The following is a 56,491-nucleotide window of genomic DNA, read 5'->3' as shown; positions in this document are numbered from 1 at the left end:
ATCACCGGGTTGGCGCCACCGGAGACGATCTTCAGGAACTCGACCGGGCCCATGGTCAGGCTCAGCTTCGGGTCGTGCTGCGGGGTCTCGTTCACGTCGCACTTGCCGTCGGCGATGACAACCTCGTAGGTGTCGCTGCCACCGTCGGGGCGACCGGTGATGACCCAGTGGATGACCGCGTTGGTGGAGCCGGCCCGGTCCGCACGGAACAGCGACGGCATCCGGCCGAACACCTCGCCCAGGATCTTGCCGCGCAGGTCACCGGACATCACCTGGGCGATCTTGTCGTCCGGGGTGGACTTGACCAACTGGGCGAACTCCTTGGGGCCCACGTTGGCGAAGGTGGCCGGGTCGAAGTCAGTCATCAGGTGTGCCTTCCGGAAGATTGGCTACTCGTGCGTAACCCTACGCACGAGTAGGTATGCTCGCAAGGTGTCCACTCCGCCTGCCTTCAAGCGCCTGCCACGTGCCGTTCGTGAGCAGCAGATGCTTGACGCGGCCGTCAGGGTCTTCTCCCGGCGGGGCTTCCATGCCGCCAGCATGGACGAGATCGCGGAGGACGCGGGCATTTCCAAGCCCATGGTGTACGCGTACCTCGGCACCAAGGAGGAGCTCTTCGTCGCCTGCCTGCATCGGGAGGGCACCCGGATGATGCAGGCCATCGCCGGTGCCGCCGCCCCCGACCTGCCGGCGGACGTTCGGCTCTGGCGAGGGCTGAGGGCGTTCTTCGGCTTCGTGGGCGCGCACCGAGACGGCTGGGCGGTGCTCTACCGGCAGGCTCGTGGTGAGCAGCCGTTCGCCGGCGAGCTGGCCACCATGCGGGCCCGGATGGTCGAGGTCGTCGCCGGGATGCTCGGCCACGCCCTGCGCGCCGAGGGCCGTGAGATCACCGCCGTCGACCTGGAGGTCGTCGCGTACGCCCTGGTCGGCGCGACCGAGTCGTTGGCCGACTGGCTCGCGGACCACCCGGAGGCCGACCCGGAGAAGACCGCGACCCGGATGATGAACGTGGCCTGGCAGGGCGCCGGTCAACTCCTGCACGGCGTCGTCTGGCTCCCGGCCACCGACTGACCGCCGCGAGGTCAGCGCACCGACCCGGCTACCCGAGGTCAGCGCACCGGCACCCGGCTCACCGGCTCGGTCGTCGACGCCGACCGCGCTGCCCGGCGACGCCTGCCGAGCCAGCGACCCACCTCGACGATCGTCGTCACCGTCAGCGCGAGGCCCAGACCGAGCAGGAGGCCGCGCACCGGGTCCTGCTCGAAGGCCAGCCCGCCGAGGTAGCCCACCAGCCCGGAGTAGAGCCCCCACGAGCCCGCGGCGAGCGCGTCGAAGGCCAGGAACCGTCGGCGGGGGTAGTGCACCGCGCCCATGGTGAGGGTGACCGCCGTCCGGCCGCCCGGCACGTAGCGGGCCACCGTGAGGATGAGTCCTCCCCGCGTGGCGATGCCCCGACGCGCCCACTCGATGGCGCGCCTGCGCCGACCCTCGGGTGGGAGCCGGTCGAGCAGTCGCGCGCCACCACCCCGCCCGATGGCGTACGAGATGTGGTCGCCGACCAGCGCCCCGGTGGCGGCCACCAGGATCACCGCCGGGAGGTACGGCGCGCCGGAGGCCGCGAACACCCCAGCGGTGATCACCGCCGTCTCGCTCGGCACGACCGGGAAGAACCCGTCGAGCACCGCGATCGCGAAGATCGCCAGATACACCCAGGGTGAGGACATCGTCTCGTGCAGCAGGTCGAGCAGGGCCATGCCCCGATGCTGGTACGGGTGGCGGCTCCCGCCATCGGCCAGTGGTCGGCCGGGCGCCACTACTTAGGTCGCATCCGGCCCGGACGACGGGTAGGGGTCATCCCCCAGCACACCCGGGTTCGACGCGCGGGGCGACCCGAGCCGCCGCCGACGCCCTACGCTCGCAGCGTGGCCCCCAGCGCCGTCGCCGTCAAGCGATACGCCCCGCTGCTGCTCGCCGTCCTGGTCGCCATGGCCGTGTGGGCCAGTGCGACAGGTGACATCGGGGTCCGTTCGCCGCTGCCGGGCGCTGTCGTGCTGGTGCTCGCGGTGACCTCGGGCTGGGCCGCCAGCATGATCCGGACGCGCCGTTGGCCGTTGTTCCTGGCCGCGGCGGTCGGCTGGTTGATGCTCGCCGCCGCGGCGGCCGGGGTGGTCGCCTCGTACCAGGCGGGCCTGCGGCTGCGTGGCCGACGGCTCGCCGGCTACCTCGTCGGTGCGGCAGTGGTGTTGGCCGGTGGGGTGCTCGTTGGGCTGGCGGTGGGTGGCGTACGCCGGATCACCACCGCCACCACCGGCAACGTCCTCTTCCTCGCCACCGGTCTGGTCGGGCTGCCGTTGGTGTTCGGCCTCTGGGTGCGGGCTCGCCGGGACACGCTCGTCGCACTGCGGGACCGGGCCGAACGACTGGAACGCGAGCAGGAGGCCCGCGCCGACCGGGTCCGTGCCGAGGAGCGGACCCGGATCGCCCGCGAGATGCACGACGTGGTGGCGCACCGGGTCTCGCTGATGGTGGTGCATGCCGGGGCGCTGGAGGTGACCGCGAACGACCCGGCGACCGTCGAGGCCGCCGCGCTGATCCGGACGACCGGTCGGGAGGCACTCACCGACCTGCGTGAGGTGCTGGGTGTGCTGCGGCAGGCCGATCCGGCCGTGGTGCCGGAGCGGGGGCTCGACGCGTTGGACGAGCTGATCGGGGAGTCCCGTGCCGCCGGGCTGCGGGTGCATCGACGGGACGAGGGTGTGGTGTCGGCGCTACCGGCGACGGTGGGGCGTACGGCGTACCGGGTGGTCCGAGAGTCGCTGACGAACGTGCGCAAGCACGCCACCGACGCCGAGACGACCGTGTGCCTGCGCTATCTGCCCGACGGGCTGGAGGTGCTGGTCCGTAACGGCCCGTCCGGGGGCGGCCAGCCCCTGCCCGGCGCCGGGCAGGGGCTGCTCGGGCTACGGGAGCGGGTGGAGCTGCTCGGCGGCCGGCTGGAGGCGACGCCCGTGGACGGCGGCTTCCTGGTCCGCGCCCTGATCCCGCTGGCCGGTGCGGCGTGATCCGGGTGGTGGTGGTCGACGACGAGCAACTGGTCCGCGCCGGGCTGCGGCTGATCCTGGAGGCGGCCGAGGACATCACGGTGGTGGGCGAGGCGGCGGACGGCGCTGGCGCGCTGGAGCAGGCCCAACGGTTGCGTCCCGACGTGGTGCTGCTCGACGTGCGGATGCCGGGCCTCGACGGGCTGGCCGTCGCGCCCGACGTGGTCGCCACCGGATCCAAGGTGATCATGGTGACCACCTTCGACCTCGACGAGTACGTGCACCGGGCGCTGCGGGCCGGGGCGGTCGGCTTCCTGCTCAAGGACACCCCGCCTCGGGAACTGGCCGCCGCCGTCCGCACGGTGGCCGCCGGTAACGCGATGCTCGCCCCGACTGTCACCCGGCGTCTGATCAGCTCGTTCGCCGAGCGTGGTCCGGCCCGGCGGGAGGTTGCCCGCGAGCGGCTCGCGCCGCTGACCACGCGGGAGTTGGAGATCGTCCGGGAGGTGGCGCGCGGGCACGGCAACGCGGAGATCGCCAGGCGGTTGGCGATGAGCGAGGCCACCGTGAAGGCACACGTCAGCCGGGCGCTGGCGAAACTCCAGGTCGGCAACCGGGTCCAGCTCGCGATCCTGGCGTACGACGCCGACCTGCTCTGACGGTGTCAGGTGGAGCTGCCCGGCCGGTCCCGGGCGGCGGCGCGGCGGTGCACCCGGTGACGTACCCAGCGAACTCCCTCGATACCCAGCGTGACGAGCACCGATAGGCCGAGCCCGGCGAGGACGCCCTTGATGGGGTGGCGCTCGAAGGCCAGCCCACCGAAGTAGCCGAGCAGCCCGCAGTACACCGCCCAGGTGATCGTCGCGATGCCGTCGTACAGCAGGAAGGACCGCCGGGGATAGCGCACCGCGCCCATGGTGAGGGTGACCGCGGTCCGGCCACCCGGCAGGTACCGGGAAGTGGTCAGGATCAGCCCGCCGCGACTGTTCAGGGCACGTCGGGCCCACTCGGAGCTGGCCCGCCGGCGGCTGCCGTCGGGAAATCCGGCGAGCCGGTTCGCGCCGCCACCGCGCCCGATGGCGTACGAGATGTGGTCGCCGGCGCAGGCGCCCACGGCGGCGGCGGCGATCACCGCCGCCAGGTGGGGATTGCCGCCGGTGGAGAGCACGGCGGCGGTGATGACGGCGGCCTCGCCGGGTACGGCCGGGAAGAACGCGTCGACCGCCGTGAGCCCGAAGATCAGCAGGTACACCCATGGTGAGGTGACGAGCTGTCGGAGCAGGTCGAGCGCGGAGTCCATGTCCCCATGCTCGCCGGGTACGACCCGTCCCGGTGCCGAAGCGGCGGTATGACCTCCACCCCTCCCCGCGTCGATCTTGCACTTTCTGCCCCGTCAAACCGCTGCAAAAGCCGCAAAACGGCGACAGAAAGTGCAAGATCGACGGCGGCGGGGCGGGGGCGGGGCGGGGTTAGGTTGCGTGGACCAGGGCTGGTGGGGTTAGTGCGGGGCCGTGTGGGGTTTTGTTGTTGGCGGTGGGGCCCTGTGAGGTCAGCACCACGGGGGTGGCCAGCTCCGTGCCTATCGCCTCGGCCCAGTTGGGCGGCGGGTCGTCGTAGATCGGGCGGGAGCGTAGGAGGCGGGCGGTGAGCGCGGCCTGTCGGTCCAGGTCGCCGGGTGGGCCGGGGTCGAGTCGGTCGGTGGTGTCGTAGCGGCGGCAGATCCGCAGCTCGGGGCCGGCGAGGTCGAGATGGGTCAGCGCCAGGCCGTCCACCCCGCCGGCCGCCGCGAGCGCGTACCGGTGGGCGACCGCGTCGAAGTGGCCGAACCGGAACCGGCCCTGCCACGGGTTCGTGGCGTTGTGGTGGTCGGTGAACGGCAGGCTGGGGTCCTCGGTCACCAGCGGGCCGTTCCCGTGCCGGGTGGTGACGATCCGGAGCACCCCGATCCGGGTCACGTCGCCGGGCCGGCCCGCCTCGGCGAGCAGGCTGTCGACGTTGGCGAACGTGGTGGTGCTCCACGTCGTGTACGGGTGGAAGCCGTGCCACTCGTCGAGCAGCACCCCCTGTGCGCCCTCGAAGACGCAGGTCCCCGTGCGCAGTGCCCCGGCGAGCCAGGTCTCGTCGACGATCGCGACCCGCCCGGCGAACCCGGTGAACGCGGGCAGGCAGTCCTCGACCGGTGGCGCGTCCAGCGGGCCCAGCTCGGCGGTCAGCCGGTCCCGCAGGGCGGTCAGCCGGCGGCGCAGCAGCTCGGGGCTGCGGCAGTCGGCGATCCGGGGCGCGTCGTCCGGGTGGGCGAGACCGTACGCGACGGCCTCGCCCACCCCCAGCCCGCAGGAGCCGTGCCGGTCGGCTCCCCGGGCGAGTTCCCGAGCCCGGTTGGCGGCCCGGTGGTACGGCGTGGCGAGCAGTGCGTCCCCGTCGACGGTCAGCCGGTCGAGCGCGTCGGGCACTCCCACCGTGGCGAGATGGTCGGCCTCGGCGGCCAGGGCCAGCGGGTCCACCACCACGTGCCGCGACAGGTGGGTACGCACCCCGGGGTGGAACGTGCCGGCCCCGAACTGCGCGAACGTGTGGTGCCGCCCGTCGCGCAGCACGACGTTGTGTGCCGCCTGCGCGCCCCCGTTGAAGCGGACCACCGTGTGCACCGGCCGGGTGGCGCAGAGCCAGTCCACCACCGTGCCCTTGCCGGCGTCGCCGTAGCCGAGGTCGACCACCGCCACGTGCCTCACAGCCGGGTCACCCCACCGGTGGTGTCGGTGAACGCGGGCAGCGTCGACACCTCGGCCCGCCGTCCCCGGCCGAGGCGGGCCAGGGCCTTCGACACGGTGCCGGTGGCGGCAGAGCCGGCGTGGTCCAGGTGGCGCAGGCCCTCGTCCAGGTCGATGGCCTGCTCGCCGAGGCCGATGGTGAGCGCGATGGTCTCGCAGACCGCGTCGAGGTCGTCGAGCACCACGGCGTTCTGGCCGAACAGGTCCCGCCAGAAGTCGAGCACCTTGGCGTTGCCGGCGTAGTGGCTGCCGGCGGGGAGCAGGTAGTAGGTGTCCCAGCGGCGGGTCACCTCGTCGACGATCTGCCGCAGCGGCACGTCCTCGCCCAGGTCGTCGCCGATCAGTTTGGCCACCTCCCGGGTCTTCACCTGCGGGTACGCCAGCTCGTCGCCGATGATGAACAGGTAGCCGCGCCGGCCGCGCCGGTCCCAGTTGTCGGTGGCGGTGTGCCGGGCCATGAAGTACATGGCCAGCTCGTACGACTCGCTCATCTGTCCGCCGCCACCGCCTTCGAGGACGATCCGGCCGAGGTCGTCGTCCATCCGGTTGTCCGACTCGAACTGGCCGACCTGCAACGGCACCCGGTCGCAGGTGGCGTCGCCGATCGCGCCGAACATGATCTGCGGGTCGCTGGCGTACCCCTGCCGTTGCAGCAGCCCGAGCAGCTGCGGCAGCTTGGTCTGTAGGACGCGCGGCACGTTGCGCATCGAGCCGGTCACGTCGAAGAGCACCGCGACGGGGGTCGACCGTGGGTGTTCGTCGGAGTCGCGGCTCTCGCGCATCGCGCCGCGCGGGTCGAGCGCGGTGTGCACGGTGCGTGCTCCGCTGTCGCTGTAGGAGAACGCGCTGCGGCCGGTGGTGCGCCGGTAGCGGTCGGCGGCGTCGTACACGTCGGTGGACCAGATTCCACTGCCCATGACAGCTCCTTAGGGGGTGAGGGTGAAGGGACGGAAGGTGCGCGGCCCGTAGAGGCGGTCCAGCACCTGGTCGAGTTCGCGCAACAGACGCCAGGCGTCGGCGGGGCGGGCGTCCAGGGACCGTTGCCGGCAACCCCGCGCGAAGGCGTGCAGCTCGCGGGGCGCACGCGACCCCATCAGCCAGCTCATGCAGCGGCTGGCCATCGCGATGTCGGTGCCCGGTCCGGCGGGCCGCTTGCGGGTGACCTCCTCCGGGTACCAGTCCGAATGGTCGGGCACCAGCGCCGGGATCGTGCCGCCGACGGGGGCGGAGAAGCACCAGTCGACGAGCACCACGCCGTGGGCGTCCGGCTCGATCAGCACGTGTCGGGGCAGGACCGCGCCGTGCACCAGGCCCGCCCGGTGGGCCAGGCCGAGCACCACCAGCAGCCGTCGCCACATCCAGGCCACGTCCCGGGCGTCCAACCCGTCGGGGTACGCGTGCCGCACCTCGTCGAGGTCGTGCAGGCCGGGCGCGGTGGCGATGACGTTGATCCGTCGTTCGGCACCGGACGCGGTGTCGCGGTGCGGGAACTCGTCGACGAGCCGGGGCACGTACGGCAGGTAACGCGGGTCGCCGCGCTCGGCGATGGTGCGCAGGGCGTGCGCCTCGCGGGCCAGCAGATCGTTGTCGGTGGGGCGTCGGGGGAGCTTGAGCAGCCGATCGTCGCCGACGTCGTAGAGGTCGGCCAGGTCACCCGAGTGGGCCGGCGTGCCGAGCCGGTAGTCGCCGAGGACGGTGACCTGCCGGGCCCGCCACCTGGTGGTGACGTGGATGTACGCGTCGAGGGCTTCGGCGCGTACCGTCGGGTCGGCCGGCAGGCGGTCGGGGTGCAGGGCCGCGACCAGCTCGCGGTAGCGGCGGGCCGGCTGGTCCGTGCCGAACAGGTCGGCATCGGTGCGGGCCGTCGTCACCAGGTCGATGGCCGCCGCCGTCCTCATCGCACCGTCTCCTCGCGGGCGGGGCGCAGCAGCGCCGGGTGCAGCAGGCGGGCGTCCCCGGCCCGGTAGAGGCGGGCGCGGGGGCCACCCCGGGAGCCGCCGCGCTCGGTGCTGACGCCGGTGCTCTCCACGAAGCCGGGCACGGAGAGCACCTTGCGGTGGAAGTTGCCGGCGTGCAGTGGGTGACCCCAGACCGTCTCGTAGACGGTGCGCAGCTCGCTGATCGTGAACTCGGCGTCGAGGAAGCGCGTGGCGAGCGGCGTGTATTCCAGCTTGGACCGGGCCCGCTCCAGCCCGTCGTCGATGATCCGGCCGTGGTCGAAGGCGAGCTGTCGGCTGGTCAACGCGGTGACCGGCAGCCAGATCGCCGCGTCGGCGTCGGTGCCGGCGGCCGGGTCCGGCAGGTCGGGGGCGAACGCGAGGTGCGCGATCGAGACGACACGCATCCGCGGGTCGCGGTCGGGGCCGCCATAGCTGCCCAACTGCTCCAGGTGTACGCGACGCAGCCGCTCACCGCCGAGCCCGGTCTCCTCGGCCAGCTCCCGTCGCGCGCCGGCGGCCAGGTCCTCGTCGGGTTGGACGAAGCCGCCGGGCAGCGCCCAGTGCCCCGCGAAGGGCGGCTGGCCGCGCTGGATCAGCAGCAGGTGCAGTGCTCCGTCGCGGATGGTCAGCGCCACCACGTCGACGGTCACGGCGACCGACGGGTAGGCCCGTGGGTCGTACGCGGCCAGGAACTCCTGCTCGTTCATCGGCGTCTCTCTCAGGTTGAGAATATCTCGCTCTGAGAACAACCTAGCGTACGAGGGCGTCCCTGCCAAGCCCGGACGTCGTCAGCGCACGAGACCCGCCAGGTGCGGTCGGCCGCGCGGGTCGTGCAGGGCGAACCCGCCGTCCGGCAGCAGGGCGAAGTCCACAGTGCTCGGCAGCGGGACGGGTGCCTTGAAGGCAACCTCGACGGTGTAGGCGTCCGGCAGCCGGTTCTCCAGGGCGGCGAGGCAGCGCGCCTTGCTCCACATGCCGTGTGCGATCGGCCGGCGGAAGCCGAACAGCCGCGCACCGAGCAGCGAGGTGTGGATCGGGTTGTGGTCCCCGGAGACCCGCGCGTACGTCGTGCCGACCCGGGGACCCACCCGCCACCGGGCCGTGGCGGCCGGTGCGTCGGGGCGGGTGCTCCGCTCGCCCCCGCCGGCCCCGCGCTCGCGACCCAGGTAGGTCGAGACACCCTCCCAGACCGTCTCGCCGTCGACCGAGCCCAGCAGCACCACGTCCACCTGCCGCCCCCGGTCGTGCGGGCGCAGGTTCTCCGCGTACGTCGTGAAGTCGAGAGTCTCGTCGGCGCTGATCGGGCGGCGCAGGGTGATCCGGTTGCCGACGTGGACCAGGCCGGTCAGCGGAATGGGAAACTCCGGCTCGGTCATCAGCCGCAGGGCCAGCGGAAAGCCCAGGACGTGCGGGAACGTCGCGGGTAGCCGGTCGGTGAGCCGGAAACCGCAGACCCGGTCGTACGCGGCCAGGTGCGCCCGGTCGACCCGTACCCCGCGTACGACCAGCTCGGCCGCCGGCAGGCCGGAGCCGCGCCGCCGGCCGCCGAGACCCGGCAGCGCGCCGAGCACCGCCCTCCGGTGGACCGCCCCGGTCGCCGGCATCCGAGCCAGTTCGACCCGGGTACGACCAGCGGAGTCCGGCTGAAGTGCTCTGGCTCGCGTCTCCGCCGACAGCGTCTCCGTCGGACCGTCGATCAACTCGTGCAGCGAGAGGTCGTCCGGCTCCCTCCGAGCGCCCATCACGCCCCCAGCAGGCTCTGGCCGCAGACCCGGACCACGTTGCCGCTGACCGCGCCGCTCGCCGGCCAGGCCAGCCAGCCGATCGTCTCGGCCACGTCCACCGGCAACCCGCCCTGGGCCAGGCTGTTCATCCGCCGGCCCGCCTCGCGGACCACAAGCGGGATGCGCGCGGTCAGCCGGGTCTCGATGAAGCCGGGGGCCACCGCGTTGACGCTGATCCCCCGCTCGCGCAGGGCCGGGGCGAGGGAGTCGACCAACCCGATCACGCCGGCCTTGCTGGTGGCGTAGTTGGTCTGCCCCCGGTTGCCGGCGATCCCGGCGATCGAGGAGACGCCGATGATCCGCCCGCCGGCCGGAATCAGCTCCCGCTCCAGCAGGACGTCGTTGATCCGCTCCTGGCTGGAGAGGTTGACGTCGATGACCTGGTCCCACCGGTCGGCGTCCATCCGGCCGAGCGTCTTGTCCCGGGTGATGCCGGCGTTGTGCACCACCACGTCGACCCGGCCGTGCCGGCTGGCCAGGTGGTCGGCGAGGCGGGTCGGCGCGTCCGGCGCGGTCAGGTCGAGCTGCACGGCCGTGCCGCCGATGTCGTTCGCCACCGCGGCGAGGGCGTCCCCGGCGGCCGGGATGTCCAACGCCACGACCCGTGCGCCGTCGCGGGCGAGCACCTTCGCCAGTGCCGCGCCGATGCCCCGCGCGGCACCGGTGACCAGTACGACCTGCCCGTCCAGCGGGCGGTCCCAGTCGGCCGGGGCGCTCGCCTCGCCGGCACCGACCCGGATGACCTGGCCCGAGACGTACGCGGAGCGGCCGGACAGGAGGAATCGGAGGGTCGACTCCAGGCTGGTGAGTGTGCCGGCGTTGTCGCCGTCGCGGGTGACGGTGACGAGTTGCGCGGTGCTGCCCCGGCCGAACTCCTTGCCGATGCTGCGGACCAGCCCCTCCAGGGCGCGCTGGGCGGTCGCCTCGCGGGGCGTCGCGCACTCCCGCGGCGGGGTGCCGAGCACGATCACTCGGCCGCTGGGCAGCAGCGTGCGGGCGTGCGGGTGGAAGAAGTCGTAGAGCTGGCGCAGTTGGGTCGAGTCGGTGATCCCGGTGGCGTCGTACACCAGGGCTCCGAAGCGGTCCTGCGGTGCGGCGGGGGTGGTGTCGCGCAGCTCGACCCCGGCGGTGGTCAGGATCGTGGTGAGCGGCTCGACGAGCCGGCCACCGGTGGCCGCGCCGAGCAGGGCTGGACCGGGCAGCAGCGGGTCGCCGGGGTGGTGTCGGCGCAGTCGGGGCGGGTCGGGCAGCCCGAGGCGCTTGACCAGCGCGCGGCCGGCGGCCGATTGGACGAAGCTCGCGTACCTGTCGGTCATGCGCGTAGCCTACCGGCGAGTAGGGTTTGGGCAACGCAGGTCGAGGAGGCGGATCGTGCAGAGCATTCGGCGGGTCGCGGTCATCGGGGGCAACCGCATCCCCTTCGCCCGGTCCAACTCCCGCTACGCGGACGCGTCCAACCCGGACCTGCTCGGCGCCGCGCTTGACGGTCTGATCGCCCGGTACGGGCTGGCCGGCCAGCGGGTCGGCGAGGTGGTGATCGGGGCGGTGCTCAAACACTCCCGCGACTTCAACCTCGCCCGTGAGGTGGTGCTCGGTTCCCGGCTCGACCCGCACACCCCGGCGTACGACATCCAGCAGGCCTGCGGCACCGGCCTGGAGGCGGCCATCCTGGTCGCCAACAAGATCGCCCTCGGTCAGCTCGACGTGGGCATCGCCGGCGGTGTGGACACCACCTCCGACGCCCCGCTCGCGGTCAACGAGGAGATGCGCCGCACGCTGCTCAAACTCAACTCGGCCCGCACCCTCGGCGAACGGCTCAAGGTCGCGGCGAAGCTGCGCCCGCTGCAACCGTTCAAGCCGGAGATCCCGCGCAACGCCGAGCCGCGTACCGGCCTGTCCATGGGCGACCACGCCGCCCGCACCGCCCTGCACTGGCAGATCGACAGGCGATCCCAGGACGAGCTGGCGCTGCGCTCACACCAGCGCCTCGCCGCCGCGTACGACAGGGGTTTCTTCGACGACCTGATGACGCCCTACCTGGGGCTGACAGGCGATGCGAACCTCCGCCCCGACACCAGCCTGGAGAAGCTCGGCTCGCTCAGGCCGGTCTTCGGCACCCGCGGCCCGGACGCCGAGCACGCGACGATGACCGCCGGCAACTCGTCGCCGCTCACCGACGGCGCGTCCACAGTCTTGCTGGCCAGCGAGCAGTGGGCGACTGCGCACAACCTGCCGGTGCTGGCCTGGTTCAGTTGGTCGGAGACCGCGGCCGTCGACTTCGTGCACGGCGACGAGGGGCTGCTGATGGCCCCCGCCTATGCGGTGCCCCGGATGCTGGCCCGAGCCGGGCTGACCCTGCAGGACTTCGACTACTACGAGATCCACGAGGCGTTCGCCTCGCAGGTGCTGGCCACCCTCGCCGCCTGGGAGTCGCCGGAGTTCTGCAAGGACCGCCTCGGCCTGGACGCGCCGCTGGGCGCGATCGACACCGACCGGCTCAACGTCAACGGCTCGTCGCTGGCCGCCGGGCACCCGTTCGCCGCCACCGGCGGGCGGATCGTGGCGACCCTGGCCAAGCTGCTGGCCGAGAAGGGCAGCGGCCGCGGGCTGATCTCGATCTGCGCGGCCGGCGGTCAGGGCGTGACAGCGATCCTGGAACGCTGAGGGTCGGCCGTCCGCGCTGCCGGACAGCCGACGTCCCTGGCGGCCTCGGCAGCCCGGCCCGGTCCCGGTGTCGACAAGCGGGTGCGGGACAATGAGGTACGTGACGACGATCCCCAACGTGCTGGCCAACCGGTACGCCTCGCCCGAACTGGTCGCCCTCTGGTCTCCGGAGGAGAAGGTCCGGATGGAGCGGCGGCTCTGGCTCGCCGTGCTCCGCGCTCAGCGTGACCTGGGTGTGGCCGTGCCGGACGGCGTGGTCGAGGCGTACGAGCGAGTGCTCGACCAGGTCGACCTCGCCTCGATCGCCGAGCGGGAGCGGGTCACCCGGCACGACGTGAAGGCCCGGATCGAGGAGTTCAGCGCGCTCGCCGGGCACGAGCACGTGCACAAGGGGATGACCTCACGGGACCTCACCGAGAACGTCGAGCAGCTTCAGGTGCGTGCCTCGCTGGAGCTGATCCGGGACCGGGTGGTGGCGACCCTGGCCCGGTTGGCCTTCCTGGCGTACGAGCACTCCGAGCTGGTCATGACCGGCCGTTCGCACAACGTGGCGGCGCAGGCCACCACGCTGGGCAAGCGCTTCGCTTCGGCGGCGGAGGAGCTGCTCATCGCGTACGAGCGGCTGGAGGAGCTGATCGCCCGTTACCCGCTGCGCGGGATCAAGGGGCCGGTCGGCACGGCCGCCGACCAGTTGGACCTCTTCGACGGCGACGCCGAAAGGGTGGCCGAGTTGGAGCGCCGGGTGGCCGAGCACCTGGGCTTCTCCCGGGTGCTGGACAGCGTCGGGCAGGTCTATCCGCGCTCGCTGGACTTCGACGTGCTGGCCGCGCTGGCGCAGACCGCCGCCGCGCCGTCGTCGCTGGCCACCACGATCCGGTTGATGGTCGGTCAGGAGTTGGCCACCGAGGGCTTCAAGCCGGGGCAGGTCGGCTCCAGCGCGATGCCGCACAAGATGAACACCCGCTCGTCGGAGCGCGTGAACGGCTTCGCGGTGATCATCCGGGGTTACCTGTCGATGGTCGGCGAGCTGGCCGGTGACCAGTGGAACGAGGGGGACGTGTCCTGCTCGGTGGTCCGCCGGGTCGCCCTGCCGGACGCGTTCTTCGCCGCCGACGGGCTGTTCCAGACCTTCCTCACCGTGCTCGACGAGTTCGGCGCGTACCCGGCGGTGATCAACCGGGAGTTGGAGCGGTTCCTGCCGTTCCTGGCCACCACGAAGATCCTGGTGGCGGCGGTCCGGCGTGGTGTCGGCCGGGAGGCCGCCCACGAGGCGATCAAGGAGCACGCGGTCGCGGTGGCCCTGGCGATGCGCGAGACGGGCTCGCCGGAGAACGACCTCTTCGACCGCCTGGCGGCGGACAGTCGACTCGGCCTGACCCGCGCCGACATCGACACCCTGGTAGCCGACCGCACCGCCTTCGTAGGTGCCGCCCAGTCCCAGGTGGAAGCGGTAACAAGCCGCATCACCAAGGTAGTCCAAACCCACCCAAACGCCGCAGCCTACAGCCCACCCCCCATCCTCTAACCGCCCGTCTGCGGTCGATCATGAGGTTGGCGGGTCGAACAAGCCCGGGACCGCCGGTCAACCTCATGATCGACCCCGCCGGGTTAGTCGCCGGTTGCGGTTTCTGCTGCTGTTCTCAGGTTGGGGGCGCTTGCTGGTTCGGCTATGCCGCCTGGTGACTCCGTGAAGCCTGCGACCTCCGCGGTCTCCGCGGCGACCGCCGGCTGGTCGGCCGGCATGACCTCGGGCATCTTGGGTACGGCGACCACTGCCGTTCCGTAGGCGCAGATCTCCATCCACATCTCGCCGCAGTCGCGGCTGTCGAAGCGCATGCCGATCACCGCGTTCGCGCCGAGCCGCAGGGCCTCCTCGCCGAGCCGGGACACCGAGTCGGTGCGCCACCGGGTGAGGTTGTCCGGGGCCATCGGGTCGTACGCGCCACCGCGCAGGTTCTTGACCCCCTCGCGGTACGGGTTGCGTGTCCTGGCCATCGAGGACACCACCTCGCCGAGAATCTGGCGGATCTCATAGCCGGGCAGTTGCTCTGTCGTCACGACCAGCACGGTTCCGATGCTGTCAGGAGTGGCGCGACCCGATCGGGTGCATTGTTCACCTGATCGGATGCTGCAAAACAGCGCGGCGCGGACGGCCGACACGCAGCCGACCATCCGCACCGCGCGGGGCGTTAACCGTCAGACACCGGCCACCGAGGTGATCCAGGCCCGGTTGTACGCAACGCTGCCGTAGTTCTGGATGCTGTAGCCGTCGGCGGTGGAGGCGACGCCGACCTGCTGGCCGTTGTAGAACTGCGGGCCACCCGAGTCGCCCCGCCAGGCGTTACCGCTGATCTCGGTGCTGCGGATCGCCTGCCCGCCGTACGCGTCGGTGACGCTGTTGCTTGTCACCCGCACGGTGGCGGTCTTCAGTTGGCTGGACGGGGAGCAGCCGCTGTAGCAGGTCATGCCCCAGCCGTAGATCGAGTTGGTCGAGTTGATGGGCGGGTTGCTGCTGGCCAGGGTGACCGTCGAGGTGCTGACGGTGCTGGAGAGCCGCATGAGGGCGAGGTCGTTGCGGGTGTAGCTGGCGCTGACCGTACGGGTGACCCCACCCGAGGCGCGGTAGACGCTGCCGACCCGGACCGACATGGTGCCGCTGATGCAGTGCCGGGCGGTGAGCACCCACTGCGCGGCGATGACGCTGCCGGAGCAGGTGAACGAGCCGTTGCTCAGCACCGCGGCGGCCCAGGGCGCGGACGAGACGGTGTTGCCGCCGATGATGGGTTGCGGGCCGGGCGGTGCGGCGGACGCGCCGGACGCGACGCCGAGGGCGCCGACCAGGGCGGTGCTGAGCACGGCGAGCAGGGGGCGGATGCGCATCGGGTGGACTCCTTGGGCGGGGCGGACCCGGGGTCGCCGGGTGCGGAAGGGCGACGGAGGGAGGTCCCCGCCGTCGCCTAAATCGACCTATGTCGATGCAGGATAGGGCTCGGGATCATCGTTATCAAGATGTTGATCGGAGTTGATCAATGTAACGATTCGGCCACCCGCAGCGCCATGTTTGTCCTGCTGAGGCCGCCTGTCGCGCTCCCTGGGTCACCCTGGGCGCCGGTAATGTCGATCACTGCCTGAACTGCGGGCGGCCGGTGCGGGCGCGACGATATCTGCCAGGTACGCTGGCTGCGCTCGCCCGTTGTGGGTCGGCACCCAACTGCGTACACAGTCAGGAGTGCCCAGTGCCTCGCGTCGTCGTCGACGTCATGCTCAAGCCCGAGATCCTCGATCCGCAGGGCCAGGCCGTCGCAAACGCGCTGCCCCGGCTCGGCGTCGGTGATGTCGCCTCGGTTCGGATCGGCAGGCGGATCGAGATCGAGTTCACCGGTGAACCGGACCTGGACCGCGCTCGGGAGATTGCCGACAAGTTGCTCGCCAACCCGGTCATCGAGGACTTCACCATCCGCCTGGTCGAGGCCGACGAGACCGCGGACGCCCGCTCGTGACCGCCCGGGTCGGTGTGGTCACCTTCCCCGGCTCGCTCGACGACGGGGACGCGGCCCGAGCCGTCCGGATCGCCGGTGCCGAGCCGGTCCGGCTCTGGCACGGTGACCCGGATCTGTACGGGGTGGACGCGGTCGTGCTGCCCGGCGGCTTCTCCTACGGTGACTACCTGCGCTGCGGCGCCATCGCCCGGTTCGCCCCGGTGATGGAGACGATCGTGGCCGCCGCCCAGGGTGGCCTGCCGGTGCTCGGCATCTGCAACGGCTTCCAGATCCTGTGCGAGGCGCACCTGCTGCCCGGCGCGCTCACCCGCAACCAGCACCTGCACTTCCGCAACCGGGACCAGGTCCTGCGCATCGAGTCGGCCGGCACCGCGTGGACCAACGCGTTCCAGCCCGGCCAGGAGGTGCTGATCCCGGTCAAGAACGGCGAGGGTTGCTACGTCGCGGACACCGCGACGCTGGACCAGCTCGAAGCCGAGGGCCGAGTGGTGGCCCGGTACGTCGGCGGCAACCCCAACGGGTCGCAGCGCGACATCGCCGCGATCACCAACGCCGCGGGCAACGTGGTCGGCATCATGCCGCACCCCGAGCACGCGGTGGAGGCGCTCACCGGTCCCTCGTTGGACGGCCTCGGCTTCTTCACGTCGGTCCTCAAGCACCTGGTCGGGGCGCCGGCGTGACCGGCGACACGATCATCGGTCAGCTCAACCGCATCTCTGGCGGGCACGAGCGCAGCGAGGAGAGGTCATGACCACCCACCCGGACCCGGTACGCGACACGCCCGAGGCGTACTCCGCCCCGGCGCAGCCGGCCGAGCCGAGCCCGGCGCAGCCCGTCGCTCCGGCGGCCGCTCCCGCCCCGTTGGCCGCTGACGTCTGGACCGAGGGCGTGGACACTGTGCCGCGCGCCGGTGGCACCCCCGGCGAGCTCCAGCCCTACACCGAGCTGGGTCTGCGTGACGACGAGTACGACCGGATCCGGCAGATCCTCGGCCGTCGGCCCACGCAGTCCGAGCTGGCCATGTATTCGATCATGTGGAGTGAGCACTGCTCCTACAAGTCGAGCAAGGTGCACCTGCGCCAGTTCGGTGAGAAGGCCGTGCACAGCGACCGGCTGCTGGCCGGCATCGGTGAGAACGCCGGTGTCGTGCAGGTCTCCGACGAGCTGGCGGTGACCTTCAAGGTCGAGTCGCACAACCACCCCAGCTTCGTCGAGCCGTACCAGGGTGCGGCCACCGGTGTCGGCGGCATCGTCCGGGACATCCTCGCCATGGGTGCCCGCCCGGTCGCCGTGATGGACCCGCTGCGTTTCGGCGCCGCGGACCACCCGGACACCGCCCGGGTGCTCACCGGCGTGGTCGCCGGCGTCGGCGGCTACGGCAACTGCCTCGGCCTGCCCAACATTGGTGGTGAGCTGGTCTTCGACCCCTCCTACCAGGGCAACCCACTGCTCAACGCGCTCTGCCTGGGTGTGCTGCCGGTCGAGCGCCTACAGAACAAGGCAGCCGCCGGCCCCGGCAACGTTGTCGTCCTGATGGGCGCCAAGACCGGCCGGGACGGCATCGGCGGCGTGTCGGTGCTGGCCAGCGCCACCTTCGACGAGGGCAGCGAGGCCCGCCGGCCCGCCGTGCAGGTCGGCGACCCGTTCACCGAGAAGCTGCTCATCGAGGCGTGCCTCGAGCTGTACGACGGCCAGTTGGTGGTCGGCATCCAGGACCTCGGCGGCGCCGGCCTGACCTGCGCGCTCACCGAGACCGCCGCCGCGGCCGGCACCGGCATGCGGGTCTGGTTGGAGCGGGTGCCGCTGCGCGAGCCGTCGATGGACCCGCACGAGATCCTGGCCAGCGAGTCGCAGGAGCGGATGCTGCTGGTCGTCGCACCGGACAAGCTCGACGCGGTGCTCAAGACCTGCGAGAAGTGGGGCGTGCTCGCCACCGCGATCGGCGAGGTCACCGCACCGGAGCCGGACGGCAGCCCCGGCCGACTGCTGATCACCTGGCAGGACCACCTGGTCGTCGACGTGCCGCCGGGTTCGCTCGTCGACGACGGCCCGGTCTACGCCCGGCCGATGCGCGAGCCGGCCGACCTGATCCTGCTCCAGGCCGACCGTGCCGAGACGCTGCCCCGCCCGGCCGATCCCCAGGCGCTGCGGGAGACCGTGCTGCGCATGATCGCGTCGCCCAACCTGGCCGACAAGACCTGGGTCACCGAGCAGTACGACCGCTATGTGCTGGGCAACACCGTGCTCGCCCAGCCGGAGGACGGCGGCGTGATCCGGATCGACGAGCGGACCGGGCTCGGCGTGGCGCTGTCGGTGGACGGCAACGGGCGGTACACCCGACTCGACCCGTACCAGGGCACCAAGCTGGCCCTGGCCGAGGCGTACCGGAACGTGGCGGTGACCGGCGCGAAGCCGATCGCCGTGACCAACTGCCTCAACTTCGGCTCCCCGGAGGACCCGGGCGTGATGTGGCAGTTCGCCGAGGCCGTGCGTGGCCTGGCGGACGGCTGCGTGGAGCTGGGCATCCCGGTGACCGGCGGCAACGTCAGCTTCTACAACCAGACCGGTGCGGCGGCCATCCACCCGACCCCGGTGGTCGGCGTGCTGGGCGTGCTGGACAACGTCGCCGACCGGGTGCCGATGGGCTTCGTCCCGCGGACCGGTGGCGACCACGACCAGCTCTACCTGCTCGGCGAGACGAACGTGGAGCTGTCCGGCTCGGAGTGGGCCTGGGTGACGCACGAGCACCTCGGCGGCATCCCGCCGCAGGTCGACCTCGCGCGGGAGAAGGCGCTCGCCGACCTGCTGGCCGAGGCGGCCCGCGTCGGTCACCTGGCCTCCGCACACGACCTCTCCGACGGCGGCCTCGCCCAGAGTCTCGTCGAGTCCTGCCTGCGGCGTGGCGTCGGTGCCCGCATCGCGGTGCCGGAGCAGTTCGCCGAGGGCTCGATGCCGTTCGTCTACCTGTTCAGCGAGTCCGCCACCCGGGCGCTGGTGTCGGTGCCGCGCGGCCACGACAAGGCGTTCGCGGCGCTCTGCGCCGAGCGCGGGGTGCCGTTCGAGCTGATCGGTGTCACCGACCCGACCGGCGGCGCCCTTGAGGTGCACGGCCAGTTCCGGATCGACCTGGACGAGCTGCGCAGGGCGCACACCGAGACGCTGCCTCGCATCTTCGGCGGCTCGGCGGCCGTCGAGGTGCCCGCGCCGGCCGCCGGTGTGGCGGGTGCGGTCGAAGCCGTACCGCTGCCGGTCGCTCCGGCCCAGCCGATCGACCCGGCCGAGGTGCTCTCCGAGCCGATCGCGTCCTCGGGGCCCTCCCCGGCGGTCGGCGCTGTCGAGCCGATCGGTGGGTCGTCCGAGTCTGACACCGGTGTCACCGAGCCGTCGCCTGACGAGCGCTGAGGCGTTGGCGGCCGCCGTCCACGGTCAGCCCGGCTCCGGTGCGCGGTTTGACTGGGGGCTGACCGGGGCGGCCGAACTCGGCCGGGTCTGCGCGGCGTTGGTGGTGGTGGACGTGCTGTCGTTCACCACCGCCGTGGAGGTGGCCGTCGCCCGGGGCATGCGGGTACACCCGTTCCCCTGGGGTGAGCAGGCCGCCGAGTACGCGGTGCGCGTCGGCGCGGTCGCGGCGGTGGGCCGACGGCGGGTGACCGCGGAGCATCCGTGGTCGCTCTCACCCGCCGCCCTGAGCACGGCACCGGTGGTGGCGGACCTGGTGCTCCCCTCGCCGAACGGTTCCGCCATCAGTGCCGCCGCCAGCGCCACCGGCCTGCCGGTGGTCGCGGCGTGCCTGCGTAACGCACCGGCCGTCGGGCGTTGGCTGCGCCGCCAGGGGTACGGCACGGTGGCCGCTCCGATCGGCGTGATCGCGTCCGGGGAGCGGTGGCCGGACGGGTCGTTGCGCCCGTCGGTGGAGGATCAACTGGGTGCCGCCTCGGTGCTCGACGCCCTCTCTGGCGTACCGGGCGGGTTGTCCGTGGAGGCGGCCATGGCACTTGCCGCGCTGGCGAGCACTCCGGACGTGCCCGCCGCGGTGCGCGGGAGCGTCTCCGGACGAGAGTTGACCGAGGGCGGCTTCGCCGAGGACGTGGACGTCGCCGTCCGGGTCGGCGTGTCGGACGTCGTGCCGGTGCTCAACCAGGGCGTCTTCTCCGCCGCCTGAGGCGTCGAGATGATCAAGCCGGCCGCGGTTGGGGCTGGTCAAGCCGGGCCGCGCCGCGCCTTCGGGGTGATCAAGCCGGGCCGCGCCGCGCCTCGGGGTGATCAAGCCGGGCCGCGCCGCGCCTTCGGGGTGATCAACTCGGCTTGCAGGAATCCGGGGTGTCCAGGCGTGCGGGATACCGCGACTTCAGTGATCACGAGTGGACCTTGGATGCGCAACGGCCACCCGGAACTCCGGGTGGCCGTTGCGTGCGGTGTGGTCGGTCAGTCGTCCAGCCAGTCGAGGCGTCGACCGCCCCGGTCGGTCTGCGGCTGGGTTTCCGGCCGCGCCCGCCCGGCCGGCGGCTGACCGTAGCCGCCCTGCTCGTAACCCCGGTCGTCGTAGCCGCCGCGCTGCTGTGGCGGGGGCTCCTGACCGTAGGTGCCGCCCTGGTCGTATCCGCCGGCCGGTTGGCCGCCGTAGCCGCCCTGCTCGTAGCCGCGGTCGTCGTAGCCGCCGCGCTGCTGCGGTGAGGGCTCCTGGCCGTAGGTGCCGCCCTGGTCGTATCCGCCGGCCGGTTGGCCGCCGTAGCCGCCCTGCTCGTAGCCGCCCGCCTGCTGGCCGCCATATCCTGCGGTCGGCTCGGGGGCCCGGCCACCGTAGGGAGCCGCATCGGGCTGGCCGTACCCCTGTCCCTGTTCCGGCTGGTAGACGCCTGTGGCGTACGGATCTGCCGGTGCCGGGTACTGGGTGTTGTCGCCGGTGTAGCGGCCGGTCGGCTCGTCGTACCGCTCGCCGTAGGGCGCTCCGCCGGCGGGAGCCGGTGGGTAGGCGGCGGTTCCCGCCGGGCCGTTGTAGTCGCGGCTGCCGTAACCGCCGCCGGAGGCCGGCGCGGCGTTGCCGTAGCCGGCGCCGGAGGCGGGAGCGTTGCCGTAGCCGCCACCGGAGGCCGGAGCGCCGCCGCCGTAACCAGCGCCGGACCCGGGCGCGGCACCGTAGCCCTCGCCGGCGCCGTAGACACCCTCGGAACCGGCCGGGGTGCCGTAGCCGCCGCCGGAGGCGGGAGCGTTGCCGTAACCGCCACCCGACGCCGGGGCGTTGCCGTAGCCGCCGGCCCCGTACCCGCCGGGTGCTTGCTCGTCGCCGTACCCGGCGCCGCCCCAGCCCTGCTGGCCCGCACCGCCGTACGCCTGCGCGGGCGCACCGTACGGGTCCGGTGGGACGTCGTCGACCACCGGGCGGTGCATCATCGTCGGCGCCTCGCTCAGCGCCGCACCACCGACCATGGTCGGGTCGGCCCCGCCACCGGGTCGGCCGCCGACCATCCGGGTCTGGTCGTCGGGGCTGCGGAAACCGCCCCGCGACGGCGGCACCACACCGCCGGCACCGGCCGCGGCGGGGGCGTCGTCGTCATCGCCGCCGCTCTCCCTGCGCTTCATCCAGAGCATCACGATCGTGCCCACACCGGCGGCCACCAGCAGACCACCGAGCAGAATGACCAGGTACGGGCCGCTGCCGCCGTCGTCGCTGCTGGAGGCGTTCGCCGGAGCGCCCTGACTGGCGTCATCGGTGGCCTGGTCCTCCGCGCCCGCGTCGGCCGGGTCCTCGCTGGGGGTGGCGTCGGCGGTGGCGGACGGCGTGGCGCTCGGCGTCACCTCGACCTTGATGGCGAGGCTGATTCGTTGGCCGGTGATGGCCTGCCCGGCGGCGGCGGTCAGCGTCTTGCGGGCCTGCACGTTGTCGAAGGTGGCACCGAGGTCGATCCGACCAGGCGCGATCGGGTTGCCAGTGGTGCCGGTGAAGCGGAAGTTGCCGCTGCCGTCGCTCGTGGTGTCGAAGCGCTTGCCGGTGCTGTCCAGCAGCATGACCACCGCGTTCGGCACGGCCTTGCTGTCGGCCTGGACGACCACCTTGCCGGAGATCGACTGCACGGTCTGCGTCTGCGGCGGTGGCGGCGCGGCGGCCGCCTTGACGGTGACGCGCAGCGTGCGGGAACTGCCGTCCCCCGACACTGTGATCTTCGCCGAGCTGCCGTTGGCCGCGGGCGCGTTGGCCGCTGCCGTCAGGGTCAACGTCACCTGCTTCGGCTCGGTCGAGTCGCCGAAGTTGATCGGCCCGCACCCACCGCAGCTGACGCCGTCGGGCAGGTCGGTGACGTCGAGGTCGGCGGACTTCTCGTCCTGGTCCGGTCGGACGACCACGTTGACGGTGCTGCTCTTGCCCGCGTCGATGCTGACCGAGTTGTCCGCAGTGCTGATCTTGGCGGCCAGCGCTGGTGGGGCGGGGACGGCGAGCAGAGCGCCGGCAACCAGCGCTACGACCACACCGGCCCGCTGCTTCCAGGCATATCGGTGTGTTGACACGTCCACCGCCTTCCGGGCTGACTTCCCTCTGGCCGGCGGGGCGCCGGGCCGGGGATCATCACGGTACGAATACGCCGTCGGCAACTATGCCTTGTCCGACTGGATCGGCGCGACCCAGGGCCGACGTCAGGTGCGCGACCTGCGGGTCGTATCGTCCCGTCGTGTCCTCTCCGCACAGTAAGTCCGCTGCCGTCGCGGCGGCGTTGTCGGCGCTCGACGAGGGGCGTACACCCGAACGGCCGGTGTTCCGCGAGGCGGTCCGGTCGCTGTTGGCCATCCTCGCGGAGCGCGCCCCCGGCCGATCGGTGGAGGTGCGCGTACCACCATACGGTGCGATCCAGTGCGTACCCGGACCTCGACACACCAGGGGAAACCCGCCGAACGTGGTCGAGATGGCTCCGGGGACGTGGTTGGAGCTGGCTACCGGACGGGTCGGCTGGGCGGAGGCGGTCACCGAGGGTCGCGTCCAGATGAGCGGTGTCCGGGCGGACCTCTCGGCGTATCTGCCCCTCTAGTCGTCCGATGTCGTACTCAGCGTGACGCTCAGCACGGGAAACGTGACTATCTGTGTCGACGGCGATTCGCGTACACTGTCAGGCGATGACAGTGGTCCCGGCAGACGAGTGTGGATCCGTCCGTGATCCCGCCCAGCCGGTCCAGACCAGCATGAGGGAGCGGTAGGTGCCCCGAGGCGACGGCCGGCTGAGCCACGACCTTGACCCCCAACGACCTGGCCCCCAAGACGCCTGTGGTGTCTTCGGCGTCTGGGCGCCCGGCGAAGAGGTCGCCAATCTGACCTATTTCGGCCTCTACGCCCTACAGCACCGCGGCCAGGAGGCGGCGGGCATCGCGGTGAGCGATGGCTCCGGCGTGGTGGTCTACAAGGATCTCGGCCTGGTGGCCCAGGTCTTCGACGAGCCCACCCTGGCGAGCCTGCGTGGCCACCTGGCGATCGGGCACGCCCGTTACTCCACGACCGGCGCGTCCAACTGGGAGAACGCCCAGCCGACGATCCGGTCCACGACCTCCGGCACGACCATCGCGCTGGCCCACAACGGCAACCTGGTCAACACCGCCGAGCTGGAGAAGGAGGTCGCCGACCGCGGCCTCGTCGCGGACGGTTCGACAAACGACACGTCCCTGGTGACGATGCTGCTGGCCGGGCGACCGGATCTGTCGGTCGAGGCGGCCGCACTGGAGGTGCTGCCGCAACTGCGCGGCGCGTTCAGTTTCGTCTTCATGGACGAGGCGACCCTCTACGCGGCCCGTGATCCGCACGGCGTGCGCCCGCTGGTGCTCGGCCGGCTGGAGCGCGGCTGGGTGGTGGCCAGCGAGACGGCCGCACTGGACATCGTCGGCGCGAGTGTGGTTCGCGAGGTCGAGCCGGGCGAGCTGATCGCGATCGACGAGAACGGGCTGCGCTCGACCCGGTTCGCCGCGCCCGAGCCGAAGGGCTGCCTCTTCGAGTACGTCTACATCGCCCGCCCCGACGCCACGATCGCCGGGCGCAACGTCCACGCGGCACGGGTGCAGATCGGTCGGCAGTTGGCCAAGGAGCACCCGGTCGAGGCCGACCTGGTGATCCCGGTGCCGGAGTCGGGCACCCCGGCCGCGATCGGCTACGCGGAGGCGTCCGGCATCACCTACGGTGCCGGCCTCATGAAGAACCCGTACGTGGGTCGTACCTTCATCCAGCCGTCCCAGACCCTGCGCCAGCTCGGCATCCGCCTCAAGCTCAACCCGCTGCGGGAGAACGTCCGGGGCAAGCGGTTGGTGGTCGTGGACGACTCGATCGTGCGCGGCAACACCCAGCGCGCCATCGTCCGGATGCTGCGTGAGGCGGGGGCGCTGGAGGTACACGTCCGGATCTCCTCCCCGCCGGTCAGCTGGCCGTGTTTCTACGGCATCGACTTCGCCACCCGGGCGGAGCTGCTGGCCAACGGGTTGGACAACGACGGCATCCGGCGCTCCATCGGCGCCGACACGCTGGGTTATGTCTCGCTTTCTGGCCTGATCGCCGCGACCGAGCAGCCGAAGACCCGGCTGTGTCGGGCGTGTTTCGATGGGGAGTACCCGATTGAGCTGCCGGCCGGCAACCTGATCGGCAAGCACGTGCTCGAAGGAGTGGGCCGCCGGGTCGCCACCTCGGCCCCGGAAGCACCGCACGCCAACGGCTCGTTCGTCGCCACTCCGGGTGGCGTTACCGCAAACCGCCCGTAGCTAGCACCAACCGGCGCGGCCCGGCCACCGCCGGTGCGGCACCGAGAACCAAAGGGGAGAACCGTGACGCACGTGTCCGAGCGCAGCGGCGCAGGAAGCAGCCCGACCGGCGCCGGCGGCGACCGACAGCCCTGGACGGGCGGTGCCGGCCGGCAGGCTCGCAAACGCTCGGTCTCGTACGCCGACGCCGGAGTCTCCATCGACGCGGGTGACCGCGCGGTGCAGCTGCTCAAGTCGAAGGTGCGCGAGACCCGGCGCCCCGAGGTGATGGGTGACCTCGGCGGGTTCGCCGGTCTGTTCCGGCTGGACACGAAGAAGTACAAGAGCCCGATCCTGGCGTCCTCCACCGACGGGGTGGGCACCAAGCTGGTGATCGCCCAGCAGATGGACATCCACGACACGGTCGGCATCGACCTGGTCGCGATGGTCGTGGACGACCTGGTGGCCTGCGGTGCCGAGCCGCTGTTCCTGCTCGACTACATCGCCACCGGCGAGGTCGTACCGGACAAGGTCGCCGAGATCGGCGCGGGCATCGCCGACGGCTGCCGCTACGCCGGCTGCGCGCTGTTGGGCGGGGAGACCGCCGAGCACCCCGGCGTGCTCCGCCCGGACGAGTACGACATCTCCGCGACAGGTGTGGGCGTGGTCGAGGAAGCCGACATCCTCAGCCCGGATCGGGTCGAGGTGGGTGACGTGGTGATCGCCATGCGCTCGTCCGGCCTGCACTCCAACGGCTACTCGCTGGTCCGGCACGTGCTGCTCGGCGCGGCTCGGATGCGACTGGACATCGTGATCGACGACTTCGGTCGGCAGCGCACCCTGGGTGAGGAGCTGCTCACGCCGACCAAGATCTACGCCAAGGACTGCCTCAAGCTGATCGCCGAGGCCGAGGTGCGGGCGCTGTCCCACATCACCGGCGGCGGCATCCCCGGCAACCTGGTCCGGGTGCTGCCGGAGCACGTCGACGCGGTGGTCAACCGGTCCACCTGGAAGCCGCAGCCGATCTTCGATCTGATCCAGTCGAAGGGTCGCATCGACGATCACGACATGGAGTCGACCTTCAACATGGGTGTCGGCATGTTCGCGATCGTGTCGGCCGAGGACGCTGACCGGGCGCTGGCGACGCTGACCGGCCGTGGGGTCGAGGCGTGGCAGGCCGGCGAGATCATCGAGGGCACCGGCAACGTGCAGATGGTCGGTCAGCACACCCGAGGTTGAGCACGCACTGGCAATCGTACGGGCACCTGATCAGGGCTTCACCCAAGTGGCCAATGCCGCCTAGCCTGAAGGGCTCAGGCTAGGCGGAGGAGGGTGATGGCTGCTCGGGGACAGGCGTTCAGCGGGATGCGCGGTCTGGCGGCCGTCCCGTCGTACGTCGTCATGCAGCCGACCACCCTCTGCAACCTGGACTGCGCGTATTGTTACCTGCCGTTTCGGGCCGTCGACCGGCGGATGCCGGTTGCGGTGGCCGCTGCGGTCGCGGCGGCGGTCAACCCCTGGGCGACGGCCGGCCGGTTCTCGGTGGTCTGGCACGGCGGTGAGCCGTTGGCGGCCGGCCGGGAGCACCTGGCCGACCTGATGGCGCCGTTCGGGCCCGAGGTCGAGCATCACGTGCAGACCAACGCCACGTTGATCGACGACGAGTGGTGCGCCTTCTTCGCCCGGCACGAGATGCGGGTGAGCGTGAGCGTGGACGGGCCGCGGGCGCGCAACGGTGACCGCGTCAACCGGGGTGGCCAGCCGGCGTACGACCGGATCCTGCGGGGCGTCGCCGCGCTGCGGCGGCACGGCCTGCCCTTCTCCGCGTTGGCCGTGGTCTCTCGGCCGGAGCCGGGGCTGGCCACCGAGCTGTACGACTACTTCCTCGACCTGGGCTGCGACGTGCTGGGTATCAACATCGAGGAGACCGAAGGGGTCAACACCCGCGACAACAGCCACGACCCGGCGGCGGTGACCGGCTTCTGGGCCGAGCTGGTGGCGGCCTGGCGGCGCGAACCCCGAATCCACCTGCGCGAGATCGAGTGGTCGCTGCGTTACGCCGCGGCCGTACTCGACGACACGACCGACGGGGTGCTGCCCCGTCACCTGGACCCGATCCCGACGATCGGTCACGACGGCTCGGTGATCGTGCTGTCCCCGGAGCTGGGCGGTTTCACCGACCCTCGCTACGGCGACTTCAGCAGCGGCAACGTGCTGACGACCCCACTGGCGGAGATCCTCGCGGGTGCGGCGGCCACGCCGTGGGTCGGCGAGTTCCTGGCCGGTGTGGAGGCGTGCCGGGCCTCCTGCCCGTATTTCGGCTTCTGCGGTGGTGGCCATGCCGCCAACCGTTACTTCGAGCTGGGGCGTTTTGACGGCACCGAGACCGAGCACTGCCGCAACAGCAAGATCCGCCTATTGGAGGGAGTGTTGGAGCATGCCCGAGACCACCAGTCACCGGCGCCCTGAGCGCGAAGCGGAAGACGGCGTCACCGAACGGGTGCGGGAGGCAGGCCCTGCTCTCGTCGCGCTGCTACAGGAGGCCGAAGACGCGCGGAGGCTACGCTCCGAGGTTTCGGGAGGCGACGGCACAAGCGCGGTCTGCGCCTGGAACCACTTCGAGAACATCCCCACGTTCTACAACTGGAACAACCGCCCACGCTGAGTGAGCCGCGATCGGGGGCCTGTCGGGCGACCGGAGTGGTGTCGGTCGGGTCAGGCCCCTGATCGTCGGCAACTGCACAGGACGTGCGTGAGCACGCGGGAGTGCCGCGTGCTCAGTTGCGTCGAGAGGTCAGCGGGTCGGACGGACCCAGGGATCCGGATCGTCGTCCGCGTGATCCTCATCATCGTCGTCGACGAACTCTTTAGAGTCGTCGTCGAAGTGGTGCTCAGACTTACCAGCACCCGCCAGTTCGCGCTGCAAGGCGGTGAGGTCGGTGTTCGGGGAGTGGTACTTCAACTCCCGCGCCACCTTCGTCTGCTTGGCCTTAGCACGGCCGCGCCCCATGGCTCGACCCCCTCGCACAGAATGCGGGGCAGCCCGAAGGCGGGCCCCGATGACGTCAGGCATCTCTCGTAGCTCTTACGGTACATGGGGATGCCATCGTTCGGCACCTCGGGTTACCGTCAGCCGGCTCTGCGCGTCGCGTCGATCCGGTCGTCACCCAGTGTACCGGGTAAGGAGCGGAACGGTTAGCACCCGTGACACCGGACAAACCGCATCAAAGTTGACCCGACTTCAGCTTACCCACCCGCGCCGGCCACGGAGGCCCGGAGGCGGATCCCATCGACCCGCCTCCGGGAACGCTCAGCGCAGGTGGATCCCGCGCAGCCGGCCGATGTCCGCCATCCGCCGCTCCGCCAGCCGGTCGGCGGCCACCGCCGGCGGCACGCCCTCGGCGTCGGCCATGCGCAGGATCTCGCGGGTGGTGTCGTAGATCCCGGTCGCCCGGAGCTTCGCCCGCTCGAAGTTGAAGCCCTCGATCTCGTCGGCCACCTGGATGACGCCGCCCGCGTTGACGACGTAGTCCGGTGCGTAGAGGATGCCCCGATCGGCCAGCAGCTTCTCGATGCCCGGGTGGGCGAGCTGGTTGTTGGCCGCACCCGCCACCACCTTGGCGCGCAGCGCCGGCACGGTGTCGTCGTTCAGGGCGCCACCCAGCGCGCAGGGCGCGTACACGTCGATGTCCGCGGCGGCCAGCGCGCTGGCGTCGTCGATCAGGACGACCTGCGGGTGGTTGGCGCGCACCCAGGCCAGCGCCTTCGGGTTGACGTCGGTGGCGACCACCTCGGCACCGTCTTCGAGAAGGTGCCCGGTGAGGTACTTGCCGACCTTGCCCAACCCGGCCACACCGATCCGACGGCCCCGCAGGCTCGGGGTGCCCCAGAGGTGCTCGGCGGCCGCCCGCATGCCCTGGAAGACGCCCCAGGCGGTGAGGATCGACGAGTCACCGGCGCCGCCGTGCTCCACGCTGCGCCCGGTCACGTAGCGGGTCTCCCGGGCCACGACGTCCATGTCCGCCACGTAGGTGCCGACGTCGCAGGCGGTGTAGTAGCGACCGCCGAGCGACTCCACGAAGCGACCGTACGCGCGCAGCAACGCCTCGCTCTTGATCTGCTCCGGGTCGCCCCAGATGACGGCCTTGCCACCGCCCAGGTCCAGACCGGCGAGCGCGTTCTTGTACGCCATTCCGCGCGACAGGTCGAGCACGTCGGCGAGGGCGTCCTCCTCGCTGGCGTACGGGTAGAAGCGGGTGCCGCCGAGCGCCGGCCCCAGCGCCGTGGAGTAGATCCCGATGATCGCCTTCAGGCCACTCTGCTTGTCCTGGCAGAAGACGACCTGTTCGTGACCTGTCGATACCGGGTCGTCGGTGCTCGCGAATACACCCATTGTTGGCTCCTGGAGTGGTGTGCGCCCTTGTGGAACGCGGACCTGGTGGACGCCGGCGGGGATGCTGCCGGTGTGATCGAGCCTAGTATCGGCCGCCGTGCGGGTGCTCGACGCGCCGCCGCCGTCCCACGTTGCGGCGCGCGTGGTCCGGCCGCTGACCGCGTACGGCTGCGGTTCGTGGGAGGATCGCGCCGTGCCGTCGCTTTTCGCTTCTTACCTGCGCGTGTACGAACCGTTGACCGCCTTCGACCGAGACCGGCAGAGCTACTGGCGCCGCTATGTCGCCGAGGGGCGGGCGGTGGCCCCGGTCGAGGGTCCCGGTCGGCAGCGGACGGCGGTGATCGAGGCGCTGGGCGCTGGCTGGACCCGGCTGCCGGACCTGCCCGAGGAGGCGTACGTCCTGGAGACGGACGACAGCCTGCTGGTCTGCCCGTGGAACTTGCGGATCCGGGTCGCTGAGGCCGCCCTCAGCGCCCGGGACGGGGTGCCCTCGGTGCTCGCCGACGCCTTCGTGCCGCCGGTGCTCGCCGGGCAGGCCAGGGCGGTGGTCGACGACTGGCGCAGCGGAGCCCGGGTGCTGGAGCACGGGGTGCCCCGGGTGCACGAGCAGATCGCCACCTGGGGAGTGCCGCTGCGCTGGTTCGTGCTCTTCGAGCCGGCCGAACGGGACCTGGTCACCGAGCCGGGTCGACGGGCGCTGCGCTACCGCACGGAGATCTCCAAGGCCCGCCGTCGGTCGTCCCGGGCGCTGTCCGTGTTGCGCAAGTCGGTGGGCGAGGCGCCGATCACCGAGGCGGTGGAGGAGGCGGCGCGCTGGCTGGAGGAGTTCCATCCCCGGTCGGTCGTCGAACTGGACTACGGCGGCCTGGTCGATCTTCTCCCCGACGAGACTCTCGCGGCGGACGACTCGCCGGAGTTGGTCGCCAGCGGCCTGGCGGGGCTGTCGCGCGGCGAGGCCGAGGAGGCGTCCGCCGCGTACGACAAGCTGGTGGCCCGCTGGCGCGCGGTGCAGTTGCTGGAGCGGTGCAATTAGGGACAAATGCTCGTAGGAGCGCTCCCAAGGTGAGGCGTGCTCGTAGTTGACGCATCACGAACCGTGATCATGAGTCCGAATAAGGTGGTTTCTGCCGTGTAAAAGTCGTAAAAATCGGGCATGGTTCATCCGTCCGTCTAGGGACCTTCATCCGTTCGGCCCATGTCGGACATCGGGGACTAGCCGGACCATGGGAGACGCGTCGGCCGGCGGGACCCCGGCCGATGTCTATACATGTGGAGGAGTGACCGATGGCATCGCGAACGCACGAACCAGAGCCGCTACTCACGCCGGCCGAGGTGGCGTCGATGTTCCGTGTCGACCCGAAGACGGTGACCCGGTGGGCCAAGGCGGGCAAGCTCAGCGCCATCCGCACCCTGGGTGGGCACCGTCGCTACCGCGAGTCGGAGGTCAGGGCGCTGTTGCAGGGCCAGATCCCGCAGCAGCGGCAGGGTGACTGAGCGGCACAATTTTTCCGGTCAGGGGCGGTGGATCTCGATCCGCCGCCCCTTTCCATGCCCGACCGAGGCCCGACCGCCCTCAGCGCCGGCCCTCGGCCAGCGTCACGCGGATGCCGACGGTGCCGCCCTCGCCGCGACGCAGCCGGCTGCCCAGCAGGCTCAACCGGCCGATCACGCGGTACTTGTGCTTGAGTAGGTCGCGAATCCGACCGGTGTCACCGCCGCCACAGATCGTCGCGTGGGCCGGCACCTCCGCCCCGTGCGGACGCCCCCGCACGTCGCAGGGTGCCAGGGTCACGTCGCCGTTGTTGCGGATCCGTTTGACCTTGCCGGAGTCGGCCCGGGTCCAGACCGCCAGAGCCTCGCCGTCGCGGACCGCCCAGACCGGGGTCGGCACCGCCCGACCGTCCTTGCGGAAGGTCGTGAGCAGGAGGTATTTCTCGGCGGACAGCCGGTCCAACATGGTCACGCCGCCAGGATACGACCGCTGCGGGCCAACCAGTGGCCGGATAGCGTGAACGCCGTGACGGGCGAGCCTCAAATCGGTGACGTGGTCGGCGAGCTGCTGCGGGACACGCTTGCCGTGGCCACCGGGGTGGGCCCTCGGCCGCTGGTCGGCGGTCGACTTCCCCGACCGGTCATCGAGATCATCGAGCGGGACGACGGGCTGATCAACGGCGCGCCGGCCGCGCACTACCTGGACGGGCCGCAGGAATGGCAGCCGTACGACCACCGGGCGGTGGACCGGGTCCGCGGCGAGACCCTCGACATCGGCACCGGCGCCGGCCGGATCGCGCTGCTGCTCCAGGAGCGCGGCGTACCGGTCACCGGGCTGGACACCTCCGCCGGGGCGCTGGCGGTCAGCCGGCGTCGCGGCGTGCGGCGGGTGGTGCACGGCACCGTCGACACGCACGTCGCCGACGGTCACCGGTACGACACGTTCCTGCTGCTCGGCAACAACCTCGGGCTGTTCGAGGGCCGGCAGCGTGCCCCCGGGTTCCTGGCCGCGCTCGCCGCGCTGGCCCGGCCGGGGGCGCAGATCATCGCGCACGGCACCGACCCGTACGGCACCCGCGACCCACTGCACACCGGCTACCACGAGCGCAACCGCCGTCGGGGCCGGCTGGGCGGGCAGCTGCGGCTCCGGCTGCGCTACCGCGAGCTGAGCACCGAATGGTTCGACTACCTGGTCTGTTCGGCTGACGAGTTCGCCGCGTTGGTGCACGGCACCGGCTGGCGGCTGACCGATGTGGACGACCGGGACGCCCCCTACTACCTGGCCACCCTGCGCCTCGCCGACTGAGCGTCGGCCCCCGCGCGACGCTGCGCAGGGGCCGTCGTACAGCTCAGACCTGGACGGTCGGGGGAAGCTCCTCGGGCGGCATGCCGCCGTCGCCGTCGACTACCTCGTCCGGGGTGCCGTCCTCGTCGATGTCGACCATGGTGATGTCCACCTTGCCGTCGCCGTCGGTGTCGAACTGGAACAGGTCGGCCTTGCCGTCGCCGTCGGTGTCCACCACCCACACGTCGGTCTTGCCGTCGTTGTTGGTGTCGGCGCGCAGCAGCTCGACCCGCTCGTCGCCTCGGGTCTCCACGATCTCCCCGCCGGTGACGCTCTCCGGTGCCTGGCTCATGTCGACTGGTTCCTTCCCTTGGTTGACGGGGCCGTCATTACCCGATCCCGCGCTCCCCCAAGCATGGGCCGGGTCGTCGAGCTGTCTAGGGTCGCACCATGAGCGAGCGGAGCGGGCGAGACACCCAGCTCGGTGCGGCGGGGACCCCGCGCGCCGGCGGGCGGGACAGGGAGGCGTGATGAGCGGACGTTTCGTGGTCGTCGGTGCCGGCACGATGGGGCTCGGCATCGCGTACGTGGCGGCCGGGGCCGGGCACGCCGTCGAGTTGGTCGAGGTGGACCCGGAGCGGGGCGCCGCGGCGCTGAACCGGCTCGCCGAGCTGTGGGAACGAGCCGTGCAGCGCGGCAAGCTGAGCGCCGACGAGGCCGCCGCGCACCGGCAGCGGGTCACGCTGCGCCCGACCCTCGCCGACGTCGCCCCCGCCCCCGACGTGATCGTGGAGGCGGTGCCGGAGCGGCTCGACCTGAAGCGAGCCGTGCTGGGCGACGCCGCGGCGCTGCGCCCGGCGCTGCTGGCCAGCAACACCTCAAGCATCGCCATCGGCGAGCTGGCCGCCGGGCTGGACGCACCCGAGCGCTTCCTCGGCCTGCACTTCTTCAACCCGGTCTGGGCGATGGCGCTCCTGGAGATCGTGGTCGGCCCGGCCACCGCCGAGGAGACCACCGCCGCGGCCGTCGCGCTCGCCGGCCGGCTGGGCAAGGACCCCGTCGTCGTACGCGACCTGCCCGGCTTCGCCACCTCCCGCCTCGGGGTCACCCTCGGGCTGGAGGCGATCCGGATGGTCGCCGACGGGGTGGCCGGTCCCGCCGACATCGACAAGGCGATGGTGCTGGGATACCGGCACCCGATCGGGCCGTTGGAACTCACCGACCTGGTCGGCCTCGACGTGCGGCTGGACATCGCCCGTACCCTCCAGGCCGCGTACGGGGACCGCTTCGCGCCGCCACCGCTGCTCGTGGAGATGGTGGACGAGGGGCGGCTGGGAAAGAAGTCGGGCCACGGCTTCTACCTGTGGAACGACGGGGTCAAGCAGTGAGCGCGTTCGCGAGCCCCACGGTCGCCAACGAGAGGTGGGCGGGGCAGTGAGCGGGCTGCGGATCGAGGAGCGACCGGACCGGCTGGTGGTGACCCTGGACCGGCCGGAGAAGCGCAACGCCATCGACGCCGACCTGATCGCCGAGTTGCACCAGGTCTGCGCCGAGTTGGAAGCCCGTCCCCGGCTGCTGCTGCTCACCGGTGGCACGGCCGGCATCTTCGCCGGCGGCGCCGACATCGCTCAACTCCGGGAGCGGGGCCGCACGGACGCCCTGGCCGCGATCAACTCGGCCGCCTTCGCGCGGATCCGGGCGCTGCCGATGCCCACGGTGGCCGCCGTCGACGGCCCGGCGCTGGGCGGTGGGGCGGAGCTGGCGTACGCCTGCGATCTGCGGGTGTGCACGGCGCGGGCGGTCTTCGGCCAGCCGGAGGTGCGGTTGGGCATCCTGGCCGGCGCGGGCGCGACGCATCGGCTACCCGCGCTGATCGGTGAGGGCCGGGCCAAGGAACTGCTCTTCACCGGGCGGCGGGTGGACGCCGCCGAGGCGCTGCGCATCGGTCTGGTGAACCGGGTGGTGGACGAGCCCGACGAGCTGCTCACGGTGGCCCACGGGCTGCTGGACGAGATCGCCCTGGGTTCGTCGCTGGCGCTGCGATTGACCAAGCTGGCGGTGGACGCGCCCGCCGCCGCGCACCCCCACCTCGATCTGGTCAGCCAGGCGGTGCTCTTCGAGGACGAGGAGAAGCACCGGCGGATGACCGAGTTCCTGGAGCGCCGCCGGCCGCGCTGATTCTGGGGGCGTTGATCGACTCGGGTTCCTGGAAGTCGCGGTGTCCCGGTCGCGCGGACCACCCGGTTTCCGTGAAGCGGAGTCGATCATCGAACACGGGCCGGCGTGGCCGGGTCGCCAGGTGGCTCGGTGGCCGGGGCTGCGGGCTTACTGGGTGGCGGGGTGTGAGCCCGCGGGTGTGGGCGTCCGGGAAACGAAAACGGCCGCACCGACGCTCGCGCCGGTGCGGCCGTTTCCTGCTTCTGGTGGTGTTACTGCCGGATCTGCACTCCGCTGTCGGCCAGCGAACGGATCACCGAGGCCGACTCGCCGAAGCCGATGATCAGTACGGCGTCCGCGCCGAAGTCCTTGATCTCCTTGGCGCCACCGGAGAAGTCCACCGGGGGAGCCTTGGCGTCGGCGGGCGGCTCGTAGGTGAGCAGCCTGAGGCGGTCGCCAGCGATGCCGGCCTTCTCCAGCTCGTCGCGGACCGTGCCCTGGAGGCCCTCACCGTAGGAGTCCTTGCGGGCGACGATGACGATCTTCTGCGATCCGTCGCGGAGGATGACGTCGGCAAGCGCCCGACCCTGGAGGCTGTCCGGCGGTGCGGTGCGGAAGTAGAGGCCACCGTCGTCCACGTCGGTCAGGCTGCTGTCGGTGTTGGACGGGGAGAAGAGGATCTTCCCGGCCTGCACCACGTCCGGCAGCACCGCCCGGGAGATGCCCGAACCACCCGCGCCGATGATCACGCTGACACCGCCCGTCACGTGCCTGGCCACCGTCGCCTTGGCCACCACCGGGCTGGTGCCGTCGTCGCCCTCGACCCACGTCACCGGCTTGCCCAGTGCGCCACCGGCGGCGTTGATCTCCCTGATCGCCAGCGCGGCGCCGGCCGCCATCGGCGGGTAGGCGAGCGCCAGGTCACCGGTCTTCGGCAGCAGACCGCCCAGGATCAGCGGCTTCTGGTCGGGGTCGACGTTCGGCCGCTGCTTCTTCGGCTTCGGTGGCGTCTTGGTGCTCGCCGCCGACTCGATGCCCGCGCCGACGAACTCGGTCTTGCCGTCGTTGATCTGCTGCCCGTCGAAGGTCAGCGTGGCGTAGCTCGCGGTGGCCGGCTCACCCTTGTCGGTGAAGCCCGCCCGGGTCAGCGAAACGCCACGGTACTCGATGTCCTGTCCGGCACGGGCCAGCGCGAGGCAACTCGCCGGGTCCTCGCAGCGCTGCCCGTCGTTGGTCACGGCGACGATCTGCTTCGCGATGGCAGCCGGGTCGGTGCTCCCGGCCAGTTGGGCGGCCAGCACGGCGACCACGACCGCGTCGTACGTCTCGGCGGAGTACACGTAGTCCGTCAGCGCCGGATTGACGGTCCGTAGCCGGCTCTTGAAGTCGTCGGGCAGTGGAACGAGTGGCGTGGTGCCCTTCATCCCGTCGACCAGACTTGCGCGTTCCTTCAACTCCGCGGGATAGGAGTTGAGCATGTTGCCGTCCGTGCCATAGAGGCGCACCTGTTGGGCGCTGGGCTCCTTGGCCTTGTCATCCCCGCAGGCGCTTGTGGCGAGCAGGATCGTCGCGCAGGCGGCCAGTGTGGCCACCCGCGAACGGCGTGATACGAGCATGGTCGTCCTTCCTCCGGCGAAGGTCCGCTGCGCACATTAGCGTGCCGGGGCCGTTGGCGGGACCGTGGAGGTGGCGTAATGCGCAGGTAGCTCGCGTTGAACACGGACAGTCACCGGTCTTCGAGTCACTTGACCGCCCGTCCTACTGTGCGCTGCGTGACGGACCTACCACAGCAGACGTTCGACGACGCGACCGCCGTGCTCCACTCGGCGCTGACCGGAGATGGGGACGCCGTGGTGGGAGCATTCGACGCGGTCGTCGACCGAGACGGCCTCAGCGGTGCGTACGGGGTGGCCTGGTGCCTGGCCGCGACGATGGTCGGTGACGCGCCAGCAGCCAGCGGAGCGGCGCTCGACTTCCCGGGAATCGACCAGGCCGACTACGACACCCGCTGGGTGGCCCGCTTCGTCAGCGCGTACGCCAATCGCGACGAACCGACAGGTGAGGCGCTGTTCGGTGCTGCGGCGGCCGACGGGCTGCTCCCGGCCTGCCTCCTCACCCTCGCCGGCTCGACGATCGCCACCCTGCGCAGCCGCGCCGAGTGATCCGCAGCCGGGCCGCGACGTCCGCCGCGACCCGGCGGGTCACCCAGCACGCGATCGTCACGCGGTCCCGGTGGTGTCCGACCGGTGTGATAGCTCTGTAGCCATGTCCGAGGCGATGCTGAGCAAGGTACGCAAGCTGCTCGCCCAGGCTGAGGACCCAGCCTGCACACCCGCCGAGGCGGAGGCGTTCACTGCCAAGGCGACCGAGTTGATCGCCCGCTACGGCGTGGACAGGGCGCTGCTCGCCGTCCGTGACCCGACCACCGACCCGGTCGGCGACCGGGTCCTGGAGATCGTCGCCCCGTACGCCCGCGACAAGGTCGGTCTGCTCGCCGCGGTCGCCGAACCACTGCGCTGCCGCTGCGTACGCCGCCGGCAGGGCAACGGCTTCACGTTGCACCTGTTCGGCTTCGCCAGCGACCTGGAACGGGTCGACCTGCTCTTCACCTCACTGCTCGTGCAGGCGGCGCACGGCCTGGCCGCCACCGAGGTGCCCGCAGACGACCATCCCGCTGCCTTCCGCCGGTCCTGGTTGGCCGGTTTCGCGGAGGTGATCGGGGGTCGGCTCTGGGCGGCGGAGACGGCGGCGGCCAGCGAGTCGGGGGCCCCGTCGGTGGCGCTGGTGCTGGCCGACCGGTCGGACCGGGTGCAGCGGCGGCTCACCGAGGAATACCCGCGGCTGCGCACCGCGCCGCCACGCAGGCTGGGCGGCACCGGCTTCGGGTCCGGGGCGGAGGCCGGCCGCCACGCGCATCTGGGCGGTCGCGACCTTGGTGCCGACACCGTCCCGGCACGGCAACTCGGCCACTGACGAGCGCGCGCCGTTCGGCCCTGCGGCGGCAGTGTGCCGGTTCGGCCTCCGGCGTTCGAGTGCCGGTTCGGCCTCCGACAGTGGTGTGGGGGCGCGGGCGGTGGTTCGGCTTCCGGGGGTCGGGTGCCGGTGACGGTCAGGCGGGGGTGGTGGGCTGGTGGCGTGACACCGTCGCGACGTAGCGGGTGAGCAGCTCGTGCCAGCCGGCGGTGAGCGCCTCGCGGTATCCCTCGGCTGCCTCGCCGTGCCTGTCGAAGTGCCGGTGCTCCAGCTCGACCCGGGTGCGCTCCGGCCCCTCGGAGTGGAACAACACCTCGACCTCGCTCGCGCGGGCCGGGTCTGGCACCGGCGCACGGTCGGGGCCGATCTGCCACACGAACACCAGCCGGCGCGGTGGGTCCCAGGTGAGCACCCGACCCCAGTCGGAGCGGAAGCCGTACGGGCCGATCTCGTAGAGCATCCCGCCAGCCCGTGGCTCCATGCCCAGCTCGGCGAGGGCGTCCGGGCCGGACCAGGTGTACTCGGTGACCCACCAGTCGGTCAGCTCGTCGGTGAAGACCACGAACGCGTGCTCGGCGGAGCCCGGGACGTGGAGGCTGCACCGTAAGGAGAACCGGTCGCCGTCCTGCCGGATGTCGGCCGGATCAGTCTTTTCCTGTCCCATAGGCCCGGACCATACCGGCTGATGCCCGCGTGTGCAGCTTCGTGTTTCGCCGGTTTTGGACAAGGGGTGGCTGATCAGTCACGGACGGGATGCTCCGCCGGAAAGCGGGTACCCGCGCCGAACGGCCCGGACGACCGGGCCGGTGTGTGCAGGCGGGTGGGAGAGCATGAGCGAGCGCGCGCAGCAGCGAGAGCCGAGCCAGGGGGACCCGGATGTCCTGCTCGACATTCCGAGGGTCTCCGTCGACTCGATCCGGCTGGCGGTCGACGGACTGGACGCCGACCTGTCGCTGCGGGCCCGGGTGGCCAACCTGATCCAGGTCGACGCCGGCGTACGGGTGCACCTGAGCAGCGCCGAGTTGGACATCGACGGGGTGCACGCCGAGGCAGAGCTGCGGGTGCGCTTGGAGCAGCTGACCAGGATCCTCGGGCGGGCACTCGACACGCTCGACCACAATCCGCAGATCATCGAGGCGCTCGCTCGGACGGCTGTCACCGCACTCGACGACGTGCACCGCGGCGCACCACAGCCGGCTCCCGGGGCCACGGCGGTCGGAGCGCGCCGCCCCGCCGGCTTACTCGACGGGCCGGGCCAGCAGGTGGGCGCGGTCGGTGCCGTCGCCGAACCGGGCCGAGCGGGCTCCGATCGACCGGGTGCCGGCCGGTCGGACCCTGATCGACCGGGTGCCGATCGGCCAGACGATCGTTCCGGCTCTGAGCGTTCTGGCTCTGAGCGTTCTGGCTCTGAGCGTTCTGGCTCTGAGCGTTCTGGCTCTGAGCGTTCTGGCTCTGAGCGTTTCGGCTCTGAGCGTTCTGGCTCGGTTCGGCCTGGCTCGGGGCCGCCTGCTGGAGGCCCTACGCCTCACGCTGGTGGCCCGGGACCCAGCGCGGGGGGACCCGGGTATCGGGCCGGTGGCCCTGGGCCGGGGGAACAGGTACGACCGGAGTCCGGTGGAACGCAGGGCCGTCACCCGGCAGGCCGGCGACACGGGGAGCGGCACCACCCCGAAGGGCAACGACCCGCAGGGCCGGGCGACGGGCAGCGGCCCGCAGGCCCGGGCGACGAGCGGCGATCGGCTGGCCCGGACGGTGGGCAGCGATCGGCGGGCCCGGGCGACGAGCGGCGGCCCGCAGGCCCGGGCGGAGGGCAGCGGTCGGCCGGGGCGGCTTGGGGCACCGGGGGCCCGGCGGGGTCGACGACCGGGCAACCTCGTAACCGACCCGATCAATCGCCCGCCCCGGGCCCGAGCGCGTCCGGAGATGGTGACGGCGGCGGCGGTCCCCTGGGTGGGGCGCAGGCCGCAGCGCAGAGCGCGGCCCAGTTCGCCGAGCAGGCGGGGGAGACACTGCGCCAGGCCGGACGCAGCGTCTGGGAGGCGATCCAGAGCGGCATGGCGCAGCACCGCCAGCAGGGCCGCGACGGCTGACAGCCGCGCAGCCGCACAGTCCGCACAGCCGGAACCGCCACCAGCTCTTGCCCAGCCCGGCCACCGACCCGTGATCGACTCGGTTTTGGCAAAGTCGGGGCATCCCGCACTCCCGGATGCCCCGACTTGCAGGAAGTGGAGTGGATCACATGCCGGTGGGCCGAAGTCGTCGGTGAAAAGACGCCGTAACAGCAAGATCCCCACCTGCGTTTCCGCTGGTGGGGACCTCTGTAGCCCGGCGAAAGGCTATGTGGCCAGGGGCGGGGTCGAACCGCCGACCTTCCGATTTTCAGTCGGACGCTCGTACCAACTGAGCTACCTGGCCGTACTGCTCGGCCCATATTACCCGGCAACCGGACGAACCGGCGCCAAGGGCGACATGCTCCGATACGCAGAACGCCGCGCGAGGCGCGGCGTCAGCGCTGCGGTCCTGACGGGACTTGAACCCGCGACCTCCGCCTTGACAGGGCGGCGAGCACTCCAACTGCTCCACAGGACCTAGCTTGTGTTGCTCCGGCTTGCGCCGGTCGTGCCCCCAACGGGATTCGAACCCGTGCTACCGCCTTGAAAGGGCGGCGTCCTGGGCCGCTAGACGATGAGGGCGGCCCCGCCATCATTGCACATTGGCAACTTCAAGCGGACTTGCTCCCATCCGGCCCCGCCGGAGGCTTGGAAAGCATACGTGATGCCAGGTCGGTGGACAAAATCGGTATCCGGGTGGCCGGGGATCGGGGCATAACCGCAGGTCTAAGGCGGTAAAACAGGCCCTAGTTGAGTCGGGCGATGCCGAAGCGATGCTTCAGGTCGGCGATCACCTGAGGGCAGGCGGCGAGCGTCGCGGCGCGATTGCCGCCCCCGTCGTGCAGCAGCACGATGGCACCGGGGCCGGCGGCGGCGTGGATTCGCTTGCCGATCGTGGCGGCGCTCGGCTTGTCCCAGTCCTGCGGGTCGACCGACCAGTGCAGGGGGCGCATGCCGAGATCCTTCGCTACCCCCAGCACCTCCGACGTCCACCGGCCGCCCGGTTGCCGGTAGTAGGACACCTTCGCCCCGGGGGCCGCCGCCTGGATGGCCCGGTTGGTGCGGTCCAGGTCGGCCCTGATCTCGGCGACCGGTCGCCGGGCCAGGTCGAGGTCGTGCCGCCAACTGTGGTTGCAGAGCTGATGGCCCTCGCGGACGATCCGGCGGACCAACTCCGGGTGACGCTGCACCTCGCGACCGACGACACAGAAGGTGGCCGTCACCTTGGCGGCCCGCAGTTGGTCGAGCACCTTGGGCGTCCAGGCCGGGTTGGGTCCGTCGTCGAAGGTCAACACCACCGGGCGCGCGCCGGTGGTGCGCCGCAGGCCGGCGGGGAGCTTGGCCGGCAGGGGGCGCAGCGGAGGCTTGGGCGGCTTGGCGACGGTGGGGTGCGAGGTCGGGGTGGGTGTGGCCGATCGCACCGGTTGCGGTGCGCCGGCGCGGGTGATGGTGCGGTCCGGCTGGGCACACCCGGACAAGACCAGCGCCATGGCGAGGACGGACGCCAGGGCGGCGCGGGCTTGCATCTGCTGGCTCCCGGAGGGGTCGGGGTAGGCGGAGCCTCCGACGGTAGTTCACGCCGCAAACGGGCGACAGTGCGGTCAGTCGCGCCTCGACTGGTCCAGCGAGTCACGGACCGCGACGGCGAGCGAGACGGCCTCGGCCAGATCGATCGGCCGCACCACCCCGGCGGGCAGCGTGTCGGCTCGCCAGCCCGGCCCGGCGGCGAGCACCAGCAACGGGCGGCGGGGTGCCGCGAGGAGCGCGCCGAGTTGGGCCGGGTCGGCGGTGGCCCGGGTGTGCGACCAGAGCACCACGGCGGCCGGTCCGGTCCGGTTGACCGCCTCGATGAGGGCGGCGACCGGCACTCGGGCGCCGAGCGCCCGGTAGCTGACCCCGGCCTCCGCGAGCGCGGCGGCCAACGCCTCCAGCGGCAGGGTGTGCTGCTCCTCGTCGGCGCAGGAGAGCAGGATGCGGGCCGGCCCGGTGGGAACCTTGGCCCGACTGGCCGCCGCGAGGGCCTCCGAGACGCAGCGGGACACCAGATGTTCCACCTCGATCAGGCCGGCGGTGGCGGCGTGGCGTTCGCCGATGCCAATGAGGACCGGGCGCAGCAGGGCCTCCCAGGTGGCGACGACTCCGTCGGCGGCCAGGGAGTGCGCGATCGTCTCGCTGACCGCCGCCGCGTCCAGCCGCATGGCGGCCCGGGCCAACCCGCGGGCTGCCGGGCCGGCGCGGCCCACCGGGATGGTTCCACCGCCGTCCCGGCCTGGCCGGTGGACCCGAGTGGGGGCGGCGGTGTCGGTGGACGTCGGATCGGGTGCCTGGCGGGCCCAGCGGGCGGCCTCGGCGGGGCTCACCCCCTCGGCGGTGAGCCGGCGCATGATTTCGAGGCGGGCCAGGTCCTTGGGCGTGTACCGGCGGTGGTGGCCGGGAATGTGTTCGCTGGGCCCGAGCCCGTAGCGCTGGTGCCAGGTGCGCAGGGTCGTCACCGCGACCCCCAGCCGGCGTGCGACAGCCCCCGCGCTCAGCGCCTCATCGACCACCCGACCGCTCCGCCGTGTCATCCGCCGACGATCCGGACGGGGTCACGGCCGGATCGTCGGCGCCCGACGTGGCGTCCGAGGGGTGCAGTAGCCGGTTCACCACCCCGCCCAGCCAGGGCGCGTACGACCGAGGGTCGAGGTCCAGCTCGGCTTCGAGCGCGGTGGGGTCAGCCCAGCGCAACTCGGCGACCTCGTCCGGGTCCGGCAGGAGCGGGGCCGTGGGCAGGAAATCACCCCGCAGTACGTGGTCGTACTCGAATTCGACCCGGCCGGTGGCCGGGTCCTCGGCGTAGTAGACGTAGACGCCGACCTCGGTCAGCTCGACCGGGCCCGTGCCCAACTCCTCGCGTAGTCGCCGGTTGGCCGCCTCGGCGAGGGACTCGCCTGGGCGGGGGTGGCCGCAGCAGGAGTTGGCCCAGCGCAGCGGGAAGCGGGTCTTGACGGCGGCCCGGCGTTGGAGCAGCACCTGGCCGTCCGGGTCGACAAGCAGCACCGAGAAGGCCCGGTGCAGGTGCCCCGGCGGTTGGTGTGCGGCGGCGACGGTCATCTCGCCGTGGGCCGTGCCGGCGTCGTCGACCAACTCGACCAGGTGCTCCTCGCGGCTGCTCATCGACCTTCCCCACTGATCCGGCCGGCGGCGAGCTTGCCGGAGATGAGCACCATCGGCACACCCACCCCGGGTTGGGTGCCGGAGCCGACGAAGACCACGTTCGGCAGGTCGCGGTGCAGGTTCGACGGGCGGAACGGGCCGGTCTGGAAGAGGGTGTGCGCGGCGGCGAAGGGGGTGCCGGCGGCCATCCCCTGCTCCTCCCACTCGGCGGGGGTGATCGCCCGCAGCACCTCGACCCCGGCACCGAAGCCGACGTAGCCGCGCTCCTCCAGGGTGCCGATCAGTTGGTCGCTGTAGCGCCGGGTCAGGTCGCCGCGCCACTCGAACGGCGCCCGGTGCAGGTTGGGCACCGGGGCGAGCACGTAGTAGGTGTGCCGGTCGGGCGGGGCGACCGACGGGTCGGTCCGGCTCGGGTTGGTCACCAACAGTGACGGGTCGGTCATCAGCTCGCCCCGCCGGATGACCTCATCGAAGGTGCCCTTCCACGCGCGTCCGAAATGGATGTTGTGATGCGCGATCTTTTCATATGCCTGTCGGGAACCGACGTGCAGAACGACGCAGGACGGGGAGTAGGTGAGGCGTCGTGCCGGAGCGGCCGGGAGCAGGTCCCGGTAGGCGACAGGCAGGTCGGGGTTGAGCACCACGACATCCGCCTGCACCAGTTCGCCGTCGGCGGTGAGCACACCTGTGGCACGGCCGTTCGCCGTCTCCACCCGAGTCACCGTCGTGTCGTACCGGATCTGCACGCCGTGCTTCTCGGCGGCGCCCGCCATGGCCTTGGAGACCGCGTGGATGCCGCCGCGCGGGAAGTAGACCCCGGCCACCGAGTCGAGGTACGCGATGACCGCGTAGATGGCGAGGGCGTCGTGCGGTGCGAGGCCGGCGTACATCGCCTGGAAGGAGAAGATCCGCTGGGTGCGTGGGTCGCGGAAGAATTGGTTGATCTTCGTCTGGAGACGTCGGAAGGCTCCGCCGGTGAGCAGCCTGAGCAGGTTGCCGGTGATCAGGTCGGTCGGCGCGTCCAGGTTGCGCTCGATGAAGTCGGCCCGCTCCAGCCGCCACAGCTCCCGCGCGTAGTCGACGAAGCGCAGGTAACCGTCGGCCTCGCGGGGCCCGCAGACGCGGGAGATCTCGGCCGCCATCCGGGTGGTGTCGGTCAGCACGTCCAGCGTCGAACCGTCCGGGTAGTAGGCCCGGTAGGCCGGATCGAGGGGGGTCAGGTCGAGCCAGTCGTGCAGCTCCTCGCCGACCGCGCCGAGGGCCTCGGCGATCAGGTCGGGCATGGTGAGCACCGTCGGGCCGGTGTCGAACTCGTAGCCGTCCACGGCGAGCCGCCCCGCTCGCCCGCCGGGCACCGGCTCGCGTTCCAGCACGGTGACCTGTCGCCCGGTGCCGGCCAGGTGCAGCGCGCAGGCGAGCCCGCCCAGGCCGGCCCCGACGACCACCACCCGGTCCGTCCGTCCTGTCACCGTCCGCACGTGACCACCTCCTCGAGAGAATCGCTCATCAGGCCCGCCGGTTGGTCGCGGCGGTGGCCAGCCCGGTCAGCGCGGTCCGCGCGGTGCGGTCGACGGGTGCGGCGTCGAGCGCGGCAAGCGCGTCGCTCACCCGCTCGGCGATCATCCGCTCCACCCGGGCCACCGCGCCGGTCTCGGCCACCAGCTCGGCGAGCCGGTCGACAGGTGTGTCACCGGGCCGCTCCAACGCCCGCAGTTGCGCCGGCGTGGCCAACTCCCGAGCCAGCATGAACAGCGTGGTCGGTTTGCCGGCGCGAAGGTCGTCACCGGCCGGCTTGCCGGTGGCGGCCGGATCACCGTAGACGCCGAGCAGGTCGTCGCGGAGCTGGAAGGCCTCGCCGACGGCCAGGCCATAGCGGGTGTACGCGGAGACCAGTGGGTCGTCGGCGGGCACCCCGGCCAGGCAGGCGCCGAAGAGCAGTGGTCGTTGGACGGTGTAGCTGGCGGTCTTGTAGCGGGCCACCCGCAGCGCCCGGTCGACCGACCAGTTGGCCGGGTCGTTCTCGCCGAGCACGTCCAGATACTGCCCGGCGACCGTCTCCACCCGCATCTGGTCGTAGCAGCGGCGAACCTCGAACAGGCGGGCCGGTGGCACCGTGGCGTGCGCCAGCAACCGGTCGGCCCAGACCATGCAGAGGTCGCCGATGAGGACGGCGACGGCCTCGCCGAACCGCCCGGGATCACCGCGGTGGCCTGCCGCGATGTGCTGCTGGGCGAGCGCGACGTGTGCGGTGGGCCGGCCGCGACGGGTGGTGGAGGAGTCCATCACGTCGTCGTGCACCAGGGCGAAGGTGTGCAGCAACTCCAGCGCGGCCAGCGCGGGCAGCACGGGCGGCAGTGCCTCGCCGCCGCCGATCGCCCCGCGCCAGCCCCAGTAGGCGAACGTCGGCCGGATCCGCTTGCCGCCGACAAGCACGGCCTCCCGCGCGGAGGCGGCGAAGCCGCCCATCGACGCGTCGATCTGGGCGAGGGAGTCGACCTCGGCGGCGAGGAAGGTGGTCAGGGTCTCGTCGACGGCCGCGACCAGCTCATGGGTGTACGCGGCCAGAACGGCACCGACCGGGTCGTCCCGGTCGACCGGGGCTGCCGCCACCACACGGGTCGCATTGCCCGCAACCGCGTCGTTGGCCATGCGGCTGAGCGTACCCTAGGCTGCGAGTTGCGTCGATTGGTGCGTCGATAAATGAGGAGGGCCGGTGGACACGGATCTCACCGCTGCCTACGACAGGTGTCGTGAGCTGCACAAACGTCACGGCCGCACCTACTATCTCGCCACCCGACTGCTGCCCGCATGGAAACGGCGGCATGTGCACGCCCTCTACGGGTTCACCAGGTACGCGGACGAGATCGTCGATCGCACCGAGGACCTGCCGCCGGCCGAGCGGGCCGCCCGCCTGGACGACTGGGCCAGCCGGTTCGTGGCTGGTCTGCGCGGTGCGCCCGTCGACGACCCGCTGCTGCCGGCCGTGCTGCACACGATCGCGGTCTTCGATCTCGACCGGGACGACTTTGCGTCGTTTCTGAAGAGCATGGCGATGGATCTGACCGTCACGTCGTACCCGACCTATGACCACCTGCTCGACTACATGGAGGGCTCGGCGGCGGTCATCGGCACGATGATGTTGCCGATCCTGGGCAGCTCCGACCCGGCGGCGGCGCGGGAGCCGGCCCGGCAGCTCGGGTTCGCCTTCCAACTCACCAACTTCATCCGGGACGTCGCGGAGGATCTCGACCGGGGCCGCACCTACCTGCCCGACGAGGACCTGGCGAAGTTCGGGGTGACCCGCGACGAGCTGCTCGACGCCCGCACCAGGGGCCGCGGCACACCCCGCACCCGTGAGCTGATCGAGTACGAGGTGACCCGCGCCCAGGCGCACTACGCCGCCGCAGCACCGGGCATCACCATGCTGGCCCCGGCCTCGCAGGCGTGCATGCGCACCGCGTACGCCCTCTACGGCGGCATCCTCGACGAGGTCGCCGCGCAGGACTACGACGTCTTCGTCCGGCGCGCTGTGGTGCCGCAGCGGCGACGGATGACGGTGGTCGGACGGGCACTGCTCACCTCGACCGGTACGCCGGTCACCATCCCGGGGCCGACTGTCGATCCGGAGACCCGGTGACCGCTGGCACCGCGATCGTGCTCCTCACCCGCGACCTGCGGGTGCACGACCACCCGGCGCTGGCCACCACCTGCGCGGCCTTCGACCGGGTGGTCCCGCTGTACGTGCTCGACCCGGAGTTGGCCGACCGGTCGGCCAACCGCACCCGGTTCCTGCACCAGGCGCTCGCCGACCTGCGCGCCGAGCTGTGCGAGCGGGGCGGCGACCTGGTGGTACGCCACGGTGACCCGGTGGCCGAGACGATCCGGCTGGCCGACGAGGTCGGCGCCACGGCCGTCGCCCTCTCCGCCGACGTCAGCCACTACGCCCGGCGGCGGGAGCGGCGACTACGCGCCGAGTGCGAGCGGCACCGGCTGCACCTGCGACTGTTTCCCGGGCTGACCGTGGTCGAGCCGGGTGCCCTGCGGCCCGGTGGCGGCGGCGACCACTACCGCGTGTTCAGCCCCTACCATCGGGCCTGGGCGGCCAGCCGGTGGCGCGAGGAGTTGGCCCCGCCGCGCCGGGTGACGCTGCCCGGCGGTGTCCGCGTGGGCAGTCTGCCGAAGCCGCCGGCCGGGGAGTCGCCGGACGCGGCGGTCGGCGGCGAGCGGGTCGCCCGGCAGCGGCTCACCGACTGGCTGCCGGACCTGGACCGGTACGCCGACCAGCACGACGACATGGCCGGCGACGACACCTCCCGACTCAGCCCGTACCTGCGCTTCGGTTGTGTGTCGCCGCTGGCGGTGGCCAACCGCGCCGACGACCGGTCCGGGCCGTTCGTCCGGCAGATCTGCTGGCGGGACTTCTACTACCAGGTCACCGCCGCCTTTCCGGAGATCTCGACCGTGGCGTACCGGCGGGGCGCCACCGAGCAGTGGCGCTACGACGACGACGCGTTGGCGGCCTGGGCCGAGGGGCGGACCGGGGTGCCGATCGTCGACGCCGGCATGCGGCAGCTACGGACGCAGGGCTGGATGCACAACCGGGCCCGGCTGATCACCGCCGGCTACCTGACCAAGTCGCTCGGGCAGGACTGGCGGGGCGGCGTCGGAGTCTTCTTCCGTTGGCTGCTGGACGGGGACGTGGCCAACAACTCCGGCAACTGGCAGTGGGTCGCCGGCACCGGCAACGACACCAAGCCGTACCGGGGGTTCAACCCCGTCCGGCAGGCCGAACGGTACGACCCGGCCGGCGACTACGTGCGCCGGTGGGTGCCGGAGCTGGCGGGAGTGCGGGGCAGGGCGATCCACCAACCGTGGAAACTGCCCGAGGCGCCCGACTATCCACCGCCGCTCTCGGTGCTCGGCACCGACCCCGTCTGGCTGCGCTGATCAGAGGCAGGAGTGCAACACCTCGACCAGCTCGTCCACCCGGTCGTGCTGGGCCAGGTGCGCCGTCGCGTACGCGAAGGTGTAACCGCGCTCCGGATCGGCCCAGGCGCTGCTGCCGCCGAGGCCGCCCATGCCCCAACTGCCGTCCGGCTCCCACTGCATACCCAGCGTCCAGCGGACCGGGCGGTCCAGCACCAGGTCCGGCCCGTCGTACTGGACCCGGGTCGCCTCCGCCACCAGTTCGGCGCTGAACAGCCGAACCCCCTCCAGGACACCGCCGGCCAGCAGGCCGGTGTAGAGCCGGCCCAGGCCGTGTGCGGTGGCGTGCAGATTGACCGCCGGCATCTCGGCAGCCCGCCACAGCGGGCTGTTCAACACGGCGAGGTCCTGCCCACCGGCCGGGTTGCCCATCGCGCGCGCCCGCAGTGAGCCCGGCTCGCCGAGCGCCCGGGTCGGCCACCCCGGGTCGCCGTAGCGCAGGTCGGCGCAGCGCCGCTGGTCCGCCTCGGTCAGCCCGAACGCCAGGTCGAGCTGCCACCGGTCGGCGATCTCCTCGGCCAGGAACCGGCCCACCGAGCGCCCGTCGACGCGACGGACCAACTCGCCCACCAGGTGCCCGTACGTCCAGGCGTGCTCGCCGGCCACCGAGCCCGGCGACCACTCGGGGTCGGCGGCGGCCAGGTCGCCGGCGAGCAGTGCCCAGTCGGCGACCGCGGTGGCGGGACGGGGCACCGGAAAGGCCGGCAACCCCGCGGTGTGCGACAACACCTGGCGCACGGTGGCGGGGGTGCGGAACTCCGGCCAGTACCTGTCGACGGGCGCGTCGAGATCGACATGCCCCCGGTCGACGAGCATCAGCAGGCAGAGCGCGGCCACCGGCTTGCCGACCGAGTAGACGTTGACGAGCGTGTCCGGCCGCCACGCCTCGCCGACGGCCCGGGTCCCGCCGACCAGGTCGACGACCGGCTGACCGTCGTACCAGACGACCAGGGCGGCGCCGGTCTCCCGGCCGGAGGTGAGCAGGTCGTGGAAGCAGTCCCGGACCGCAGCGAAGCGTGTGTGCACTTCGCCACCGTAAAGGGCCGGTACGGGTGAGCGTGTCGACTTTTCTTCCGGGCCCCGGTGGTCGCGGTGGTGTCGCTGGGGGATGCTGTTGCGGTGGCAGAGCCGGAGCTGGTGGATGTGGTCGTGGTGGGGCTCGGGGTCGGCGGCGAGGAGGTCGCCGGGCGACTCGCCGAGGCCGGCCTGAGCGTCGTCGGCATCGAACGGGACCTGGTGGGCGGGGAGTGCCCGTACTGGGGCTGCATCCCGAGCAAGATGATGATCAGAGCCGCCAACGCGCTCGCCGAGGCCCGCCGGGTCGACGGGCTGGCCGGGACGGCGCAGGTCCGGCCCGACTGGGCACCCGTGGCCAAGCGGATCCGCGAGGAGGCCACCGACACCTGGGACGACACGGTCGCGGCGGAGCGGTTCACCGGCAAGGGCGGCCGGCTCGTGCGCGGCAGTGGCCGCTTCGACGGCCCGGCCCGGGTCCGGGTCGGTGACCAGGTTTTCCAGGCCCGCTACGGGGTCGTGTTGGGCACCGGCACCCGTCCGTCGGTGCCGCCGATCGACGGCCTGGCCGACACCCCGTACTGGACCAACCACCAGGCGATCGAGGCCGACCAACTGCCGGAGTCGCTGCTGGTGCTCGGCGGCGGCGCGATCGGCCTGGAACTCGCCCAGGTCTTCGCCCGTTTCGGAGTGCGGGTCACCGTGGTGGAGGCCCTTGACCGGGTGCTGGCCGTCGAGGAGCCGGAGGCGTCCGACGTCGCCGCCGCGGCGCTGCGCGCCGACGGCGTGGAGATCCACACCGGGGTACGCGCCGAGCGGGTCGACCACGACGGCACCCGGTTCGTCCTGCGCGGTGGCGGCGGGGAGGAGTTCACCGCCGACCGGCTGCTGGTGGTGACCGGGCGCAAGGCCCACCTGGAAGAGCTGGGGTTGGACACGATCGGCGTGGACGCCGAGCAGCGTTTCCTGCCGGTCGACGACCGGTTGCACGTCACCGACCAGGTCTGGGCGGTCGGCGACCTGACCGGCGAGGGCGCCTTCACCCACATCGCCATGTACCAGGCGGGGATCGTGATCGCGGACATCCTGGCCCTCGCCCGGCAGACGAAGGCGGGGGCAGACGCCAGCGGCACGTCCAGCGTGGTCGGTGGCGCGATGGGGGCGTCCAGCTCACTGGCCGCCAGCGGGTCGAGCGGGTCGGCCGGCACCGTCCCGCGAGCCGACTACCGTGCGCTGCCCCGGGTCACCTTCACCGATCCTGAGGTGGGCGCGGTCGGGCTCACCGAGCGGCAGGCCCGCGAACGCGGCATCAACGTGCAGGTCGGCTTCACGAAGCTCGGCAGCTCCACCCGGGGTTGGATCCACCAGGTCGGCGACGACGGGTTCATCAAGCTCGTCGCGGATGCCGACCAGGGCGTGCTGATCGGCGCGACGTCGGTCGGCCCGGCCGGCGGCGAGGTGCTCTCCGCGCTTGTGGTGGCGGTGCACGCGGCGGTGCCGCTGAGTCAGCTCCGCCACATGATCTACGCGTACCCGACCTTCCACCGGGCCATCGAGGCCGCGCTGCACGACCTGTCCTGACCGCCCACGCCGCGTCGGGCCGCGCCGCGCCGGGCCGTCAGCGGGTGATCCACTCGACTTCATGAAAGTCGCGGTGTCGAGAGCCTCTCGACACCGCGGCATCCTGAAAGCCGAGTCGATCAAGACGGGGACGGCGCGACCTGGTGTCGATGGAGCGCGGGCGCCGCCCCGAAGCCCCGGTGTTGCGCGCCGGAATGGGGCCGGATGGGAAGAATGCGGCAGCTGGCCGACAAAGGTCCGGCATTTTGTTGTTCATTTCTTTCATTGCGGTGACGTACGATTGCGGCTGTGACCAAGCGGTTGACTGAAGTTGCCAAGAAGGCAGGCGTCAGCGAGGCCACCGTCAGCCGGGTGCTCAACGGCCGGGACGGGGTCTCCGAGGCGACCCGCACCGCCGTGCTGACCGCACTCGACGTGCTCGGTTACGAGCGGCCGACCAAGCTGCGTGGCGAACGCGCCCGGCTGGTCGGGCTGGTGCTGCCCGAATTGCAGAACCCGATCTTCCCGGCGCTGGCCGAGGTCGTCACCGGGACCCTCGCCCAGCGTGGTTACACCCCGGCTCTGTGCGCCCGGACCATCGGGGGCGTGTCCGAGATGGACTACGTGGAGATGCTCCTCGACCACCAGGTCTCCGGGGTGATCTTCGCCGGTGGCTCGTACGCGCTCGCCGACGCCCGGCACGACCACTACCGTCGCCTGACCGACCGGGGCCTGCCCGTGGTGCTCGTCAACGCGGGCGTCGACGAGTTGGGCTTCCCCCGGGTGTCCACCGACGACGCGGTCGCGGTGGAGCAGGCGTACGGGCACCTGCGCTCGCTCGGGCACGAACGGATCGGGATGGTGCTCGGCCCGGAGGGGCACGTGCCGTCCCGCCGCAAGTTGGACGCGATGATCCGGGCCGCCGGCTGGGGTGCGGCCGACACCGAGTGCGTCGAGCGTTCCAGCTTCTCGATGGAGGGTGCGCGGGTCGCCGCGACGAAGCTTGTCGAGCGGGGCGTCACAGGCATCATCTGCGCCAGCGACGTCCTGGCGTTGGGCACGATCCGTGCGGCCCGGCGGTTGGGTCGCTCGGTGCCGGCCGACGTGTCGGTGGTGGGCTTCGACGACTCCGCGTTCATGACGTGCACCGACCCGCCGTTGACGACGGTGCGCCAGCCGATCGAGACGATGGGGCAGGCTGCCGTGGATCTGCTGGTCACCCAGATCGAAGGTGCCGGCGTGCTGCACGACGAGTTGCTGTTCGAGCCCGAGTTGGTGGTGCGCGGCTCGACCGCTCCCGCCCCGGGTCGCTAAGCCCGCCCCGGGTCGCCGGGCCCGCGCCCCGGGTTGCTGGGCCCGCGCCCCGGGTTGCTGGGCCCGCGCCCCGGGTTGCTGGGCCCGCGCCCCGGGTTGCTGGGCCCGCGCCCCGGGTAGGCAGGGCCCGCTCCACACGACGCCTCGGCCGTCGACCGCTCATGCGGTCGGCGGCCGTTTTCGTCGTTGCTCAGCAGGACCGGCATCGACCTTGCCGAATGACCCGCCATAAGGGGTCAAAAGCCAACAAGCAGGTCTGCTTTCACGGCTTTGCAAACATCTGCCGTAATCACGTCGTGTCCTTTCGGAACAGGGTCGATACCTTGCCGAAATGAGTCCTCCTCGCTACAGTGACTCCACTCACACCTGGCTCCGACGCAGCTACTGGGCGTCAGGTCGTATCACCGCAGATCAGCGAAGGTCATTGGAGTCACCCGTTCCCGAAGGGATGGACAGATGTCCGTACCGCAATACCGAAAGGCTGCGGCGGTCGCGCTCGTGGCCGGCCTGGGGCTCAGCCTCACGGCGTGCTCCACGAAGAGCGACGACAAGGACACGACCGCCGGCGGCAAGGTCACCATCACGGTCGACTGCCAGCCGGTCGGCGCCCAGAAAGAGCTGCTGAAGAACTGGAACGACGACGTCGCCGAGTTCCAGCGGCAGAACCCGGACATCGTCATCAAGAGCGTCAGCGTCGGCGAGCAGTGCAACAACCCGCCGGACTTCACCGCGCGCCTCGCCGGCGGCACCGTGACCGACGTGTTCTACGGCTACATGACCGACCTTCAGCAGGTGCTGGACTCGGGCCAGGCGATGGACATCACCCAGTACGCCAACAAGGACAACATCTCCACCTGGGACAGCGTCGACCCGGCGCTGAAGGAGGTCTTCACCGACGGCGGCAAGCTCTACGCCGTACCGGTGAAGAACTACTCGATGGGTCTGGTCTACAACAAGGTCCTGTTCCAGCAGGCCGGGCTCGACGCCAACAACCCGCCGAAGACGTGGGCCGACGTCCGGGCCGCCGCCAAGAAGATCTCCGCGCTCGGCAACGGCGTCGCGGGCTACTCGGAGTACAGCGCCGGCAACACCGGTGGCTGGCACTTCACCTCCCTGCTCTACTCGCAGGGTGGCCGCATGCTGACCGAGGACGGCAAGAAGGCCGACTTCAACAACGCCCAGGGCAAGCAGGTCCTGCAGAACATCAAGGACATGCGGTACGGCGACAACAGCATGGGCTCCCGTCAGCTGCTCCAGTGGGGCGACCTGCTGACGAACGCCGGCGCGGGCAAGGTGGGCATGTTCATCGGCGCGCCGGACGCCACCCAGGCGATCGTCAGCCAGTTCCAGGGCAAGTTCCAGGACTGGGCGATGAGCCCACTGCCCGGCCAGGACGGCCCGGCGAAGGGGACGCTCGGTGGCGGCGAGGGCTACTTCTTCAAGAAGGACCTGACCCCCGAGCAGGTCAAGGCCGGCATGAAGTGGATCGCGTACCAGAAGCTGACGCCGGGCAAGGGTCAGTTCGACTACGTCCGGGCCAAGCCGCAGAACTACCCGGTGGGTCTGCCCCAGCCGCTGCTCTTCGCCAACGGCAGCGAGGCACAGAAGCAGGAGCTGGAGCTGCGCAAGGCGAACGCGAACGTCGACACGGCGAACTTCGCGCTCTTCGAGGCCACCCCGGTGCCGATCAAGGGTGAGCCGCGCAACGCGCAGGCGGTCTACGCGGTGCTCGACGCCGCGATGTCCGGTGTGCTGACCAACCCGAACGCGAACATCGACGCGCTACTCAAGACCGCCGAGGAGAAGGTCAACCAGCTCCTCGCAGCGGAGAGCTGACAGTTCGTGTGGGGGCCGGGCGCCGAACCGGCCCCCACACCTTCCGCGCCACATCGTCGACGTCACCGACTCACCCAGGAGTTGCCTTGACGATCACCACAGTCCCGGAGACCCCCAGGAAACCGGGCCGCCCGCCGTCGCCGTACTCGGCAGGGCCGCAGCGCACCAGCCTCGGCCGCAAGGTACGGGACAACCTCACCGGGCACGCGTTCCTGATCGGCGCGGTGCTCTGCTTCGTCGTCTTCTCCTGGTACCCGATGGTCCGCGGCATCGTCATGAGCTTCCAGCGGACCCGGCGCGGCGAGACCACCTGGGTGGGTTGGGACAACTACTCCCGTCTCCTCGCCGACCCGAGCTTCTGGCCGGCCTGGCAGAACACGCTCTACTTCACCGCGCTCGCCCTCGTCCTCGGGTACGCGGTGCCGTTCTTCGTGGCGGTCCTGCTCAACGAGTTCCGGCACGCCAAGGGTTACCTGCGGATCCTGGTCTACCTGCCGGTGATGCTGCCGCCGGCCTCGGCGCTGTACCTCTTCAAGTTCTACGCGTACGACCCCAGTGAGGCCGGGCTCTTCAACGCGATCCTGAAGGCGCTGCACCTGCCCACCTCGCAGTGGATGCAGTCGCCGGAGATGACGATGCCGGCCATGGTGATCGCGTCGACCTGGATGAACATGGGCGGCGCGGTGCTCATCTACCTGGCGTCGTTGCAGAGCATCCCGGGCGAGCTGTACGAGGCGGCCGAGCTGGACGGCGCGGGGATCTGGAAGCGCATCCGGCACGTGACGATCCCGCAGACCCGGCTGATCCTCGCGCTCCTGGCGATGATCCAGATCGTCGCCACGATGCAGCTCTTCATCGAGCCGCTGATCCTCGCCAACGGCGCGGGTGCCGAGGACTCCGCGACCACCGTGGCGTACCTGATCTACCAGCACGGGTTCTTCCAGAACGACCTCAACGGTGCCGCCGCACTGGGCGTGATCATGCTCGTGGTGCTGGCCGGCTTCTCCGCCGTGTACCTGCGGCTGAGTGCGAAACAGGACTAGGACGGCGAGGAATGGCACAGGAATCCGGCACCCGGACCCTCATCTCCCACGCCCAGCTCAGCCGGGGGCGCGGCAGGGTCATCTACTGGACGCTGCTGGTGGTCGTCGTGGCGGGGTTCACGCTCGTCTTCCTCGGCCCGCTCTACTGGATGGTGACCGGCGCGCTGAAGTCGGGCCAGGAGATCGCGCAGACCCCACCGACGCTGTTCCCCGAGGACCCCCAGCCGCAGAACTACATCGACGCCTGGAACAACCTGGAACTCGCCAAGCTGCTGTTCAACACGTTCTACTACGCGATCGGCGCGGTGCTGTTCCAACTCGTCCTGGACGCGGCCGCCGCGTACTCGTTGTCCAAGCTGAGGCCGATCTTCGGCAACGTGATCCTCGCGCTGATGCTGGGGACGCTGATGATTCCGGCGATGGTCCTCATCGTCCCGCAGTACGTGACGGTGATCGACCTGCCGATCGTGCACATCAACCTGCTGGACTCGCCGTTCGCGATCTGGCTGCCGCTGGTGGCGAACGCATTCAACATCTTCCTGTTGAAGCGTTTCTTCGACTCGATTCCGGAGGAGTTGATGGCCGCCGCCCTGGTGGACGGGGCGACGCCACTGCGTACGCTCTGGTCGATCATCCTGCCGATGTCCCGCCCGATTCTCGGCGTCGTCGCGATTCTGGCCATGACGGCGGTCTGGAAGGACTTCCTCTGGCCGAAGCTGGTCATGCCCTCGCCGGAGACCCGGACGGTCAGCGTCGGCATCTACTCCTTCGCGGGTGGCACGCCCATGAACGTGGTGATCGCCGCGTCGGTCATCGCCGCGATTCCGACAGTTATCGTCTTCCTGATCTTCCAGCGGAACATCATGTCCGGTCTCACCACGGGCAGCATCAAGGGATAGCCACCAGCGCATCCTCCCGCGCGGCGAACAACGACAGTTCGCCCGACACATATCCAGGTCCGGCTGACCCGCCGACGTACTGACGCAGAAAGCAGGTGCTCGTGTCCACAGCTGACAGAAGTCCGTGGTGGCGTGGAGCCGTGATCTACCAGGTGTATCCCCGGAGCTTCGCCGACGGTAACGGCGACGGCATCGGTGACATCGCCGGCATCCGGTCCCGGCTGAACCACCTGTCCGCGCTCGGCGTCGACGCGATCTGGTTCAGTCCCTGGTATCCCTCGCCGATGGCCGACGCCGGCTACGACGTGTCCGACTACCGCGACATCGACCCGGTCTTCGGCAGCCTGGCCGAGGCGGAGGCGCTGATCGCCGAGGCACACGCGCTGGGCATCCGGAGCATCGTCGACGTGGTGCCGAACCACTGCTCCGACGCGCACCCCTGGTTCCAGGCGGCGCTCGCCGGCGGGCCCGGCGCGCCGGAACGGGACCTGTTCTGGTTCCGGCCGGGCCGGGGCCCGAACGGCGACCAGCGGCCCACCGACTGGATCGGCGAGTTCGGCGGCGAGACCTGGACCCGCACCACCAACCCGGACGGCACCCCCGGCGACTGGTACCTGCACCTGTTCGCCCCGCAGCAGCCGGACTTCAACTGGGACCACCCGCGGGTGCGGGCGGAATTCGAGGACATCCTGCGGTTCTGGTTCGACCGGGGCGTGGACGGCATCCGGATCGACTCGGCCGGGCTGCTGGTCAAGGACGGGACGCTGCCCGAGGTGCACCCGGACCAGCCACACCCGTTCCACGACCTCGACGGGGTGCACGAGATCTACCGGGGCTGGCGTCGGGTCGCCGACGAGTACGCCGACCGGGCGCTGATCGGTGAGGTGTGGCTGCCGGACCGGCAGCGGTTCGCCAACTACCTGCGCCCGGACGAGCTGCACGCCGCCTTCAACTTCGACTTCCTCGGCTGTGCGTGGGACGCCTCGGCGTTGCGCGAGAGCATCGACGGGACGCTGAGCGCGCACGCGCCGGTGAACGCGCCGGCCACCTGGGTGCTCTCCAACCACGACGTCACCCGGCACGTCACCCGCTACGGTCGGGCCGACACCCGGTTCAGCTTCGCGGCCAAGCGCGAGGGGACTCCCACCGACCTGGAGCTGGGCACCCGGCGGGCCCGCGCCGCCGCGCTGCTCTCGCTGTCGCTGCCCGGCGCCGCCTACGTCTACCAGGGCGAGGAGTTGGGCCTCTACGAGGTCGAGGACATTCCGTACGCGCTGCGCCAGGACCCCATGTGGGAACGGTCCGGCCGGATCGACCCGGGCCGGGACGGCTGCCGCGTACCCCTGCCGTGGGCTGGTGACGAGCCACCGTTCGAGTTCAGTCCGGCCGGTGCCGCGACGCCCTGGCTGCCCCAGCCGGCCGACTGGAAGGACCGGACGGCCAGCGCGCAGTCCGGCGACCCGGCCTCGATGCTGGAGCTGTACCGGGCGGCGATCCAGGCCCGGAAGGCCGACCCGGCGCTCGGTGACGGCGAGCTGACCTGGCTGCCCGCCCCGGACGGGGTGCTCGCGTTCAGCCGTGGCGGCGGCTTCACCTGCGTGGTCAACCTCTCCGGCGCGCCGGTGCCGATGCCGGCCGAGGGGGAGCTGCTGCTCGCCAGCGGGCCGCTCGACGACGGGTTGCTGCCGTCGGACACGGCGGTCTGGCTGCGTACCACCGAATCGGCGGACGGACCGCGCCCGACCTGACTCTGCTCGCGGTGGTGGCGGCGGGGGGGCCCCCCCCCCCCCCCCCCCCCCACCGCGGCTAAGAGGGGCGGGGGGGGCCCGGCCACACCCCCCCCAACCCGGGGGGGGGGGCGGCCCCGAGG

The 56,491-nt window shown here is 71.5% G+C and carries 53 protein-coding genes and 3 tRNA genes (1 of these 56 only partly in view); 29 read left to right on the top strand and 27 right to left on the bottom strand.

The window, feature by feature from the left end:
• Positions 1-365 carry the 5' portion of an SCP2 sterol-binding domain-containing protein gene (locus ACGFIW_RS10335; RefSeq protein WP_393312627.1) on the bottom strand. It extends 88 nt beyond the left edge of the window, so only the first 365 of its 453 coding nucleotides appear in the window; the start codon lies at positions 363-365; the stop codon falls past the left edge of the window.
• Between the two features lie 67 nt (positions 366-432).
• Here ACGFIW_RS10335 and ACGFIW_RS10330 point away from each other — a divergent pair, with 67 nt between their 5' ends.
• Positions 433-1,071: a TetR/AcrR family transcriptional regulator gene (locus tag ACGFIW_RS10330; RefSeq protein ID WP_393312625.1), complete on the top strand. Its 639-nt coding sequence runs from the start codon at positions 433-435 to the stop codon at positions 1,069-1,071.
• Between the two features lie 38 nt (positions 1,072-1,109).
• On the opposite strand, the gene ACGFIW_RS10325 is transcribed toward ACGFIW_RS10330, so the two are convergent.
• On the bottom strand, positions 1,110-1,754 hold the full coding sequence (locus tag ACGFIW_RS10325; RefSeq protein ID WP_393312623.1) for a DedA family protein: 645 nt from the start codon (positions 1,752-1,754) through the stop codon (positions 1,110-1,112).
• A gap of 168 nt (positions 1,755-1,922) precedes the next feature.
• Here ACGFIW_RS10325 and ACGFIW_RS10320 point away from each other — a divergent pair, with 168 nt between their 5' ends.
• Complete coding sequence (locus ACGFIW_RS10320) at positions 1,923-3,062, top strand: sensor histidine kinase (protein ID WP_393312621.1); 1,140 nt, start codon at positions 1,923-1,925, stop codon at positions 3,060-3,062.
• The gene (locus ACGFIW_RS10315; RefSeq protein ID WP_393312619.1) at positions 3,059-3,700 is read left to right on the top strand and encodes a response regulator; all 642 of its coding nucleotides are present in this window, start codon (positions 3,059-3,061) and stop codon (positions 3,698-3,700) included. The genes ACGFIW_RS10320 and ACGFIW_RS10315 overlap by 4 nt, the downstream gene beginning before the upstream one ends.
• Before the next feature lie 5 nt (positions 3,701-3,705).
• On the opposite strand, the gene ACGFIW_RS10310 is transcribed toward ACGFIW_RS10315, so the two are convergent.
• The 7 genes from ACGFIW_RS10310 to ACGFIW_RS10280 form a co-directional block, all read right to left on the bottom strand.
• Complete coding sequence (locus ACGFIW_RS10310; RefSeq protein WP_393312617.1) at positions 3,706-4,341, bottom strand: DedA family protein; 636 nt, start codon at positions 4,339-4,341, stop codon at positions 3,706-3,708.
• 169 nt (positions 4,342-4,510) lie between these two features.
• Complete coding sequence (locus ACGFIW_RS10305; RefSeq protein ID WP_393312615.1) at positions 4,511-5,773, bottom strand: adenylosuccinate synthetase; 1,263 nt, start codon at positions 5,771-5,773, stop codon at positions 4,511-4,513.
• The gene (locus tag ACGFIW_RS10300; RefSeq protein WP_393312613.1) at positions 5,770-6,729 is read right to left on the bottom strand and encodes a hypothetical protein; all 960 of its coding nucleotides are present in this window, start codon (positions 6,727-6,729) and stop codon (positions 5,770-5,772) included. Before ACGFIW_RS10300 ends, ACGFIW_RS10305 begins: the two co-directional genes overlap by 4 nt.
• Before the next feature lie 9 nt (positions 6,730-6,738).
• On the bottom strand, positions 6,739-7,710 hold the full coding sequence (locus ACGFIW_RS10295; protein ID WP_393312611.1) for a serine/threonine protein kinase: 972 nt from the start codon (positions 7,708-7,710) through the stop codon (positions 6,739-6,741).
• Positions 7,707-8,459, bottom strand: coding sequence for an NUDIX domain-containing protein (locus ACGFIW_RS10290; protein WP_393312609.1), 753 nt, complete (start codon positions 8,457-8,459; stop codon positions 7,707-7,709). Before ACGFIW_RS10290 ends, ACGFIW_RS10295 begins: the two co-directional genes overlap by 4 nt.
• Positions 8,460-8,540: 81 nt before the next feature.
• Positions 8,541-9,356 (bottom strand): MaoC family dehydratase, encoded by an 816-nt coding sequence (locus ACGFIW_RS10285; protein ID WP_393312804.1) that lies wholly within the window; start codon positions 9,354-9,356, stop codon positions 8,541-8,543.
• A 137-nt stretch (positions 9,357-9,493) separates the two neighbouring features.
• Positions 9,494-10,852, bottom strand: a complete 1,359-nt coding sequence (locus ACGFIW_RS10280) for a 3-oxoacyl-ACP reductase (protein WP_393312607.1) — start codon at positions 10,850-10,852, stop codon at positions 9,494-9,496.
• Positions 10,853-10,907: 55 nt separating this feature from the next.
• Here ACGFIW_RS10280 and ACGFIW_RS10275 point away from each other — a divergent pair, with 55 nt between their 5' ends.
• Both ACGFIW_RS10275 and purB read left to right on the top strand, forming a co-directional pair.
• The gene (locus ACGFIW_RS10275) at positions 10,908-12,200 is read left to right on the top strand and encodes an acetyl-CoA C-acetyltransferase (RefSeq protein WP_393312605.1); all 1,293 of its coding nucleotides are present in this window, start codon (positions 10,908-10,910) and stop codon (positions 12,198-12,200) included.
• A gap of 100 nt (positions 12,201-12,300) precedes the next feature.
• Entirely contained in the window at positions 12,301-13,725 is a 1,425-nt protein-coding gene (purB, locus tag ACGFIW_RS10270) for an adenylosuccinate lyase (protein ID WP_393312603.1), read from the top strand.
• Positions 13,726-13,808: 83 nt separating this feature from the next.
• On the opposite strand, the gene ACGFIW_RS10265 is transcribed toward purB, so the two are convergent.
• Positions 13,809-14,372 (bottom strand): YbjQ family protein, encoded by a 564-nt coding sequence (locus tag ACGFIW_RS10265; protein WP_357068980.1) that lies wholly within the window; start codon positions 14,370-14,372, stop codon positions 13,809-13,811.
• A 24-nt stretch (positions 14,373-14,396) separates the two neighbouring features.
• Positions 14,397-15,080 (bottom strand): S1 family peptidase, encoded by a 684-nt coding sequence (locus tag ACGFIW_RS10260; RefSeq protein WP_393312601.1) that lies wholly within the window; start codon positions 15,078-15,080, stop codon positions 14,397-14,399.
• Positions 15,081-15,436: 356 nt separating this feature from the next.
• Here ACGFIW_RS10260 and purS point away from each other — a divergent pair, with 356 nt between their 5' ends.
• The 4 genes from purS to ACGFIW_RS10240 all read left to right on the top strand — a co-directional run bounded on the left by purS (position 15,437) and on the right by ACGFIW_RS10240 (position 19,862).
• A complete protein-coding gene (purS, locus tag ACGFIW_RS10255) occupies positions 15,437-15,700 on the top strand; it encodes a phosphoribosylformylglycinamidine synthase subunit PurS (RefSeq protein ID WP_184180400.1) in 264 nt (87 codons plus the stop codon).
• Complete coding sequence (gene purQ, locus ACGFIW_RS10250; protein ID WP_393312599.1) at positions 15,697-16,380, top strand: phosphoribosylformylglycinamidine synthase subunit PurQ; 684 nt, start codon at positions 15,697-15,699, stop codon at positions 16,378-16,380. The genes purS and purQ overlap by 4 nt, the downstream gene beginning before the upstream one ends.
• Positions 16,381-16,447: 67 nt before the next feature.
• The gene (gene purL, locus ACGFIW_RS10245; RefSeq protein ID WP_393312597.1) at positions 16,448-19,102 is read left to right on the top strand and encodes a phosphoribosylformylglycinamidine synthase subunit PurL; all 2,655 of its coding nucleotides are present in this window, start codon (positions 16,448-16,450) and stop codon (positions 19,100-19,102) included.
• A 4-nt stretch (positions 19,103-19,106) separates the two neighbouring features.
• Positions 19,107-19,862, top strand: a complete 756-nt coding sequence (locus tag ACGFIW_RS10240; RefSeq protein ID WP_393312802.1) for a 2-phosphosulfolactate phosphatase — start codon at positions 19,107-19,109, stop codon at positions 19,860-19,862.
• A gap of 263 nt (positions 19,863-20,125) precedes the next feature.
• On the opposite strand, the gene ACGFIW_RS10235 is transcribed toward ACGFIW_RS10240, so the two are convergent.
• On the bottom strand, positions 20,126-22,204 hold the full coding sequence (locus ACGFIW_RS10235) for a carboxypeptidase-like regulatory domain-containing protein (protein WP_393312595.1): 2,079 nt from the start codon (positions 22,202-22,204) through the stop codon (positions 20,126-20,128).
• 161 nt (positions 22,205-22,365) lie between these two features.
• Between ACGFIW_RS10235 and ACGFIW_RS10230 the strand changes: the two genes are divergently transcribed.
• From ACGFIW_RS10230 to amcA, 5 genes are all read left to right on the top strand, one after another.
• Positions 22,366-22,719 (top strand): sterol carrier family protein, encoded by a 354-nt coding sequence (locus tag ACGFIW_RS10230; RefSeq protein ID WP_393312593.1) that lies wholly within the window; start codon positions 22,366-22,368, stop codon positions 22,717-22,719.
• Positions 22,720-22,885: 166 nt separating this feature from the next.
• A complete protein-coding gene (gene purF / locus ACGFIW_RS10225; RefSeq protein ID WP_393312591.1) occupies positions 22,886-24,424 on the top strand; it encodes an amidophosphoribosyltransferase in 1,539 nt (512 codons plus the stop codon).
• A 63-nt stretch (positions 24,425-24,487) separates the two neighbouring features.
• Positions 24,488-25,642 carry a phosphoribosylformylglycinamidine cyclo-ligase gene (gene purM / locus ACGFIW_RS10220; RefSeq protein ID WP_393312589.1) on the top strand — a complete coding sequence of 385 codons (1,155 nt, stop codon included), beginning with the start codon at positions 24,488-24,490 and terminating at the stop codon, positions 25,640-25,642.
• Positions 25,643-25,768: 126 nt separating this feature from the next.
• Positions 25,769-26,872, top strand: a complete 1,104-nt coding sequence (gene amcB / locus ACGFIW_RS10215) for a cyclophane-forming radical SAM peptide maturase AmcB (RefSeq protein ID WP_393312800.1) — start codon at positions 25,769-25,771, stop codon at positions 26,870-26,872.
• Positions 26,841-27,068, top strand: a complete 228-nt coding sequence (gene amcA, locus ACGFIW_RS10210) for a multiple cyclophane-containing RiPP AmcA (RefSeq protein WP_393312587.1) — start codon at positions 26,841-26,843, stop codon at positions 27,066-27,068. The genes amcB and amcA overlap by 32 nt, the downstream gene beginning before the upstream one ends.
• Positions 27,069-27,197: 129 nt before the next feature.
• Here amcA and ACGFIW_RS10205 read toward each other — a convergent pair whose 3' ends face one another.
• Positions 27,198-27,413: a DUF3073 domain-containing protein gene (locus ACGFIW_RS10205; protein ID WP_030332207.1), complete on the bottom strand. Its 216-nt coding sequence runs from the start codon at positions 27,411-27,413 to the stop codon at positions 27,198-27,200.
• A 300-nt stretch (positions 27,414-27,713) separates the two neighbouring features.
• Positions 27,714-28,796 (bottom strand): Glu/Leu/Phe/Val dehydrogenase, encoded by a 1,083-nt coding sequence (locus tag ACGFIW_RS10200; RefSeq protein ID WP_393312585.1) that lies wholly within the window; start codon positions 28,794-28,796, stop codon positions 27,714-27,716.
• 193 nt (positions 28,797-28,989) lie between these two features.
• On the opposite strand from ACGFIW_RS10200, the gene ACGFIW_RS10195 reads away from it, so the two are divergent.
• Positions 28,990-29,829, top strand: coding sequence for a hypothetical protein (locus ACGFIW_RS10195; RefSeq protein ID WP_393312583.1), 840 nt, complete (start codon positions 28,990-28,992; stop codon positions 29,827-29,829).
• Between the two features lie 251 nt (positions 29,830-30,080).
• Positions 30,081-30,290, top strand: a complete 210-nt coding sequence (locus tag ACGFIW_RS10190; protein WP_007073996.1) for a BldC family transcriptional regulator — start codon at positions 30,081-30,083, stop codon at positions 30,288-30,290.
• Positions 30,291-30,369: 79 nt separating this feature from the next.
• Here the strand turns inward: ACGFIW_RS10190 and ACGFIW_RS10185 are convergent, their stop codons facing one another.
• A complete protein-coding gene (locus tag ACGFIW_RS10185) occupies positions 30,370-30,759 on the bottom strand; it encodes a PPOX class F420-dependent oxidoreductase (protein WP_357068919.1) in 390 nt (129 codons plus the stop codon).
• 54 nt (positions 30,760-30,813) lie between these two features.
• On the opposite strand from ACGFIW_RS10185, the gene ACGFIW_RS10180 reads away from it, so the two are divergent.
• Positions 30,814-31,593, top strand: a complete 780-nt coding sequence (locus ACGFIW_RS10180) for a methyltransferase domain-containing protein (protein WP_393312581.1) — start codon at positions 30,814-30,816, stop codon at positions 31,591-31,593.
• 43 nt (positions 31,594-31,636) lie between these two features.
• On the opposite strand, the gene ACGFIW_RS10175 is transcribed toward ACGFIW_RS10180, so the two are convergent.
• The gene (locus ACGFIW_RS10175; protein WP_357555780.1) at positions 31,637-31,924 is read right to left on the bottom strand and encodes a hypothetical protein; all 288 of its coding nucleotides are present in this window, start codon (positions 31,922-31,924) and stop codon (positions 31,637-31,639) included.
• A gap of 178 nt (positions 31,925-32,102) precedes the next feature.
• On the opposite strand from ACGFIW_RS10175, the gene ACGFIW_RS10170 reads away from it, so the two are divergent.
• Both ACGFIW_RS10170 and ACGFIW_RS10165 read left to right on the top strand, forming a co-directional pair.
• Positions 32,103-32,960 (top strand): 3-hydroxyacyl-CoA dehydrogenase family protein, encoded by an 858-nt coding sequence (locus ACGFIW_RS10170; protein ID WP_393312579.1) that lies wholly within the window; start codon positions 32,103-32,105, stop codon positions 32,958-32,960.
• Positions 32,961-33,006: 46 nt separating this feature from the next.
• On the top strand, positions 33,007-33,750 hold the full coding sequence (locus ACGFIW_RS10165) for an enoyl-CoA hydratase/isomerase family protein (RefSeq protein WP_393312577.1): 744 nt from the start codon (positions 33,007-33,009) through the stop codon (positions 33,748-33,750).
• Between the two features lie 251 nt (positions 33,751-34,001).
• Here the strand turns inward: ACGFIW_RS10165 and ACGFIW_RS10160 are convergent, their stop codons facing one another.
• Entirely contained in the window at positions 34,002-35,345 is a 1,344-nt protein-coding gene (locus ACGFIW_RS10160; RefSeq protein ID WP_393312575.1) for an ABC transporter substrate-binding protein, read from the bottom strand.
• A gap of 156 nt (positions 35,346-35,501) precedes the next feature.
• Between ACGFIW_RS10160 and ACGFIW_RS10155 the strand changes: the two genes are divergently transcribed.
• Together ACGFIW_RS10155 and ACGFIW_RS10150 are read left to right on the top strand one after the other, a co-directional pair.
• Positions 35,502-35,891, top strand: a complete 390-nt coding sequence (locus tag ACGFIW_RS10155; RefSeq protein ID WP_393312573.1) for a hypothetical protein — start codon at positions 35,502-35,504, stop codon at positions 35,889-35,891.
• Positions 35,892-35,994: 103 nt separating this feature from the next.
• On the top strand, positions 35,995-36,702 hold the full coding sequence (locus tag ACGFIW_RS10150) for a DUF2786 domain-containing protein (protein ID WP_393312571.1): 708 nt from the start codon (positions 35,995-35,997) through the stop codon (positions 36,700-36,702).
• Between the two features lie 136 nt (positions 36,703-36,838).
• Here the strand turns inward: ACGFIW_RS10150 and ACGFIW_RS10145 are convergent, their stop codons facing one another.
• The 9 genes from ACGFIW_RS10145 to ACGFIW_RS10105 all read right to left on the bottom strand — a co-directional run bounded on the left by ACGFIW_RS10145 (position 36,839) and on the right by ACGFIW_RS10105 (position 44,618).
• On the bottom strand, positions 36,839-37,366 hold the full coding sequence (locus tag ACGFIW_RS10145) for an SRPBCC family protein (RefSeq protein ID WP_393312569.1): 528 nt from the start codon (positions 37,364-37,366) through the stop codon (positions 36,839-36,841).
• Positions 37,367-39,043: 1,677 nt separating this feature from the next.
• Positions 39,044-39,117 (bottom strand) — tRNA-Phe (locus ACGFIW_RS10140).
• 100 nt (positions 39,118-39,217) lie between these two features.
• A tRNA-Asp gene (locus ACGFIW_RS10135) sits at positions 39,218-39,291 on the bottom strand.
• Positions 39,292-39,322: 31 nt separating this feature from the next.
• Positions 39,323-39,395, bottom strand: a tRNA-Glu gene (locus ACGFIW_RS10130).
• 164 nt (positions 39,396-39,559) lie between these two features.
• On the bottom strand, positions 39,560-40,339 hold the full coding sequence (locus tag ACGFIW_RS10125) for a polysaccharide deacetylase family protein (protein ID WP_393312567.1): 780 nt from the start codon (positions 40,337-40,339) through the stop codon (positions 39,560-39,562).
• A 75-nt stretch (positions 40,340-40,414) separates the two neighbouring features.
• On the bottom strand, positions 40,415-41,359 hold the full coding sequence (locus ACGFIW_RS10120; protein WP_393312798.1) for a MerR family transcriptional regulator: 945 nt from the start codon (positions 41,357-41,359) through the stop codon (positions 40,415-40,417).
• Complete coding sequence (idi, locus tag ACGFIW_RS10115) at positions 41,349-41,969, bottom strand: isopentenyl-diphosphate Delta-isomerase (RefSeq protein ID WP_393312565.1); 621 nt, start codon at positions 41,967-41,969, stop codon at positions 41,349-41,351. Before idi ends, ACGFIW_RS10120 begins: the two co-directional genes overlap by 11 nt.
• On the bottom strand, positions 41,966-43,447 hold the full coding sequence (crtI, locus tag ACGFIW_RS10110; protein ID WP_393312563.1) for a phytoene desaturase family protein: 1,482 nt from the start codon (positions 43,445-43,447) through the stop codon (positions 41,966-41,968). The genes idi and crtI overlap by 4 nt, the downstream gene beginning before the upstream one ends.
• Before the next feature lie 28 nt (positions 43,448-43,475).
• The gene (locus tag ACGFIW_RS10105) at positions 43,476-44,618 is read right to left on the bottom strand and encodes a polyprenyl synthetase family protein (protein WP_393312561.1); all 1,143 of its coding nucleotides are present in this window, start codon (positions 44,616-44,618) and stop codon (positions 43,476-43,478) included.
• Positions 44,619-44,682: 64 nt separating this feature from the next.
• On the opposite strand from ACGFIW_RS10105, the gene ACGFIW_RS10100 reads away from it, so the two are divergent.
• Together ACGFIW_RS10100 and ACGFIW_RS10095 are read left to right on the top strand one after the other, a co-directional pair.
• Positions 44,683-45,606 carry a phytoene/squalene synthase family protein gene (locus ACGFIW_RS10100; RefSeq protein WP_393312559.1) on the top strand — a complete coding sequence of 308 codons (924 nt, stop codon included), beginning with the start codon at positions 44,683-44,685 and terminating at the stop codon, positions 45,604-45,606.
• Positions 45,603-46,916, top strand: a complete 1,314-nt coding sequence (locus ACGFIW_RS10095; RefSeq protein WP_393312557.1) for a cryptochrome/photolyase family protein — start codon at positions 45,603-45,605, stop codon at positions 46,914-46,916. The genes ACGFIW_RS10100 and ACGFIW_RS10095 overlap by 4 nt, the downstream gene beginning before the upstream one ends.
• Here ACGFIW_RS10095 and ACGFIW_RS10090 read toward each other — a convergent pair whose 3' ends face one another.
• The gene (locus tag ACGFIW_RS10090; RefSeq protein WP_393312555.1) at positions 46,917-47,981 is read right to left on the bottom strand and encodes a serine hydrolase domain-containing protein; all 1,065 of its coding nucleotides are present in this window, start codon (positions 47,979-47,981) and stop codon (positions 46,917-46,919) included.
• Between the two features lie 93 nt (positions 47,982-48,074).
• Between ACGFIW_RS10090 and ACGFIW_RS10085 the strand changes: the two genes are divergently transcribed.
• The 6 genes from ACGFIW_RS10085 (at position 48,075) to ACGFIW_RS10060 (ending at position 56,369) form a co-directional block, all read left to right on the top strand.
• Positions 48,075-49,550, top strand: a complete 1,476-nt coding sequence (locus ACGFIW_RS10085) for a dihydrolipoyl dehydrogenase family protein (protein WP_393312553.1) — start codon at positions 48,075-48,077, stop codon at positions 49,548-49,550.
• A gap of 288 nt (positions 49,551-49,838) precedes the next feature.
• Positions 49,839-50,843 carry a LacI family DNA-binding transcriptional regulator gene (locus ACGFIW_RS10080; protein ID WP_393312551.1) on the top strand — a complete coding sequence of 335 codons (1,005 nt, stop codon included), beginning with the start codon at positions 49,839-49,841 and terminating at the stop codon, positions 50,841-50,843.
• A 456-nt stretch (positions 50,844-51,299) separates the two neighbouring features.
• Positions 51,300-52,679: an ABC transporter substrate-binding protein gene (locus ACGFIW_RS10075; protein ID WP_393312549.1), complete on the top strand. Its 1,380-nt coding sequence runs from the start codon at positions 51,300-51,302 to the stop codon at positions 52,677-52,679.
• 86 nt (positions 52,680-52,765) lie between these two features.
• Positions 52,766-53,722, top strand: a complete 957-nt coding sequence (locus ACGFIW_RS10070) for a carbohydrate ABC transporter permease (protein ID WP_393312547.1) — start codon at positions 52,766-52,768, stop codon at positions 53,720-53,722.
• 11 nt (positions 53,723-53,733) lie between these two features.
• Positions 53,734-54,621 (top strand): carbohydrate ABC transporter permease, encoded by an 888-nt coding sequence (locus tag ACGFIW_RS10065; RefSeq protein WP_393312545.1) that lies wholly within the window; start codon positions 53,734-53,736, stop codon positions 54,619-54,621.
• Positions 54,622-54,761: 140 nt separating this feature from the next.
• Entirely contained in the window at positions 54,762-56,369 is a 1,608-nt protein-coding gene (locus ACGFIW_RS10060; protein ID WP_393312543.1) for a glycoside hydrolase family 13 protein, read from the top strand.
• Positions 56,370-56,491 lie beyond the last annotated feature (122 nt).

The organism is Micromonospora sp. NPDC048935, from assembly GCF_043197875.1.
Classification (GTDB): Bacteria; Actinomycetota; Actinomycetes; order Mycobacteriales; family Micromonosporaceae; genus Micromonospora.
This window is presented reverse-complemented; position numbering and strand designations above follow the sequence as displayed.

Bases quoted from the DNA above. Each gene is read 5' to 3' on its own strand.
- ACGFIW_RS10175 (WP_357555780.1), bottom strand. From the start codon at position 31,924: ATGAGCCAGGCACCGGAGAGCGTCACCGGCGGGGAGATCGTGGAGACC.
- amcA (WP_393312587.1), top strand. From the start codon at position 26,841: ATGCCCGAGACCACCAGTCACCGGCGCCCTGAGCGCGAAGCGGAAGAC.
- ACGFIW_RS10160 (WP_393312575.1), bottom strand. From the start codon at position 35,345: ATGCTCGTATCACGCCGTTCGCGGGTGGCCACACTGGCCGCCTGCGCG.
- ACGFIW_RS10265 (WP_357068980.1), bottom strand. From the start codon at position 14,372: ATGGTCGGCTGCGTGTCGGCCGTCCGCGCCGCGCTGTTTTGCAGCATC.
- ACGFIW_RS10105 (WP_393312561.1), bottom strand. From the start codon at position 44,618: ATGGCCAACGACGCGGTTGCGGGCAATGCGACCCGTGTGGTGGCGGCA.
- ACGFIW_RS10065 (WP_393312545.1), top strand. From the start codon at position 53,734: ATGGCACAGGAATCCGGCACCCGGACCCTCATCTCCCACGCCCAGCTC.
- idi (WP_393312565.1), bottom strand. From the start codon at position 41,969: ATGAGCAGCCGCGAGGAGCACCTGGTCGAGTTGGTCGACGACGCCGGC.
- ACGFIW_RS10145 (WP_393312569.1), bottom strand. From the start codon at position 37,366: ATGGGACAGGAAAAGACTGATCCGGCCGACATCCGGCAGGACGGCGAC.
- ACGFIW_RS10310 (WP_393312617.1), bottom strand. From the start codon at position 4,341: ATGGACTCCGCGCTCGACCTGCTCCGACAGCTCGTCACCTCACCATGG.
- ACGFIW_RS10075 (WP_393312549.1), top strand. From the start codon at position 51,300: ATGTCCGTACCGCAATACCGAAAGGCTGCGGCGGTCGCGCTCGTGGCC.
- ACGFIW_RS10260 (WP_393312601.1), bottom strand. From the start codon at position 15,080: ATGCGCATCCGCCCCCTGCTCGCCGTGCTCAGCACCGCCCTGGTCGGC.
- ACGFIW_RS10280 (WP_393312607.1), bottom strand. From the start codon at position 10,852: ATGACCGACAGGTACGCGAGCTTCGTCCAATCGGCCGCCGGCCGCGCG.
- purL (WP_393312597.1), top strand. From the start codon at position 16,448: ATGACCACCCACCCGGACCCGGTACGCGACACGCCCGAGGCGTACTCC.
- ACGFIW_RS10190 (WP_007073996.1), top strand. From the start codon at position 30,081: ATGGCATCGCGAACGCACGAACCAGAGCCGCTACTCACGCCGGCCGAG.
- ACGFIW_RS10290 (WP_393312609.1), bottom strand. From the start codon at position 8,459: ATGAACGAGCAGGAGTTCCTGGCCGCGTACGACCCACGGGCCTACCCG.
- ACGFIW_RS10170 (WP_393312579.1), top strand. From the start codon at position 32,103: ATGAGCGGACGTTTCGTGGTCGTCGGTGCCGGCACGATGGGGCTCGGC.
- ACGFIW_RS10205 (WP_030332207.1), bottom strand. From the start codon at position 27,413: ATGGGGCGCGGCCGTGCTAAGGCCAAGCAGACGAAGGTGGCGCGGGAG.
- ACGFIW_RS10300 (WP_393312613.1), bottom strand. From the start codon at position 6,729: ATGGGCAGTGGAATCTGGTCCACCGACGTGTACGACGCCGCCGACCGC.
- amcB (WP_393312800.1), top strand. From the start codon at position 25,769: ATGCGCGGTCTGGCGGCCGTCCCGTCGTACGTCGTCATGCAGCCGACC.
- ACGFIW_RS10200 (WP_393312585.1), bottom strand. From the start codon at position 28,796: ATGGGTGTATTCGCGAGCACCGACGACCCGGTATCGACAGGTCACGAA.
- ACGFIW_RS10150 (WP_393312571.1), top strand. From the start codon at position 35,995: ATGTCCGAGGCGATGCTGAGCAAGGTACGCAAGCTGCTCGCCCAGGCT.
- ACGFIW_RS10325 (WP_393312623.1), bottom strand. From the start codon at position 1,754: ATGGCCCTGCTCGACCTGCTGCACGAGACGATGTCCTCACCCTGGGTG.
- ACGFIW_RS10285 (WP_393312804.1), bottom strand. From the start codon at position 9,356: ATGCCGGCGACCGGGGCGGTCCACCGGAGGGCGGTGCTCGGCGCGCTG.
- ACGFIW_RS10125 (WP_393312567.1), bottom strand. From the start codon at position 40,339: ATGCAAGCCCGCGCCGCCCTGGCGTCCGTCCTCGCCATGGCGCTGGTC.
- ACGFIW_RS10295 (WP_393312611.1), bottom strand. From the start codon at position 7,710: ATGAGGACGGCGGCGGCCATCGACCTGGTGACGACGGCCCGCACCGAT.